We start from the raw sequence: 45,364 nt of genomic DNA, 5'->3' as shown, positions 1-45,364 counted from the left end.
CCGGGTGTGAACCCTGCATGACCCGACGCGAGAACCCGGCACCCACGTGGGTGCCGGGTTCTGTCGTGCCGGGGACGGCTACACGCCGGTGGCGGTCGCCCCGGCGAGCGTGGCGGCGTGGCGTTCGGCCAGACGCGCCAGCTCGGCCTCGTCGACGGGCCGTCCTGCGTCCGACAGCCAGTTGGCGAGGATGCGGTGCCCATTGCCGGTCATCACCGACTCCGGGTGGAACTGCACGGAGTGCATCGGCAGGGTCGCGTGGCGCATCGCCATGATCATGCCGGACGCCACACGCCCGGTGACCACCAGGTCGTCCGGCACCGTCGCCGGGTCGACCGTCAACGAGTGGTAGCGGGCCACGGTGAACGGGCTGGGGATCCCGGCGAGGACCCCGGTGCCGTCGTGGGTGACGGGGCTGGTCTTGCCGTGGAAGATCTCGTCGGCGCGCACCACGGACGCGCCGAAGTGCTGGGCCAGCGCCTGGTGTCCCAGGCACACGCCGAGCAGGGGGACGCGGTGCGCGGCGCAATGCGCGATGACCTCCAGCGTGCGGCCCGCCGAGGTCGGGTCCCCGGGCCCCGGGGAGACCAGGACGGCGTCGAAGGACTCCAGCGCACCGACCAGGTCACCGTCCGACGTGCCGAGCTGCCCGGCATCGTTGCGCCACACGGTGCAGTCCTCGCCGAGTTCCCCGAGGTACTGCACCAGGTTGTAGACGAAACTGTCGTAGTTGTCGATGACGAGGATGCGCATGACGCTCATCCTAACCCGTGGGGGAATCCGGGGTTCGTGCTGGTAGGGTTGGTTCAGTTCGAACACGTCACCATGTCAGTGAGGGATACACATGCCGAAGTCTCGGATCTCCGATTCACCGGAGTACAACGGCGCCGTCGGCTCCTCGGCCGCCGACCGCCGCACACCGGTCAAGCTGAACGCGACCGGCACGCCGCGCTGGTACATCGTCGTGATGCTCGGCCTGATGCTGCTGGGCCTGGCCTGGCTGGTCGTCAACTACATCGCCGGCCCGCACATCCCCTTCATGGCGGAGCTCAACGCCTGGAACTACCTGATCGGCTTCGGCCTGTTCATCGTGGGTCTGTTGATGACCATGGGCTGGAAGTAGCCCGGTCCGACCGGCCGCCACGGCCCCGGCGCACCACGGTCAGCACGACCGCGACGAGCGCACCGGCGGCCAGGCCACCGAGGTGACCGGGCAGGGAGACCCCGCCCGCGGTCACCGAGTACAGCAGGTTGACGACGATGAGCACCAACGGTGCGCGCACGTCCGTCCTGCGCTCCAGGGACAGTCCCACCAGCATGGCGAACATGCCGTAGCCGATGGTCGACGCCCCTCCGACGAGGCTGTCGGGCTGGAGCCACATCACGGCCAGCCCGCCTCCGACGGCGCAGAGCACCATCGACACCACCATGGTGAGCGTGCCGTAGGCACGCTCCAGCTCCCGGCCGATCAGACCGATGAGCAGCATGTTCATCAGCAGATGGCCCGGGTCCAGGTGAACGAATGCCCCGGTGAGCAGACGCCACCACTCACCGTCGGCGGTGATGGCGTGCGGGTCGACCATGAGGTCCCACGCCACGCCCTGGGCCGACGCGGGACGCGCCAGGCTCCCGCTGTCGAGTCCGGTGACCACGTAGACCACCAGGCAGGCCAGGATCAGGCCTGCCGTGGCGGGGGCACCGGTGAAGAATCTGCGGAGGATCAGGCCACGTCCACGGACTCGATGACGACGTCCTCGTCCGGACGGTCCATGCGGTTGGTGGAGACGCGGGAGATCTTGGCGACCAGCTTCTGGGACTCCTTGTCGGTGACCTCACCGAAGATGGTGTAGCCGCCGTTGAGGTGCGGGTGGGCACCGACGGTGATGAAGAACTGGGAGCCGTTGGTGTCGCGGCCGGCGTTCGCCATGGCGACGAGGAACGGACGGTCGAACTGGAGCTCCGGGTGGTTCTCGTTGGCGAACTCGTAGCCGGGGCCGCCACGGCCGGTGCCGGTCGGGTCGCCGCCCTGGACCATGAAGCCGTCGATGATGCGGTGGAAGATCGCGCCGTCGAAGAAGGGGCCCTCGGTGCTGCCGGAGGCGTTCTCCGTGGTGTAGGGGGCCTTCTCCTTGTCGCCGGTGGCCAGGCCGACGAAGTTGTTCACGGTGGCCGGGGACTGGTCACCGAAGAGGTCGATGACGATGTCGCCGTGGTTGGTGTGCAGGGTCGCTGTCGCGGTTTTCTGAACGGTCATGGGGGCAAGGCTACCGGACGCCGGGCGGGCACCCCTGATCGCCCGATTCCGACTACCCTCGGGGACAGATTTGGTTATCGTTGGATGACGACCCATTTTGTGTCGACAGAAGAACCGTTAGTGAAGTGCCAGAGAAGTGACCGACTACCGGCCGGTCCGCCGAGGATGTTGAAGGAGATGCACGGTCCATGGACCCCAACACCGCGTTCACCGCGCTACGTGCCGCCCGGCAGGTCTCGTCGAGTCTCGGCGGCGACGGCAGGCGCAAGAAGGGGGACGTCCGCGACGTCTCCGGCCTCTACGCTCTGCGGCCCCGTGCCGGGAGCGGGGCACGTGCACGGGGACCGCAGGACCTGTCCTCGGCCCCGGGCCACCACCGGTTGATCGTGGAGCAGCTCCTCGCCGAGAACCGGGCGGCACGGCAGCCGGCCTCCCCGACGTCCGACAAAGATGACAGCAATACCGCCTCGAAAGGAATTACGGTGAGCAACGCCACGAAGAACGACACCACGCAGGGCCTCGACCAGGCCGTACAGGAGGCCGAGAGCGCTCTCGACACCCTGAAGGACAGCAAGGCCGAGAAGCTCAGCAAGAAGGCGTCGAAGGCCACCAAGAAGGCCGACAAGATCTCCTCGAAGGCTGACAAGCGTCGTGCGAAGGCGGACAAGACCCAGGCCAAGGCACTGAAGCGTCAGCACAAGGTCGCCAAGAAGGCCGCGGGCCGCAACGAGTCCCCGCGCGACTTCGTGGAGAAGCGGGTCTCCGCGGTCACCTCGGCCGCCGGTGACCGGGCGAACGCCCTGGCCGACCAGGTGCGTCACGCGCCGGACGCCGACCTCACCGACACCGTCACCCGCTGGGGCCGCACCGCCGCCGAGCGCGGCGGCGAGCTGTTCTCCCAGGCGCAGGAGCGCGGTTCCGCATTCCTCGAGTCGGACGCCGTGAGCGACGCCCTCGACGACGCACGCGACCGCGCCAACCACCTCGGCAAGGCCGGTGCGGCCCTGGCCGCCACCGGTGTCGAGGCCGGCCGCAAGGCGGGCAAGGACGCCGAGAAGTCGGCGAAGGAGACCGCCAAGAAGTCGAAGAAGCAGCTCAAGAAGAACCACGGCAAGGACCTGAAGGCGGCGAAGAAGAAGGCCGACAAGGCCGGCAACTCCGCCCGCAAGTCCCTGGAGAGCGCCTGGTCGCAGGCGTCCGAGGTGGCCTCCGAGGTCGGCGAGACCGCGAAGAAGGAGGGTGCCAAGGGCCGTAAGCAGGCGTCCAAGCAGGCGAAGAAGGCGAAGAAGTTCGCCCAGAAGAATGCGAAGACCGCCAACAAGCAGCTCTCCCGTTCGCAGCGCAAGATCAAGAAGACCGCCTCGAAGAAGGCCGAGAAGGTCCGTGCCAAGGAGCTGAAGAAGGCCGCCAAGGCGAACCGCAAGAAGCACACGGGACGCAACATCCTGCTGCTGGCGATCATCGCCGCCGCCGTCGCGTTCGTCGCGCAGAAGGCCAAGGGCAGCGGCTCGGCCGCCCCGTCCGCCCCGGCGAAGACCCCGCGCACCAACGGTGCCCCCGCCACCGGTGCCGCCGCGAAGCCGAAGGCCGCCGCGGCCAAGGCCGAGGAGAAGGCTGACGAGGCTGCCGAGAAGGCCCCGGAGAAGGCCAAGGAGGCTGCCGACAAGGTCGCCGACAAGGCCGAGGAGGCCAAGGACAAGGTCCAGGAGAAGGCCGAGGACGTGAAGAAGGAGGCCGACAAGAAGCAGGCGAAGAAGAACGCGCCCGCGGCCCCCAGCGCTCCCGGTGCTCCCGGCGCCCCGAAGGCGGACAAGAAGGACGCCAAGGATGCCAAGGACGCCAACCCGGAGGATCCGGAGGACGACGGCGGAAAGCACCGCCTGTAGTCTCCCCTGACCCCGCGTGAACCCCCGGACGTTACGTCCGGGGGTTTTCCGCGTCCCGGCGGGCCCGTCCGATGCAGAAGATTTGGTTCCGGAGACGATAGTCAGCCAGTAGGGTGACTGACATGACCACCACCGAGCCCACCGAGCCCACCGGCACCACCGACTCCACCGTTCTCGACCTGCTCATCGTGGGGGCAGGTGTCGCCGGCATCGACCTCGCCCACCACGTCGTCGACGAGTTCCCCGGCTGGAACTGGCGGATCGTCGACTCCAACGACGACCTCGGCGGCACCTGGAACACCTTCACCTACCCGGGCATCCGCTCCGACTCGGACATGGCGAGCTTCGGCCTGCCGTACCGGCACTGGCCGCACAAGGGCACGCTCGGCGAGGGCGCGGACATCCGCGAGTACCTGCGCGACGCCGCCCGCGACGACGGCGTGCTGCAGCGTATCCAGCTGCGCACCTGGGTGAAGCGGGCCAACTTCGTCACCACCGGACCCGCGGCCGAGGCCCACGGTCCGCACTGGGAGGTCACCACGGTGCGCGCGTGGCGTCACGGCCCCGACGACCGGTCGGACGCCACGGACGCCGACCGTGCCGAGACGCTCACCCGCACGCGGCGTCTGCACCTGGCCTGCGGGTACTACGACCACCGGGCGGGGTTCCAGCCGCACTTCGACGGCGAGGAGGACTTCGACGGGCAGCTCGTGCACGCCCAGCAGTGGCGTCCGGAGGAGCAGGGCGACGTCGCCGGACGCCGCATCGTGATCATCGGTTCCGGTGCCACGGCGGTCACCCTGCTGCCGGCGCTGGCGCAGAAGGGTGCGGACGTGACGATGCTGCAGCGCACGCCGACGTGGGTCGCCGCGCTGCCCCGGTTCGACACCATCACCACCATCTGGGCGTCGCTGATCCCGAACAAGCGTCTCGCGTACAAGGTCGCCCGCGCCAACCACATCACCCGCGACATGGTGCAGTGGTACCTCGCCAAGGGCACGCCGTTCCTGTTCAGCGGGTTCCTGCACGCCCTGCAGCTGCGGTGGCTCTCCCCCTCACAGATCCGCCGGGACTTCACCCCGCCGTACCGTCCGTGGGCGCAGCGGGTGTGCAAGGCCCCGGGTGGCGACATCTTCGCCGCGATCAAGGACGGCGGGGCGAAGGTCGTCACCGCCACGATCGACCGTCTGGTACCGCAGGGCGTGCGCCTGCAGGACGGCACGGTGCTGGAGGCGGACACGGTGATCGCGGCGACGGGGCTGCAGCTGCAGTTGTTCGGCGGCGCGGAACTCACCGTGGACGACGCGCCCGTGGGACTGCCGGACACCGTGGCCTACCGGGGTGTGCTCATCTCGGGCCTGCCGAACCTCAGTTTCACGGTCGGCTACCTCAACCAGTCGTGGACCACGCGGGCGGACCTCACGGCCCGCTACATGGTGCGGCTGTGGCACCACATGGTCAACCGGGGTGAGTCGTTGGCCGCGCCGGTGTTCCCAGGGTCGGACGTGGAGCGTCGGGCGTTGCTGGAGTTCGACGCGGGCTACATCAAACGCTCGCAGCACGTGACCCCGCGCCAGGGTGACCGGTCACCGTGGCTGTACCGGCAGGACTACCTGCGCGAATGGCCGGAGCTGGCGCGCGGGGACCTCACTGAGGAGATGGTGTTCGACGACGCAGCCGTGGCCGTCGCACGCGCTCTTCCTGCCTCGACCGCCCAGGCTGTGTCGCCTGGGCCGACCGGTTCTCACGACGCTGCGCCGACCACGTGATGCCCACGGAGGCGGAGATCACCAGCACGATGGTCACCGCCCGCAGCGGCGTCATCTCCTGGTCGAGCAGCACGAAACCGGCCAGCGCGGCGAAGGCGGGTTCCAGGCTGATCAGCACGCTGAAGACGGCCGACGGCAGGCGGCGCAGCGCGGCGAGCTCCAGGGAGTAGGGGATCACCGACGCCATCAGGGCGGTGACCACCGCCGGCACGATCAGCCACGGGTCGGCGGTGACGCCCTCCACGCCGGCGCGTCCGACCGGGGCGAGCATGAGGCCGCCGAGGAGCATGGCGACGGCGAGGCCGCCGGTGCCGGGGATGCGCCGGCCCACGGCGGCGGAGCCGACGATGTAGCCGACCCAGAACACCCCGGCGATCAGCGCGAGCAGCATGCCGACCGGGTCGAGCGCGGCGTCCGACAGGGCCTCGAACCCGAGCACGGCCATGCCGGCGGCGGCGAGGCCGACCCACACGAGGTCGCCGCGTCGTCGGGAGGTGAGCCCGGCGTAGACCAGCGGGCCGATGAACTCGACGGCGACCGCCGCGCTCATCGGGATGCGGTCGAGGGAGGCGTAGAAGAACCCGTTCATCCCGGCCATCATCACCGCGAAGAAGGCGACGGCGCGCCAGTCGCCGGCGTTCCAGGCGCGCAACGCCGGTCGCGCGACGACCAGCAGCAGGGCACCGGCGATGGTGAGGCGCAGGAAGGTCACGCCCCAGGTACCGAGGGTGTCGAAGAGTCCGACGGCCGTCGCGGCGCCGAACTGCAGGGATGCGCAGGACGCCAGGACGAGTGCGGAGGAACGGGTGATGCTCATGGCTCTCATTGTGGGGCCCGCACCAATGGTTCGTCTATCTCAGGTATCTGAACGATAATGGTGAATTGTGCTCAACATTCAACGACTGACCCTGCTGCGCGAGGTGCACCAGCGCGGCACCCTGGCCGCGGTGGCCCGCGAGATGCACTACTCGCCGTCCGCGGTCTCGCACCAGCTCAGTCAGCTGGAACGCGAGGCCGGGGTGCCGCTGCTGGAGACCGTGGGACGCGGCGTCCGGCTCACCGGCGCGGCGTTGCGTCTCGTGGCGCGCACCGAAGAGGTGCTCACGATCCTGGACTCCGCGGAGGCGGAACTGGCGTCCGCACGCCCGGGGGCAGAGGGCACGCTACGTGTCACAAGTTTCCAGTCCGCGCTGGCCACGATCCTGCCGACGGCACTGACCATGCTGGAGAAGCGTCATCCCGCGCTGAACGTGGAGGTCTACCACCGGGAGGTCGCCGAGGCCTTCGAGGGCCTGGCGGCGCACTCCTACGACGTGGTCATCGACGACGAGTTCCCCGGCCAGCCCGAACCGGTGCGCCCCGGCCTGCACCGCGAAGAACTCTTCGCCGACCCGATGCTGCTGGTCCTGCCCACCACCGGCCGGTGGGCCGTGCCCGCCGAGGAGCTGGACGGACTGGCGGACCTCGCCGAATACCCGTGGATCCTGGAGCCGGCGACGATGCCGCAGGGACGCTGGGAGCGGACCGTCCTACGCGAAGCCGGGGTGGAACCGCGGGTGAAGTGTGAGACCGCCGACCCGATCCTGCGCGCGCACATGGCGCGCACCGGGCACGGGGTCACGGTGATCCCGGCGATGCTGGCCGGCCCGCACCTGGACCACACCCAGGCGTTGGCGATGCCCGGCTCGCCGCACCGCCAGCTCTTCACCGCGGTGCGCGAAGGCTACGCCGACCATCCCGGGGTGCGAGTGTTCCGTACCGCACTGGGCGCCGCGGCGCGGCGGGAGTCGCCGGAGACCCCGGATCAGCTGTGAGGTGCGTGGCCGCGCGGCGATGTTTCATGTGAAACCATGCGGTCGGCGTCGGCGAGACGGTCTGGATGACCCAGGCGCAGGTTGCCCAAATGTTCGGGGTGAGCGTTCCTACGATCAGCGCTCACTTCAAGAACATCCTCGAGAAAGTGTCGCTGACCAGTGATCGAACTGTTAGAAAACTCCAAACAGTTCGATCTGAGGGCGACCGGACCATCCGCCGGGACGTCACCCACTACAACCTGGATGCCATCCTCGCCGTCGGTTACCGGGTCCGTGACGCCCTCCCTGCGGATCACAGAAGGATCCTGCCACTGATTGCGGGCACCTGCTGTGCCCGGTGCGCAGGGGTCATGTGAAACCATGGTGCCCATGACCGACACCACCACGCGCCCCTGGACCGAACTCGCCGCGACCCCCGACCTCCGCCTCGTCGTCCTCGACATGGACGGCACCCTGCTGCGCGAGGACGGCACCGTCCCCGAGGCATTTTGGGACCTGCTGCCGGTGATGCAGCAGCGCGACATCGTGGTGGTGCCCGCGTCCGGACGCCAGTACGCCACCCTGCACGACATGTTCGGCGACCGCGGCATCCGCACCTACCTCGCCGAGAACGGCACCGTGGTCGTGCACGACGGTGAGGTCGTCGCCACCTCTCCCCTGTCCGGCGACACGGTGCAGCAGTGCATCGCCGCAGTGCGCGGGACGGACCGGCGTCTGGGCCTGGTCGTGTGCACCCCGGAGGTCGCCTACGTGGAGAGCACCGACCGCGAGTTCCTCGACGAGGCCGCGAAGTACTACCACTCCCTGAAGCAGGTCGAGGACCTGACCACGGTGCAGGGCCCCGTGGTCAAGGTCGCGGTCTTCGCCTTCGGCTCCGCGGAGGACGCCGCCCCGGTGCTCTTCACCGGCGAGGGCGCGCTGGCCAGCCAGGTCGAGGCGGACAACGCCGTGGTGATCTCCGGGGCGAACTGGATCGACATCATGCTGCCGGAGGCGAACAAGGGCTCCGCGCTGCACGACCTGCAGGAGGAGCTGGGGATCTCGCGGGCGGACACCGCGGTCTTCGGCGACTACCTCAACGACCTGGAGATGGTCGGCGAGGGCGACCTGTCCTTCGCCATGGCCAACGCCCACCCCGGCATCACCGCCGCGGCGAACTACGTGGCGCCGGCGAACACCGAGGACGGCGTGGTGCAGGTGCTGCGCCGGCTGCTGGGGTAGCTGCCGGGACCGGCTGCCGACGAGCAACGGTGCATGTCCGGAATGAACGGCGAAACGGGCACTTCGCCGTCCGGCCTTCCCACGCACTGCCGTCGACACCACCGCACCGTAGAGTTGACGCCCATGACGTTCAGCCTGACACCACCGGGCGCCGCCCGGCACACCTCCAGACGCCGCGGCGCCGGGACGGTCCTCACCGCCCTGCTCACCGTCACCGCCCTCAGCCTCGGCGGCTGCGCCCTCCGCGGACTCGACGACGACGCCCTGCGCATCCAGCTCGCCTTCGTGAAGAACTCGCAGAACGCCGGGGAGTACATCGCCGACCACGACGGCTACTACGAGGACGCCGGCTTCTCCAAGGTCGACCTCATCGCCGGGCCCACAGCCGTGGAGCAGTCCGCCGCCACCGGCCACGCCACCGTCGCCGGCTCCATGGCCCTGGGCACCGCCAACGCCATCGCCGAAGAGGGCATGCCGATCACCATCATCGGGGCGATCTACAGCGTCAACGCCTTCACCATCCTCTCCATGGACGGCCCCGACGCCATCCGCACCCCCGCCGACCTGGAGGGCGCCCGCATCGCCGTCACCCCGGGCACCGCACAATCGATGGTGGAGGGCCTGGCCCGGGCCAACGACGTCGACCCGTCCACCATCACCTTCGTCCCCGCCGGGGAGACCGCCGTACTCACCAGCGGCGAGGTCGACGGCTTCCACGGACTCGCCGCGAACCAGCTCATCGACCTGCAGCGCGCCGGCCACGACGTGGTCTCCCTGCCGCTGGCCTACCACGGGATGCCCTTCGCCGGGGCGTCCTACGCGGTGTCGCGGGAGAGCATCGAGGACAACCGGGAGAACCTCAAGGACTTCCTCGTCGCCTCGATCCGCGGCTGGCGCGACGCCGTCACCGACCCGGCGCGCGGGGCGGAGCTGTCCACGGACGTCTACGGTGCGGACCTCGGCCTCGACCCGGAGAAGGAGCTGCTGCAGGCGGAGGCGCAGACGGAGTACATCGTCAACGACCACACCCTGCCGAACCAGCTCTTCCGGCTCACCGACGAGGCGATGGACGAGAATGTGGCGGCGCTGCGTCTCGCCGGCATCGACGTCTCCCGCGAGGAACTCTTCGACATGAGCCTGCTCGACGAGGTCTACGAAGAGCACCCCGAACTGGCCGAACCCCTCCCCACCGACACGAAGGACGCACCATGAGCACCGGCACCGGTATCCGCCTCGACGACCTCACCAAGACCTTCCCCGGTGGCGTGACCGCCCTGGACCACGTGAGCCTGGACGTCCCGCGCGGCAGTTTCCTGGCGCTCGTCGGCCCGTCGGGCTGCGGCAAGTCCACGGTCCTGCGCATCCTGGCGGGTCTGGAGGAACCCACCGCCGGCACCGCGACGGTGCACGACCTCACGCCGAAGGAGCTGCGTAGCCGCCACGAGCTCGGCATCGCCTTCCAGGACGCCGCGCTGCTGCCGTGGCGTTCGGTGGAATCGAACATCCGCCTGCCGCGGGAGATCGCCCGCAACCCCCTGCCGGACGACACCCTCGCCGAGCTGGTGAAGCTCGTGCGCCTGGAGGGGTTCGAGGGGGCGAAGCCCGGGCAGCTGTCCGGCGGCATGCGCCAGCGTGTCTCCATCGCGCGTGCCCTGGCCGCCGACCCGTCCGTCCTGCTGCTGGACGAGCCCTTCGGTGCGCTGGACGACATGACGCGCCAGCGGATGAACCTGGAGCTGCAGCGCATCTGGACGGAGAACCCGTCCACTACGCTGCTGGTCACCCACGGCATCTCCGAGGCGGTGTTCCTGGCGGACTCCATCGCGGTGATGAGTGCTCGGCCCGGCGCGGTGCGCGAGGTCGTGGAGGTCGACCTGCCGCGTCCGCGCACCCCGGAGATGATGCGTACCCCGGAGTTCCACGCCATCGTCGACCACGTGTCCGACCTGCTGTTCTCCTTCGAGGACGCCTGATGTCGCGGCAGGCGAGACGAACGCTGTCTGTGCTGTCCGTGCCCGCCGTGCTCCTCGGCGCGCTCGCACTGTGGTGGCTGCTGGCCGCCACGGTGCTGCGCCCCCTGGGCACGATCCCCACCCCCGGCGACATCGTGGCCCGCATCGCCGACGACGGCCTGAACTTCTACTGGGTCAACCTGAAGGTCACCGCCATGGAGGCCGGGCAGGGCTACCTGCTGGGCGTGGGCCTGGCGGTGGCGGTGTCGGTGCTGGCCCTGCTGGTGCCGCGGCTGCGCGGCATCGTGATGCAGGTCGCGGTGATCACCTACTCGCTGCCGATCATCGCCGTCGGCCCGGTCATCTACCTCATGGTCGGTGCGCCGTCGAGCGGTGACCCGTCGGCGACGGCGGTGCTGCTGTCGGCGTTGGCGATCTTCTTCACCACCGTCGTCGGCACGTTGCTGGGGCTGGACGCCGCGGACCGTCGCTCCCTGGACCTGGTGGACGTCTACGGCGGTTCTCGCTGGACACGGCTGGTGAAGGTGCAGCTCATCGCGGCGGTTCCGTCGTTCCTCACGGCGCTGAAGGTCGCCGCGCCGATCTCGGTGCTCGGCGCGATCCTCGGCGAGTACGTCGGCGGGGTGGACCGTGGTCTGGGTCCGGCGTTGCTGAACGCCCAGCAGTCGTCGGACGTCTCACGCACGTGGGCGTTGGCGTTGGCCGCCGCCGTGCTGGCCGGCGCGTGGTTCGCGGTGATGGCCCTGCTGGCCCGGCTGGTCACCACGTTGGGCTGGGGGTCGGCGGAGGTGTCGACGGCCGCCCCGGAGCGTGGCCGGCGCTCCCCCACCGCCGTCGCGGTGGAGGTCGTGGTCTCCCTGGTGGTCATCGTGGTGGTGTGGACGCTGGGCCTGCGGCTCCTCGGCATCTCCCCCTTCGTGGGACGCACCCCGGCGCAGGTCGTCTCCTACCTGGCCGACAACACGGACGGCACGAACCACCTCGTCACCCTGCTGCCGGACCTGTGGCGCACGCTGCTCGACACGGCGACGGGTTTCGTGCTGGGCCTCGTCGCCGCGGTCCTGGTGGCCTCGCTGTTCCTGGTGGCACCCACCCTGGAGCGTGCGCTGATGCCCCTGGCGTTGTTCTTCCAGTCGGTGCCGTTGGTGGCGATCGCCCCGGTGCTGATCATCGTCATCGGCCGTGGGCAGCTCACGGTGGCGGTGATGGGCGCGATCATCGTTTTCTTCCCCGCCCTGGTCAACATCGGTTCGGCGTTGAAGAACGTGCCGCCGGCGTTGGTGGACCTGGTGCGCACCTACGGTGCCGGACGTACCCGCGAGCTGGTCACGGTACGGGTGCCGGCGTGCCTGCCGGCGATCTTCGCCGCGGTGCGCATCGCGATCCCCGGCGCGCTGTCGGGTGCGTTGCTGGCGGAGTGGCTGGCCACCGGTGTGGGCATCGGCAACACGGTGATCACCGCGGTGGGCAGTGCGGACACCGACGTGGTGTGGGCGTCGGTGACGGTGGTGACGGTCAGCGCGCTGGTGCTCTACGGGCTCGCCTCGCTGCTGGAGGGTGCGGCCCGCCGACGCTGGGGCGTGTGAGCGAACCGCCGCGTCACATCTCCAGCAACCGGGTGCGCAGCAGGTCGGCGAAACCGTCGGCGCAGCGCATCACGACGCGCACGGTCGCGCCGTCGACGTCCACGTCGTGGCGTCCTGCCGCGGGGCGCTGGTGCCGCAGGTCGCAGACGGTCTGCCCACGCCCCGGCCCGTCGGTGGTGTCGACGACGACGGGCACCTTCGGCGCGCGCAGCAGCTCCACCTCGCCGAGGGCGACGGCCGCGGCCAACGGGTCGTGCAGCGCACAGCACCGACGCCCGTAGATGTCGCGGTAGAAGTCGGAGTAGTAGTCCAGCATCTCCCCCACCGCGGCGACGAAGGGCACGTCGGACGCCTGCAGCGCGGCGATGTCGGACGCCTCGAAGGTGTTCTCCATCGTGGTGTCCAGCGGCACCAGGGTGACCTGCCACCCGGCGGTGACGACCACCTGGGCGGCCTCCGGGTCGTGCCCGATGTTCGCCTCGGTCACCGGGCCGATGTTGCCGGCGACCATCGCCGCACCACCCATCACCGTGACGTGGGCGACGCGGTCGACCAGCGTGGGGTCGCGCTCCAGTGCCACGGCGAGGTTCGTCAGCGGCCCGATCGCCAGCACGTGCAGGCGTCCGGCGTGGCGGTGCGACAGGTCGATCAGCAGGTCGGCGGCGTCCTGCGTGGCGGCGTCCTGCTCTCTGACCGGCGGCAGCAGCCGCTCGCGCACCTCCCCCACCCCGTCGGTGCCGTGCACCTCCACCGCGCCGCCGGCGAAGGCGCCGACCAACGGGTCGGACGCACCGGTCGCGACGGGCACGTCGCGTCCTGCCAGGGCAAGCAGGCGGCGGGTGTTCTCGGCACCACCGGCGGCGCTGACGTTGCCGTGCACCGTCCCCACGCCGACCAGGTCAACCAGGTCGGTGGGGCCGGTGAGCAGGTAGCCCAGGGCGAGGGCGTCGTCGATGCCGGTGTCACAGTCCAGGTACACGGGGTTCGCGATCATCGGGCCAGTGTAGCTACCATCGGCGGGCCGGAGGACACCGAACACAGGAGGACAGTTGAGCACGCAGGAGTACAGGGTCTACCTGGCGGGACCGGAGGTGTTCCTGCCGGACGCCGCCGACGTGGTCGCGCGCATGCAGCAGGTCTGCCGCGACAACGGGCTGACGCCCGTCGCCCCGCTGGACGCCGGACTGGACGAAACTGCAGCACCGGCAGAACCGGACGCGACGTGGATCTTCGACAAGAACGTCACCAAGATCCGTGGCGCCGACGCGGTCATCGCCAACGTCAACCACTTCCGCGGCGCCGAACCGGACTCCGGCACCTGCTTCGAGCTGGGGTTCGCCCACGCCCTGGGCAAGAAGCTGTACGTCTACTCCGAGGGGGCGACCACCGTGGAACGGGTGGAGCGCTTCCACGGTCCGGTCACGCCCGGCGAGCGCCCCACCGACCCGGAGGGCCGCTTCGTGGAGGACTTCGGCTTCGCGGTGAACCTGATGATGGCGGTGCCCGCCACGAACGTCGCCGGCAGCTTCGCCGACGCCGTGCGCGCCGTCGCCGCCGACCTGCGCGGAGATGCATGAGGTCTCCGCGCACCACCGCCGTCGGCGTGCTGGCCGTCCTGGTCACGCTGCCCCTCACCGCCTGCGGCGGGGACGGCGGGCCAGCCACCGAGTCGACCACTGAAGCCGCCACCGGGGCAAGTGCCCTCTCTGTCGAGGCCTCCGGCCGCGGCCCGATCGCCCTGTCCGCCTCCGACGGCGGCGCAGACGGCGCAGAGGGCACAGCGGAGAGCATCGACGGCCGTCTCGTCACCGGGCAGGGCTCCTGCTTCGCGATCGTCGACGGGTCCACCGACGAGGCTCCACGGCCGGTGGTCTTCCCCGCCGGGACGGAGTCGGTGACCGAGCAGGGCCGCCCGTCGGTCACCCCACCGGGGCAGGACACCGTCTACGTCGGCGAACCGATCAGCGTCGAGGCGGTGCCGGTGCAGCTCGAGGACCTGGACGGCCTTCCCGAGCAGTGTGCCACGGGCGGTTCCACGACCGGCCTCGTCGTGCAGTGAGCCGCTCCGTGAGGCCCTGATCCCCCATCGGACGTGTCACTGATGAAATCGTCTGACCTGCATTGGCCTCACCTACTGTACCTTTCTGCGCTGTTCTACTGGACCTTTCTGCGTCAGAAACAGCCCGGTATCCATAAGCCCGCGAAGCGCATGCCACAATGTGACTCATGACACTGCCACCCTGGGTCCGCATCGCCCTGGGCATGTTCGCCGTCTCCTACGGCGCGAACCTCTTCGCCCCGCTGCTGCCGGTGATGCGCGACGTCCACGGTCTCGCGCAGGCACCGGTGAACCTCATCCTCGCCGTCTACGTCCTCGGCCTGATCCCCGCACTCATGGTCGGCGGCCCGCTGTCGGACCGTCGTGGACGCCGCGCCGTGGTGCGTCCCGCGCTGCTGTTCTCCGTGGCGGGCACGCTCGTCACCCTCGCCGCGCACCTCGCCGTTGACGCCACTGACGCCACTGCTGCCGCCGGCCCCGTCCTGCTCAGCGCGGGACGCATGCTCACCGGCGTGGCGGTGGGCCTGGTCCTCGCCGCCGGGGCGTCGTGGCTCAAGGAGGTCACGCCGGATGCAGACGGTACCGACGGGGCCGCCGCCCGGCGCGCCACCGCCGCCACGTCCGCCGGTTTCGGGGTCGGCCCGCTGGTCAGCGGCCCGGTCGCCGAGTGGTTGCCGGGGCCGGACACCACCCCGCTGATCCTGCACCTGGTCATGGCGCTGGTCGTCACCCCGCTGGTGTGGGTGACCCCGGAGGCCGGCCGACGCTCGGACTCCCGGCTGCGTGTCCCGCCCTCGGCGCGCTCACCGCGGTTCCTGTTCACGGTGGCACTGTGGGCGCCGTGGGCGTTCGGCCTGGCCACGACGTCCTTCGCCGTGCTGCCCCCGCTGGTCACCGCACAGGTGTCGGCACCGGTCGCCTACACCGGGCTCATCGCCGGGGTCACCATGCTGACCGGCACGTTCGTGCAGCCGTGGGCGGGGCGGCTGCCGGTGCACACGCGGGTGACCCCGCCGATGTACGCGCTGGGCACCGCCGGGCTGGGCATGGTCGCCTCGATCGTGGTGGTGACCACCCAGGCGGTGTGGTTCCTGGTGCCCACCGCGGTGGTGCTGGGCACGGCCTACGGCATCATGATGGTCTCCGGGCTGCGCGAGGTGCAGCGCATCGCCGGGCCCGGGGAGCTCGGCTCGCTCACCGCGGTCTTCTACGCCCTGACGTACCTGGGCTTCTTCATGCCGTTCGTGGTCTCGTTGATCGCCCCGACGGTGGGTTACGTGCCGGTGTTCTGCGTCGGCGCGGCGGTCTGCGCGGTGTCGGTGCTCGTCACCGCACGTCACAGCCACCCGTTCTGATCGGCCACGCCCACCGCCTCGAAGCGGTTGGACGTCCCGGTCTTGCCGATCACCGAGGACAGGTGGTTGCGTACCGTGCCCTGCGACAGGTGCAGTTGGGCGGCGATCTGCCGGACGCCCGCCCCGGAGCGCGCCGCGCGGCACACCTCGACCTCGCGCGCGGTCAGCGGTGAGTCCGGGGTGAACAGGGACTCCTCCGCCAGTGCGGGGTCGACCACGCGCAGCCCGCGGTGCACCCGACGCACCGTCTCGGCCAGCTGGGACGCCGGGGTGTCCTTCACCACGAAGCCGGTGGCACCGGCGGCGAGCGCGGCGCGCAGGTAGCCGGGGCGTCCGAACGTCGTCACGATCACCGAACGGCAGGACGTGCCGGACGCCGCCAGCGCCTGTAATTCCTCCGCCGCCTCGATGCCGGTCATGCCGGGCATCTCGATGTCGAGCAGGGCGACGTCGACGCGGTGCTCCCGCACGGCGTCGACCACCTCGTCGCCGCGTCCGACCTCGGCGACGACGTCGATGTCGCGTTCGGTGGCGAGCAGCGCGGCGAGGGCACCGCGCACCAGGTCCTGGTCGTCGGCGACAAGTACCCGGATCATTGTTGACCTGCCATTCTCACCAGCACGGTGGTGCCGGCGGTGCCGTCCACTGTCAGCGTGCCGCCGGCATCGGCGACGCGGCGACCCAGCCCGGTCAGCCCGTTGCCCCACCGGGCCGCGTCCGTCCCGCCGACACCGTCGTCGCTGACCTGCACCCGGTCGGCGCTCATCGTCACCTCGCACGTACGCGCCCGCGAATGACGCACCACGTTCGTCACCGCCTCACGCACCACCCACGAGTACAGGTGGGCGTTCACCCCGGCCACCGACACGTCGTGGGGCAGGACGGCGCGGATGCCCGCGGTGCCCAGCGCCCGGCGCGCGGCCTCCACCTCGCCGGCGAGGTCGGGCGAGCGCATCCGCGTCACCGTGGAGCGCACCTCGGCCAGGGCCGTGCGGGAGATCCGGGTGATCTGCTCGAGCTCGTCCTTCGCCGCCGCCGGGTCGGTGTCGACGAGGCGTCCGGCGAGCTCGGACTTCAGGGTCACCACGGTCAGGGAGTGGCCGAGCAGGTCGTGGACGTCCACGGCGATGGACTCGCGCTGCCGCGAGATCTCCAGGTCGTGCTCGAGCTCCGCGCGTTCCTCGTAGCGGCGGGTCACCAGTGCCACGGCGTAGACCATCGCCGGGGAGACCAGCGTGCCGCCCAGCACCCCGGGCATCGCCGCCGGTTCCAGCAGCCACACCAGCGCCGTCGACACGACCACCAGCACCACGGTGGCCGGCAGGCTGAACCGTACCGGCAGCGGGAAGGACAGCACCGCCACGAAGAAGGGGACGAGGAAGGTCGCCAACGCGCCGACGACCACGGCGGTCACCACCGCCACGACGGCGAGCAGGGAGAACCAGAACAGGTAGCGCCGCATCATCGACATCCCGCCCGGCCAGTGGTCGACCAGGCCGAAGGCGGTGGCGTACACCGTGCCGAAGAGTACGAACAGGGCGACCCCGGCCACCGTGCGTGGCGTGAACCCCTCGGTGACGACCAGCACCACCGCGGGGACCACGAGCACGACCAGCCAGATGGACGCCATCAGGCTGGAGGCACCGTCGAAGTTCTTCATCGCCGTCCCTTCTCCCGGGAGTGCAGGGCCAGGACCACGGCGACGAGGACCGCCGTCCAGACCAGGAAGTTCACCACCGCCCACCATAGCGGGTCGTGCACGAGCCACGGTTCGTACGAGACGGACTGGTAGCCCTCGCTCAGCGGCCACCTGGCCAGCGACACCGCCCCGTACATCGGGCTGAAGCGTCCCACGGTCATCATCGTCTCCGGCAGGGGCATGAACAGGTTGCCGAGGAACGCGAGCACCACCACGCTGGTCCCGGCGATGCTCACCGAGGTCTCCGTGGGCCAGGCCTGCGACCAGGCCATGCCGTAGAAACCGAAGGGAACCGCGCCGACGACGCACAGCAGGAAGGACGCCGCCCACGCCGCAGCCGGCATCGACGCGCCGGTCACCGCACCGACGGTGAACACGGCGGCGACGGGCAGCACCGCGCGGATGGTGATGCCCAGCAGACGCGACGCCACCAGCTGCGCGTGGGTCAGCGGGGTGAGCGCGAGCTGGCGTCCCCAGCCGGTGGTGCTCTCGACCACGACCTGCCCGGCGGCGGCGACCGCGCCGGTCACGCCGGCGTAGAGCGCCATGCCGATCATGATGTACGCCGAGACGTCGCCTCGGCCCACGGACTCGTCGCCGAACCCCATCGCCTGGCCGAAGACCAGGTAGAACACCACGGGCAGGCCCATGGAGAAGAAGAGCATCGCGCCGTCGCGGGAGAGCCGACGCAGGTCGTGCAGGGCGAAACGTAGCGTGGTCATCGCGCACCCCCGGTCAGCCGGATGAACGTGTCCTCCAGCGTCCGCCCGCTGATACGCAGGTTGGACGCGCCGCGGGAGAGCAGGTCGCGCGCCAGCGCGTCCGACTCCCCGGTGGTCACCGAGTGGTGGCCGTCCAGGTCGTACTCCACGACGACGTCCCCGCCGCCGCGCAGCTCCTCGGTGGTGCCGTCGGCGACGACGGCACCACCGTCGAGCAGGACGATCCGTGCGGCGACGTCCTGCGCCTCCTGCAGGTAGTGCGTGGCGAAGACGACGGTGACCCCGCGGGCGGACTGCACGCGCATGTCCTCCCAGAAGTCGTGGCGGCTGGCGGGGTCCATGCCCGCGGTCGGCTCGTCGAGGATGAGCAGCCGTGGGTCGCCGAGCAGGGCGAGGGCGAAGCGCAGGCGTTGCTGTTCACCGCCGGAGCAGCGTCCCACACGGCGTTTCCTCATGTCGGTCAGCCGGGCGTGCTCCAGCACCTCGGCGACGGGACGCGGACGGTGCATCGTGGCGGCGATCATCGCCACCGTGCCCTCCACGGTCATGTCGGGCAGCAGCCCGCCGGTCTGCATCACCGCCCCGACGCATTGGCCGGTGATCGCGGCACGCGGTGTGCCGCCGAGCACGTTGACCGTGCCGGCGGTGGGTTTCGTGAGGCCGAGGACCAGGTCGATCAGGGTGGTCTTGCCCGCGCCGTTGCGGCCGAGCAGGGCCACGATCTCCCCGCTGGTGACGGTCAGGCTGACGTCCTGCAAGGCACTGACGCCGCCGCGGAAGGACTTGTGCAGCCCCTGTGCGTTGATGGCCGTGTGTGTTGTGGTGGCTGTGTTCTCCATGCCCCCAACACAACCGCGCCCCGGACCCGAAGGCCCGGGGCAACGGTCACGACGTGACCATGACAGTTGTCATGTGTCCGACCCGGTGATCAGCCGGCGATGATCTTGTTGAACTCGCGGGCGACCGGGGCCGGGGAGAACCGGGCGGCCAGACGCAGGGCCAGGTCGGGGAAGGACACCGAGTAGTCCTGGCGCTGACGCTCCAGCCAGTTCTTCGGGTGCACGGACTTCCACACGGCGTCGGCGACGTCCTCGGTCTTGATGCGCACACCGAGACGCTTGGTCGAGGCGGCCTCGACGTCGGCGAGCTTGGTCTTGACCCACAGCGGCATGATGTTGACCACGCGGATCTTGTCCTTGCGCCACTCCAGGCTCATCGCCTGGGTGAAACCGTGCACGTAGAACTTCGAGGCGGAGTACGGGGTGATGTGCGGCTGACCGTAGATGCCGGACGCCGACCCCATCGACACCATGTGCGAGCCCTTGGTGTTCTTGAGGTACTGGTGGGCGGCACGCGCGCCGAAGGTGATGCCGGTGCAGTTGATCTCGATCTGCTTGGCGATCAGGCCGGGGGCCTGGTCGGCGACGTCGTGGTCGCCGATGATGCCGGCGTTGTTGTCGAGGACGTCGAGACGGCCACCGGTGTGCGAGGTGAAGTCGGCCAGGGCCTCCTCCCACGACTCGTAGTCGGTGACGTCCAGACGGCCGGTGATGATGTCGGGGAACTGCTCCTTGAGCAGCTCGAGGCCCTGCTCGTCGATGTCGTAGGCGCCGACGGTCCAGCCTGCGTCGCGGAACTTCAGTGCGACCTCGCGACCGATTCCGGCGGCGCCGCCGGAGATGAAGATGCTCTTCGTGTTGTTCATAGGGCGCAATCTATCAGGGGTCCAACATAGATACATCACAATCCGAAAAATAAGCTTTCCCCCACTACAGTGGGCGGGTGTTCTCCGACAGCCAGCCGAAGGGCCCGGTGAGGCCTTCGGTGATCTCCGTGGTGCCGGCACCCATGATCGGCGAGTTCGGTGTGCAGCGCTTCTCCGGGACGCTGCCGGGGTCCAGGGCGTCACGCACGATGTCGACGACCCGCGGCGAGTAGGACATGGAGACGTGGTCCGAATGGTCCTGCTCGCACCCGTCCTGCACGGTGACGTTGGTGACGCTCGCACCCTCACCGGCGGTGAGGAACGTCGAGTCGTAGGGCGTGGTGACCTCGTCGTACTTCGTACCGACCGCGGTGTAGTCCACGCCGGGCACGGTGTCGCCCGCGGCGTTGAGCCGCTCGAGCAGCGGTGAGCCGTACTGCTGCTGGGTGCCGCCCTCGCCGATCACGTAGTCCAGCGCGGGGTCGAGGTCCAGGCCGAGGCCACCGATGAACCGGTTGAGGTTCGCGATACCGGACAGGGTGGTGCCGTGGTTCGTGGCACCGAGGGTCACGGCCCTGTCCACCTTGTCCGCCCCACCGTTGAAGGTGAGGTACTGGCGTGCCAGCAGCCCGCCCTGGGAGTGCCCGACGAGGTCGACCTCCTCGCTGCCGGTGGCCTCGAGGACGCGGTCGACGAACTCGCCGACCTCGGTGGCGGACTCGGCGATGTCGCCGGTGGCGAAGGTGTTCGGCAGGACGGTGCCGACGCCGCCCTTGTCCTGGATCTCCGCGCGCCCCTAGTTCGGGGCGAAGACGCAGTACCCGTCGTCGGCGAGTGCCGGCGCCAGTGCGGACCAGCTGTCGTAGGCGTTCTCCCACGTCCCGTGGATCAGGACGACCGGGTTGCGGTCACTGGTGCAGTCCCAGTCGTTGGCCCCGGCCGGGGAGCGCAGCGGGTCGTGGAAGCTCTGCACGAAGGCGTCGACGAAGTTGGACGGGGCGGCGGGCTCAGCTGGCGCAGTGGAGACGGTCACGGCCGCGACGGTGGCCACCGTCGCCACGGCGACGGCGCCTTTGGTTTTGAAACGTAACATGATCCAGAACCGTACCGGATCCTGTTCGCCCGCAAACATGGATCGGTGTGGTTCGAGGCAGTTTCGTCACCGGTAGGCGACGCCCCGCTCCTGCAGGATGTCGCGCAGGCGCGTGGGGTAGTCGGTGATCACGCCGTCGGCGCCGGCGTCGACGTACTCCTCCATGTCCGCGGCCTCGTTGATGGTCCAGGGCACCACGCGCAGGCCCGCGTCGTGCGCCCGGGTGATGAAGGACGCCGCGTCGACGTCCTCGTAGGCGGGGCTGAGCACCTCGACGCCGAGCCGCTGCGCGGCGGCGACGACGTCCCCGTCGCCGTAGTCCACCGGGCCGAGGTACGGCGAGTCCGGCACCCACGTCGTCGCGTCGAACAGGGCGATGAGCGGGACCTGCGGTGCGCGCTCGCGCACCAGCGGCAGGCTGGACCAGTCGAAGGACTGCACGGCGATGCGGTCGGTGGTCCCGGCGTCCTGCGCGGCGTCGAGGATCGCGTCCACGTACTCCTGCGCCGGGGCGGAACGTTCCGGCTGCTCCGCCTCGATCTTGGTCTCGATGTTGAAGTGGACCTGCGGGTCGCGCGCGGCGAGGTCGAAGACGTCGGTGAGGGAGAGGATGCGGTTGTCGTCGGCGTGGACGGCGTCGGGGTAGTCCTCCAGCGGCAGGTTGCAGTTGAGGGTCTGCAGCTGCTCAAAGGTGAGGTCGTGGACGTCCTCGCCGACGTGCTCGCCGGTGCACTTGTCGGCCTGGATGGAGGCGTCGTGCCAGACGACGGGGACGCCGTCGGCGGACAGGTGGACGTCCAGCTCGAGGGTGGTCACGCCCCGGTCGAGGGCGTGGTCGAAGGCGGCGACCGACTCCTCGGTGTACTCGCCGCGTCCGCCGCGGTGGGCCTGCAGGTCGAAGGTGGACGGCAGGTTGTCCGCCGGGGAGGACACCGCCGGCGGCACCGGCGGCAGGCCGAGGCTGCCGGTCACCGAGGCGGCGGCGGGGGACGCGGCGAGCCCCGCGGCCAGAACGGCGGAGACGGAGACGGCGGCGGCGATGTGAGGGGTGCGGGGCATGGTTCTCCTGGGCTTTTGTCGGGGGCTGTCGTCGGGGGCGATCTGACCGTAACGGCCCGCCGCGCCCGCCGCAGGGGACGTTGCCGAAGGTTCACCGAAACTTAAGCAACCAGTTGCCTATCGTGCTAGACACGGAGAGCATGGACATCAACACCACCCAGCTCCGACGTCTCATGCCCCTGTGGCCGCCCCTGCTCGGTGCCGGGGTGAAGATCCGCGAGTTCGCGCAGGACGGCTCGCGCGTCCTCGTCACCCACCGTCCCAACCGCCTGACCAGGAACATCGTGGGTACCGCCTTCGGCGGCACGATCATGTCGATGACCGACCCCTTCTTCATGCTCGCCTCCATGGCGCGCCTGGGCGGCGGGTTCAACGTGTGGGACGTCGGCGCGGAGGTCTCGTTCCTCAAACCGGGGCGCGGCACCCTCACCGCCGACATGCGCATCGACGACGCCACCTACGAACGCATCCGCGAGGAGACCACCGAGGGGCGCAAGTACCTGCACTGGTTCGAGGTGGACGTCACCGACGAGGCCGGCGACACCGTCGCCACGGTCCGCCGCCAGGTGTACTACCGGCGCAAGCGTTAGGCGCGCAGACGCCACAGCGAGGTGACCTCGCGGCTGCGGGCGACGTGCAGCGGGTCGTCGGCGTCGCGGACCTTCGGGTGGCGTGGGGCTGTGTCCTCCCGCCCGACCACGCGCAGCCCACCGTCGGCGATCCACCCCTCCAGCTGCTCCCGGGTGCGCAGGCCGAGGTGTTCGGCCAGGTCGGAGAGCACCAGCCAGCCCTCCCCGCCGTCGGTGAGGTGCTCGGCGAGCCCGGCGAGGTAGCGGCGCAGGGCGTCCGACCTGTCGTCGTAGATGCCGAGTTCCAGTTCGGAGGTCGGCGTGCCCGGCAGCCACGGCGGGTTGAACACGACGATGTCCGCGCGCTGCCCGGGCAGCCACAGGTCGGCCTCCACGACCTCGGCGGAGACCCCGAGGCGCTCCAGGTTGGCGCGCGCGCAGGTCACGGCACGCGCACTGACGTCCGTCGCCGTCACGCGTGCCCCGTGCCGTGCCAGGACGGCGGCGAGGACGCCGGTGCCGGTGCCGATCTCCAGGACGTCGCGTCCGGACGTCTCGTCGGCGAGCCGGTCGACCAGGCCGACGTACTCGCTGCGCGTCGGCGAGAAGACGCCGTAGTCCGGGTGGACGTGGTCGCCGAGCTCCTCGACCCACACCCCGCGCAGGTGCCACTGCCAGGCGCCGAGGACGCCCTGCAGTTCGGTGAACGGCACGCGCCGCGGGCCGTCCTGCCCGTAGGCGTGCCGGCACGCCTCGCGCACGTCCGGCGCCCGTCGCAGGTCGAGGCTGTAGTCCTCCCCCAGATCGACGAGGACGCGGCCCAGGACGTCCGCCCGCTCGGCGCGTTCGGCGCGCTGGCGCAGGAACAGCGTCGCGGCGTCGGTATCCCCGGTCCGACGCCTCCCGGCCCGCTTCGTCAGCCGCCGGTCGAGTGCCTTGAGCAGCTGGCGGGCGTTGTGGAAGTCGCCCGTCCACAGCAGCGTGCCGCCGGTGCGCAAGTGGCGCAGCGCCCGGTCGGCGGTGGTGGTGTCGTCGGCGATTTCCGTCATACCGCTGATTGTTCCACGGACCCTGCTAGTGTCGGCAGCAAAAGTAACGGCATCTCACAGCGAACCGTTAGAACCAGGCAGACTGTTTCAAGCGCACCCGCGTGCCCGCACGCGTTTCGAGAGGACCAAAGACGTGACGACCCACCGTGCCAAGCCCCGCCGCAACCGACTCTTCCGAGCGACGACCGCGGTGGTCGGCGCACTCGCCGTGGCCCTCGGCCTCGCCACCGCACCCATGGCGACCGCTGCCCCGGCCGGCAACGTGGTGGTCATGGGTGACTCCTACGCGGCGAACCCGGACCAGTACTACAACACCCTGCGCGGCATCGACGGCTTCGTCCCCGACAACTACCCGGTCGGCGGCAACTGCCTGCAGGCGCCGAACAACTGGCCGCGGCTGATGCAGCAGCGCCACGGCCTGGCGGTGACCGACTGGTCCTGCTCCGGGATGACCTCCCACAGCGCCCTGGGCCGCATCGACCGCGCCGTCAACGCCGGCGACATCCACCGCGGCACCCGCACCGTGGTGCTGAACTACGGGATGAACAACTTCGGCCCCGGTGGCACCGACAACGGCGCCAACTTCCTGGACCCGGGCGACGTGCGCAACCGCTACCTCTCGGACGTGCGCGCCGCCGCGGCGAAGGTGCGTTCCGCCGCCCCGGGTGCGCGCATCGTGATGGCCGGGCAGATGGCGATCACCTCCAACGGCATGTTCTGCTTCGCCAACGTGGTCCCGAACTTCCCCGCCGGCCTGCCGATCCCGGTGCTCAGCGACGTGGAGATCTGGCTGCGCGGCAACCAGCAGGAGGCCGCCCGCCAGATCGGCGCGTCCTTCGTGGACCTGAAGACCGAGTCCGCCGGCAACGCGACCTGCTCCCCCGACCAGAACCGGTACGTGGCGGGCATCCTCGACACCACCACCCCGAACTACAACATGATGATCCACCCGTCGCTGAAGGGCTCCACCTTCATCGCCGACCGGATGTCCCGCGCCGTCTAGATGCCCTCGCTGGTCGAGGCCCGGCTGGTCGCGCAGGGGCTGCTCTCCCCCGCGGACTCCGCCGTCGACCTGCTGGAGGCCATGGGCCCGATGCAGGGCCAGGACCTCACCGGCGTGCTGGCGTCGTTGGCGCTGCGACTGCCGAAGAGCACGGACGTGCGCGCCGCCTTCGACGCCGGGGAGGTCGTCCGCGGCTACCCGATGCGTTCCACCGTATTCGCCCTGTCCGCCCGCGACGTCGGCTGGGTCACCGAACTGTGCGCCGGCCAGCAGCGCCGTGAGTCCGCCCGGCGCTGGGAGAAGGAGGGGTTCTCCCGGGCCGAGGTGACCCGCGCACACGACGTCTTCCTGGGCTCCCCGGGCCTCACCCGTGCCGGGCTGGGCGAGCTGTGGGCCCGCCACGGTTTCCCGGACGACCGGGGTTTCCGCTACCTGATGATCCGCGACATGATGCTGCACGGCACCGCCGTCTACGGACCGTTCGACGGCGCCGACCAGCTCATCGTCCCCGCCACGGCGGTGCCGTACACCGCGGACCGCTCCCCCGCCGCCGAGCTGCTGCTGCGCTACCTCACCGGCCACGGCCCGGCGGACCTGCGCGACTTCGCGTGGTGGACGAAGCTTTCCCAGCGGGTGGTGAAGGACGCCTTCGCCGAGATCGCCGGCGAGGTCGAGACCACCGACGGGCTCCACCACCGTCCGGGCCTGTACGACGAACTCGCCGCGGTCTCCCGCCGGGCCCACGGCACCTTCGCACTGCCCGCCTTCGACGAGGTGATGCTGGGGTACCGCGACCGGTTGTCCTTCCTGGCGTCCGACCACCACGAGCAGGTCGCCCCCGGCAACCGTGGGGTGTTCCGCCGGACGGTGGTGCGCGGCGGGAAGTTCATCGCGACCTGGTCGTCCTCGTCGTCTTCCGACGTGGCCCCCTTCCGGGAGCTCAGCGCGACGGCGCGACGCGACGTCAGCCGAGCGCTGCGCGCCTACCCCGCAACCCGTCGATGAAGGTGTCGATCAACCAGTCTGCCTGACCGGGCGCGAAGCGCTCGGCCTTCTCCGGCATGGGGCGTGACACCGCCGCCAGGCCGAGGTGGAAGCGCCACGGCGACAGGTCGTCCTCCACGAAACCGCTGGAGGCGGCGAGGTCGAGGATGGTGCGGTAGGCCGCCAGGAACTCCTCGCGCACGGGCTCGGTCTCGACCCAGACCCGGCCGTCCACCGGGATCACGGCGATGGAGCGTTCTGCCAGCGCGGCGACCTTCAGCGCGGCGATCTCGTGCACGAAGTTGCGCCACCCCTCCGACCCCCCGTCCCAGTCGGCGACATGGCGTTCGATGATGGCCAGGACGCGTCCGGCCATGTCCTCGATGAGCCCGACCATGAGGTCCTCCCGGGTCGGGAAGTGCCGGTAGAGCGTGGCGATGCCCACGTCGGCCCGTGCGGCCACGGTGCGCAGCGGCACCTCGGGCCCGTCCTCGGCGAATAGGTCCCAGGCGGCGGTGAGCAGGGCCGCCCGTTTCTCCCGTGCGTCGGCTCGCATCGGCTCTCCTCTTGCATCTCGGTAACCGGAGGATTACGCTCCACAAAAACGGAGCGCCTTGTTCCATTTATCACGCTACCATGCAGGAGTCCCTCATGAAGACCACGCTCAAGCTCGGCGGCATCATCCTCGGCCTCACGGCCGCGGTCACACTGATGCTGCTCGCCTTCCTCTCCCCGCAGATGCACTCCGGCCCGTACGACATCCCGATCGCCGTCTCCGCGCCCGACGCGGTCGTCAGCCAGCTCGACGAGAAGTTCGAGGTCACCACCTACGACGACCCGTCGGACGCCCGGAACGCCGTCCTCTCCCGCGACGCCGTCGGCGCCGTCACCGTCGCGGCGGACGGCGCGACGGTCTACACCGCCTCCGGCGCGGGCACCCCCTACACGCAGGTGCTCACCGGCGTCGCCGAGGGCATGGACGCCACGGTGGAGGACGTCGCACCGACCACGCAGGACGACCCGAGCGCCGGCGGGCTCAGCGCCCTGGCGCTGCCGCTGGCCTTCGGCGGCATGGTGTCGGCGGCCGTCCTGTCGCTCACCATGAAGAAGCGCTACGGCCTGCGCATCGTCGGATCGATGGTGTTCTCGCTGGCCGCGGGCCTGGCGGTGGGTGCGATCCTGCAGTTCGGTTTCGGCACCTTCGACGGCAACTACTGGGAGACCGCCGGGGTGCTCGCACTCGGCATCGCCGGTACGTCGCTGTTCGTCCTCGGCCTGGAGGCGCTCATCGGGGCCCCCGGCCTGGGCATCGGCGCGGTGCTGACCCTGTTCGTGTCCAACCCGCTGTCCGGCATCGCCACGGGCTGGCAGTGGCTCCCCTCCCCCTGGGGCGCGATCGGCCAGTACCTGCCGATCGGTGCGGCGGGCAACGCGACCCGCTCGGTGGCCTTCTTCGACGGTGCGGGCATCGCCCACTCCGTGTGGGTCCTGCTCGCCTGGGTCGCGATCGGCTGTGCGCTGGTCGGCGCGGCGGCACTCAAGAACCGCCGCACCGTCACCCCCGCCTGATCAGGCGTGCGCCCTCAGGTCAGCTCCCCTGGACGACAGCGGAGCCGGCCCCGCTGAGCTCTGCGGCCGAGGATCCGAGGTCGAGGACGCCGGAGCCGACGGCCAGTGAGCCGTCCCCGGAGAGCACGGTGGAGCCGAGCTCCAGCGCCGAGGAGCCGAAGGCGAAGACCGATTCGATGAGGGTGACGAGAGATTCCATGACGGACCTTTCCGTAGTGTGAGCGTCCTATGACGCGGTGACGGGGTTGACACTAGGCGAACGTTTCCCCAGGAAAGGGATATTGCTGAAAATCGTCCCGCCACCCCCACCTGATCAGTCCTGCGCCTCCAGGACCGAGGAGCCGGCGGTGCTCAGGTCGATCGCCGAGGAGCCGAGCTCCAGGGTGGAGGAGCCGATGCCGATCGGGTTGCCGGTGGCGATCGACGAGCCCAGGCCGACGGTGGAGCTGAGCAGGTTGAGGATGGGTTCGAACAGGGCGTCCATGAGGGGACCTTTCCGTGGGAGGGGTATGACAGCGACAAGCATAGCCGTGCAGGCTTCGTCGCCGTCAGGTAGAAAGGGAAGGTGAACTACACCCCCGATTTGACACGGAAGGCAGTTTCACCATGAAGTCCATTCTCAAACGCACCTTCACCGCCGTCGCCGCAGGCGGCCTCCTCCTCGGAGCGGCGGCGTGCAGCGACGACGATTCCGACAGCGTCTCGGACGCCAGCTCGGCCGCGGAGAGCGGCGCCGCCGAGGCGTCCGACGCCATGGGCGGCTCCGAATCCACCGAGGCGGAGTCCACCGAGTCCGAGAGCGCCGAGGGCTCAGAGGGCTCAGGCGACACCGAGCTCCCCGAGGGCCTGCAGGCCGCCTACGACGAGGCAGGCGGCGAGCAGGGCGAGTGGGGCGCCGTGCAGAACGTGGAGAGCGCCGACGGCGCGACCCTGGCCACGTTCGACAACGGGTGGGCCGTGGAGAACGACAGCGGCGAAGTCACCCCGCTCATCGGCATGATCGGTGAGACCTGGGCGAACGACGGCGGCCTGGAAAACGAGATCGGTCTGCCCACCGCCCCGGAGTCCGGGGACGCGATGCAGGGCTGGACCCAGCAGTTCGAGAACGGCACGATCTCCTGGATGCAGGACGAGGACGGCACCTGGGACGCCGACGTGGAGGGCAACGAGTAACACCTCCCCCACACACGAAGGAACCCGCCGGACGACCGGCGGGTTCCTTGTCTGTGGAGCTATGGGGAATCCACAACAAAAACCCCATCCACGCAGGTCACACCCCATCCCCACCCCTAAACCCCAACGACCTGTTGGGAAAGCATAGGGAAACAGCCCCAGAAAGGGACCACGCCATGAGCACCAACACCGAGACCTACGGCCCGATCATCCTCGACGACTACATGAACATCGACACGCCGAATGAGAACAGCCGCTTGGCCCTCCGCACCACCGACGCTATCAACGATCTGCTGACCCTCGCACACCACGAGCGCACCGGACAGCCCGCCGGCTACCGCGCCCAGGCCGACATGTACGCCGATGCCGCCCAGCACGCCCATGACCTTGCCTACGCACTGGACATCCTTACCAGCCAGGCACACGAAGCGGGCATGAACGCCACCGAGTAGGCATCCTCCACTAGACGCAGAACAGCCCCCGTAGCGGCCATCAGGCTACTCGGGGGCTTCTTCACGTCCCGGGGGAGACAGGCGCTTAGACAGGCGCGCAGACGTCGAGAAGAACTTTGGGGCTGACCCCAAAAAGGCAGGTCAACGATTTGTTCCTGCCCTCCCAGGTAAGAACAGCGGGGCGGGGCCGTCCGACTTCAGACTTCCGTCTAACCCGCTATGCCGCGTACCTCGTCGCGATGAACGGCGACCCCTAAACCCCGCCGCCACGCCACATAAGACACCCCCACCACCGGCACACACAGCTACCACCACGACCACGCACACCACCCCGGGGGGCACCCCAACCTCAGGCCAAGCCCCGCGCCAAGGTCATGACGCCCTAGTATGCGTACGGGATAGAAGGTTTTAATGGCAATCATTGTCATTAAGGTGTGCGCTGCTGTCGGGAGTCGTCACAGTAGGCGCGTACGTATTCCACCGTGCGGTCGCCGGCGGTTGAGCAGTGAAGCTGGGGTGAGGGTTGCTATCGACAGGCCCTTGCCCTCTGTGGGTGATGCTGGCGGGGGAGCATGATCGGTTAAGGGGGTGTCGGTCACGTCCTCCGTGAGATAGATAGTCGCTATCTCCCACGGGTCGACCAGCACTGTCCCGCCGTCCTCTGTCCCGATGATTGCGAGGATTGCCCCGGGTGCCACGACGGTCTCCACGGGCACCCTCAGGCCCTTGTGGGCGGCTGTGAGAGCTGCGTCCCGGTCGGTTGTCCATTCCATCGACATAAACCCGTTCTCCACCTCTTCGCCGGTTGCTGCCCGGTACAGGTGGACTAGGTTCGCCGCTTTCGGTCCAGGAACGGCCTCGCGGAGACGCGCTACCCACCAGTGGGCCGGGATGTCGTGCTCGGGTTCGGGTGCTGCAATCCACGCGGCTACGAGGTCCCGTCCTGTGGGCTGAATGCCCATGTTCCACTTATGGTAGAGGGCTGCTGTGGATTCGTGCATGATGTTTGATTCGCTCATGCTGCCACCTCTATCGGCGTGTCTTCGGTCTGGATAGTCCACCCGTGCGAGGCTGGTAGCGCCGGTTCGACTGGGTCTCCGTCAAGGTCCCACTCTTCGAATGTGGTAATCGTGGAGTCGTAGCCGTGGGCACCGTACTCGGGCATCTGGTCGGAATGCTGGGGTAGCTGCACTGACGGGGCACTCTCGGTCCCGGTGAGGTAGTGAATGAAGTCGTCGATTGTTCCTCCCCACGGGTCGATTATTGGGCTGGTGGGCCGTGGTCGGTTGTGCCAGTCGGTCACGGGCGGGTGGTAGGGGTTTCGGCCGGTTGTAGGTTCGTCCGGGAACGTGATTGGCGCGGGCCACCAGGCAGATATGGGGTTCGCTACTCTCACGTCTGGTCTCGGGTCAACGGCCGGATACGGGTCTTTGTGTGTGTGCATTTAGTGCCTTTCGGTTGTTGAATGTCTGATTGTTGATTTGAGCGTTTGAGAATCCACTTTGGGGTGAGTGGTAGGGTTCGGGGCTTAAGACCGCGAGAGGGGCCAATCAGGGCGATTGCGGTACCGCTGAGCCGGAGAGGTGAACCGGCTAGTTCCGGGTCGGCTTTCTTGACGGCCTTTGCGGTTCCGACGGAGCGGCCGCTGACGTTGAACATCGCGGCGGCTTCGAAGTACTGCAACCAGTCCTGGGCGACCGCAGCCAACTGTCCCTTCGACAGGTGACGACGATGCAGGTTCCCCGACGTGATCCACGCGATGCCTCGGTGCTTCCCCGTGTCAACCTTGTTCCCCAGCGATAAAAAGAAAGAGAGCGGCTACGCCGAGTTGGGACGTGACCGTCCCTACTTAGATTCCTTTAGAGGGACCGTGTAGAAACCGCAGGTCACAGCGTTGCCCTACTTACTATACTAAGTACTCTACTTACTATAGTAAGTACCCCTACTTACTATACTAAGTACCCCGGGAATCGAAACTAGTTCCCATCCCACTTCTTCGGCCTGTATTCCACCCCACCAGGAGCCACCAACTTCGACCCCCGAGACCCCTCTTCAAGTAGCCCGCACGCCACGGCCTTTGACACGTGATGCGTCACGTTACGACTATCGCGCAACCCTAGTAGCTCCACAAGCTCCCCCGGCTTCGGGTCATACCTGCCGTTGCTATCCATCATCGCGTAGCAGTAATGAGCGACACGTAACCAATTCGGCGCGTCCTCATTCCTGGCGATTGTGAGGTGCAGTGACCTGTCGTGCATGGTGAAGTCACGCTTTCGGTTGCCGTTGGCGTAGTACTCAGTCTGATTCGTCATTCTCGATAGCCTTTCCGGCGATAGTGGACAGTTCCCTCAGCTGCTCATCATTGAGCAACATCCTCCGATTCCAGTCTGACGTGCCAACCTCCCATAGCAGCGTCCCGTCCTTCGTCCGGTACCGCTGGACAAACGGTTTCCCCTTCATGCCGCGACCTCCGTCTTCTCGAAACTAAAACCGCGCATGAGACCAACCTCCGCTAATGAGCGGAACGCCGTCGCAACCGCAGACGGGCCACCGGTGATGCCGGACGTGACTTCGACCTCAGACCAGTCGACCACGAGCGTGCCCCCGGCTTTCTGCACAAGATATTCTAGCGCGGATGCTACCCGTACAGCCCTGTCCGACAATCGTGATTCGGCTCGACGGTAACGGACAACATCATTCATCCAGTCAAGCCCAGTCTGTCGATCACGACACACCAGCGTCAGTGGAAAGTCTTCATAAACATGCATTCCGTATCCCCTTTCTAGTCAAGGATCGTTGCGAGTACATCGATCTGCCTTTCGTTGGTTACTGCACTACGCCGGAGAACCGAACCTCGGTACCTGCCGTTTTCCCGTTACTTCCCCAAGCCCACGGAAGGACCGCTACCACCCGGTACCGGCTCCCGTTGGGCAGCTCCACCTCATCGCCGATCTTCACGTCCGGGACCGTTTGCCGAAACAGCATGGTCGGCTCATTAACCGTCGCCTCAATCGGATACGTACCCGTGCCACGCACCGCCGACGTCCCCGGCGTCCAATTCACCATGCCGGGGCCAATCTGGTGGCTTGCTGTCACCGTGCGGTCTCCGTAGCGGTCACGCTCAGTTGTGGAGCGGTACACGGTCGCGTACTCATGCCCTTTCAATAGCCTCATCTTTTTGTTCCTTTTCATCTGTTAGTTCAGGATCATTGCCAGTAGGTCGCTCTGCCGTTCAGCGAAGCGCATTTCGATTCCCGCCACGCACAGGTACGTGTACGTGCGCCCGTGGCTCTCGTCGTGCACCTCGAATACGTCCACCCGGCGCGACTCGCGGTCCCCTCCATTGATTCGCAACGCGACCGGGACCGAGCCTAGGTTTGTTCGTCGGGCTGTGCCGTAGTCGCCGGTGTTCTCGGCGTAGTGCCGCCCATTCTCGTTGTTTCTCATTCGCTGCTCCATTCTGTTCCGGTTTTCGGCCCCTCATCGACCGTCTAACGGACGAAGAGAGCATAGTTAGATAGAGAGTGACCCAAACGGCCCAAAGGCCGCCAGAATCGCTCCCAGGTGGGATTACGTGGATAAGTGCAGGTCGCCGCCAATCTCCCATCGGGGGCGCACCCACACCTTCACTCAGCGAGTCTGTATTGGCCCGACCCAACCAACCGCGACCGCCTCAGCGAACCGCCGAAACTCCTCCGGCACCGACTCGACCAACTCCCGCAACTCCGCAACCAATTCCGCCGGCGGCATCACGACCGCGCCCGCTCAACCTGAGGAGCGAAAGACGGCTGAGGAACCGACTTACCAACCGAGATGTACTGGACCGACCCATCGCGCAGATTTGTCCGCTGGATAGTGGTTTCCCACTCCCCGGTAACAGGATTCTTCTTACTGTTCTCCCGGTCCCGGAACTCGTCAGCGCTGAACCGGCCGTCCCGGCTCTCGCGGCGACGGTTCGCCTCACTGAAACGCCTAATACGGTCCTGAAGCTCATCCCACGTCGCCGGCACCGAAACTTCCAGCCCGCCGAACATCCCGCGAGCGAGCGGAGTTAGCACACGGTCGCTAATTCCCGACCACTTAAATTGGTTATGCTGCCCGACTTCCCGGTGTTCCTTACCTGACTCCGGGCCGCGCCGATCATACTTAGCGAATCCGCCCAGGAAAACCTCACGGTAATCTTCCGCTACACGGTGAGCTGCGATATCCACGTCGGTGAAGTCTTCGATTTTGCTGATCGGCTTTCCGGTAGTGTTAACGTTAACGCGATACTCTAGAAAGCCGGAGATGCCCGGATCGGCCCACAAAGCGTATGCCTCGTTCGGTGACACCAGTAGGTCTAGTGCCAGCAGACGGGACAGAGCCGTACGAAATTCGGGCAGCACCTCCGCAGCAGCGGCGTGCTCGGCACGGGAAGCGGCATTGGCGACGTGCTCAGCGTGAATGCGGGACTGTCCAGCAAAGGGGCCGAGGAACCTTGCCGTACGCTTCAGCGTGTCCACTGTCTCTGCCACGGGGAGCACGGACATGACCTGCTTGTAGGTAAGCTCGTCGACCTCGTTGGCGTCAATTACCCGGCGCGCTGAGGTCAGGTTTTCCCGGATCGACGCGCGCACCTGAGCGCGGGCAACGTTGTCGGTCTCAAGGTCCCGCAGGGCCTTTCGGCGCTGTGCGTCGGTCATATCGCGTAGCTCCTCGCCGGTGGGCAGCGGCAGGTCGGCGAAGTCGTCGAGTTCCTTTTCGATTTCGTCGTAGTACTCGACCGCACCCTTGTAGCTCTTGTGCAGCAGGGTGTCCAGCTCCACGCCCCAGGCGTCCGCCAGCAGTGCGAGTCGAGCCTCGTAGCCGGCGGGGCGTACGTAATCTTCCCGGCGCGGGGCTTGCTTCAGGTTGTCGGTGACGAATTGTGCGGTCAGTGGTGTGCTCATGTCAATGTTGTTCATGTGTGAAACCTTTCTAGGTCCAGTTGCTCGGGTACTCCGTACCCGTGGTGAAGTTGGGGTAGAGGTGAGTGCGTGACCGGTCGGTGCTACGCCACGACTCGGGGTAATCGTCGTTCTGCCAGTCCCAGCCCGCACCGTCCTCTACGACGGGGAGCTGGACGCTGGGGGTCTGTCGCGGTGGCGGCGTGCTCATACGCTCACCAGTCCCCGGGCGAGGTTCCCGGCGGTCGGCATGGCCAACAGGGCGTCTAGGAGTTCATCTACGCGGAACAGCACGAGATGCCCCCTGCCGCCCGGCTTTCGGGGCGTGAACGTGCCAGCAGCAACGTGTCGGTCGAAGGTATCCACGCTCATTCCGACGGCGGCGGCAGCGTCCCTCTTATTTAGTGCGATTCGCTGTTCGGGCTGGGCCGTCTGGGTGGGGCCAAGCAGTGCGTCTTTGTCGGTAGTGCAGGTAGGCAAGTTGTAAGCCTTTCTGTAGGGGTCTGGGGGATTCTGTTCGGCTAGTCGCCGGCCATACGCTGGTCAAGTTCGTGCTGGTCAACGCGGGTAAAACCGCCCAGCCGGTAGAGGGTCAAGCGCCCATCGGCGCACATTCTCCGCACCGTTCGGGGGTGGCAGTCCAGATACTTTGCCGCCGCCGTGACGCTCATGTATTGTCGGGGAGGGGAGGACATTGTTACCTCATTTCTTTGGGCATAGATGAATGAGCGAACCGGCTATGATTCCGGTTCGCTGGCGTGGTGAGTTTTGGCATCATTTGTTACGTTTCGCCATTACCTGCCCCCATTTTACCACGGGCTATTTATGGATTCTCGACGCCGAAATTTCCGTAACCGCAGGTCAGAGCGTTTCGGAATTTTTCATGAGCACCCAGACGTGTTACGAGTGAAGGAGATCACACAAAATTCCCCTAAAATCCTGCCCTGTACCCGTCTGTCAGCCCCAAAAGCCCCCAAAACTAGGGGCAGACACAGCAGACACAGCGCGAACCCCCTCCCCGGACCTGCCGTGACGTACCACCCCGACCTCTACTCTGTCGGCACAACCCCACGCAGACGGTCACCCATACGCTCCACGCCCTCACTCAGGTGCTCCTGGGAGTGCCGGAGGTAGTGCTTCCGCAGCACATCCCCCGACTTGTCGCCCACGTACGCGCCCACAGCAGTCTCAGACACCCCAACCTCGCTGAGAGCCGTCGCAGCGAACCGCCGGCCGTCATGCTTGTGGATATCGTCGCGCAGCCCAGCCCGCTTAGCCGCCCGCTTCACTGTTGTATTCCAAGAGGTATCCATTACCCGCGTGCCCCGGTTGGTGAGGGCCACCAGCCCGTCGTCACCCTCACCCGCGTACAGGTCCATATGGGCCTCGCACATCGCCACGAAATCAGGGAAGACCGGCACCTCACGGTAACTAGCTTCCGTCTTTAGGCCCTTGTCCACCATCGTCTGTTTGCCGTCCATAGTCAGCCTCACAGCAGCCCGCACGCGCCCCCGGTCGGACAGATCAATGATGTAGCCCACCGTGCCGTCAGCGGCCACAGAGCGCTTCACCTGCCACCTACGTAACCCCAACACCTCTTGCGTCCGCAGACCATGCACCAACGCCAGAGCGGTGGGGAACCGGTACCGTTCGGGAACATGCGCCAGCAGCTCTTTAACCTCCCACAGCTCGGGCAGACTCTTACGGGTCCCGCCCTCTCCTACCTTGGCCCTACGGGTTTCCAGATCGACGGGGTTGGCCGGGATGATTTCCTGCCTAGCCGCCCACTTAAACGCTGCCGTGAGGTGCTTCTTCGCCCCGTTGTTTGTCGGTGCAGTGTCAGGGAACTGCGCCCATACGGCTTCCCACCATGCGTTAGCGTCCCTACGGGCCACCTGAGACACCGGCATAGCGCGGAAGGCACCGGCTTCCCCATCGACTTCCAGTAGCCGCAGGTTCAACTGCCGCACGTTGGTCTGCCGTGTGGACTCCTCCCAAGACGTTGCAGTCTTGTAGTCGATCCACCGCCCCAGCACCTCCGCGACCGTGACCCCCCGTGCTTCCCTATCAGCCCTAGCCGCTGCCGCACGCGCACGCGGGGGAAGCCACTCGCCTATCGTCCCCTCCTCAACCATGCGGTCGATGATCCGTCGCTCAGCTAGGTACCACGCTTCTACAGCCCCCGGGGTCTCAAAGCTCGTGCCCGCCGTGTAGCGCTCCCCGTCCGGCCCGCTGAACCGGCCGTAGTACCGCCGGCCTTTCCCCTTGGGTTTGCCGTTGTGCCACGGCTTCTCCCCAAAGTCCCTACGCTCCCCGCCTGTCTTGGGCATGACCCCAACTCCTCTCCGCTGTTGGGGAAGCGTTGGGAAACACTGCCCCTTAGTGCGGTTCCCTGCCCCTACAGGCTGTGGTACTGTCTAGCACGTGACCTGCAAAAAGAAAGGAACCCGCTGGCCTGAACGACCAACGGATTCCATGATAGTGGAGCTATGGGGAATCGAACCCCAGACCTTCGCATTGCGAACGCGACGCTCTACCAACTGAGCTATAGCCCCGAAGTCTCACGTGGAGACAACACCGGATATCGTACACCCGGCCGGGCCGGAGCACATAACCGGCTGACCCCGGCTCACCCCAGGTCGACCCCGGCGACGGAACCGTCGCGTCGGTGGTCCGCAGCGCCGTCGACCTGGTCGTCCCGGAGACGGATCACGCTAAGTCCGGAGTCGAAGCGTCCGGCCTCCAGGTCGTGGCCCCATTCCTCCAGCAGCCCACGCATCTTCTTCTGCTCGGCACCTCCGCGCGCGGCGTACACGCTGTTGCGGTTGGTGGCGCCGAAGTTCGGCATGTCCACCGCGTCGACCGGTCGCAGGTTCCAGTCCACCATCGCCACCAGCGCCTTGACCACGTAGGACGGGATCTTGCGCCCGCCGGGCGAACCGAGGGCCATGACCGGCTCGTCCCCGTCGAAGACGAGCACCGGCGACATCATGGTGCGCGGGTGCGCACCGGGCTCGCGGTAGTTCGGGTCACCGGGGTCGGCGTCGGCGCTGAAATTGTCCAGCGAGTTGTTCAGGAAGTAGCCGTTCTCCTGCTTCCCGCTGCCGAAGCTGCGCTGCAGCGTGGTGGTCAGGGTTGCCATGCTGCCGGCGGAGTCACGCACGGTGACCTGGGAGGTCCCCTGGTCGTCGCTGTCCTCGTACTCGCCGGTGAGACCGTCCAGGTCCTGCGGCTCGAGCCCGCTGAGCGTGGTCTTCTGACGGATGGAGTCCGCGGCGTCGTCGAGGTGCCCGTCGTCGGTGACGATCTGGTCGACGTACCCCTCGGTACCGTCACCCATCCACGTGTTGGCGTCGGTGAACGCGATACGTTCGGCCTCCATCACGAGGTGCTGCGCGGTGGCCCGCGCCGTCCCCGCCACCGGCGTCAGCCGGGCCAGGTCCAGCCGGTCCAGGATGCCGAGCGCCTCGGCGACGACCATCATGCCCGTCGCCGTGGAGTGCGACCCGCACACCGAGTGCCCCTGGTAGTCCACGCACAGCGGGTCGGACGGCTCGATCGGCTCTTCGGTGGGCTCCAGTTCCATCAGGTACTCGGCGTAGTCCGGATTCGTGAGCACGTCCCCGGCGGCGGGGAGTTCCTCGAAGATCCCGTTGCGCGCGTCCATCGCCGCGGCGAGCCGTTCGGTGACGACGAACCCGTCGGACGCCAGCCTCCGCGCCGGCTCCGTGAGCTCCGCCAGGCTCTTCACACCATGTGCCCGGCGCAGGGAGTCCATGAGCCGGTCGGTCTGCGGCACCCCCACCGCATCGTCGGACGCATCGTCCTGCGGCGCGTACACGGTGCCGTCGAAGCTGGCGGTCTCCCCCGTCTGCGCGTCGTGGTAGATCACCAGGCCGCCCCCACCGGGGCCGGAGTAGTTCGGTTCGGGCAGGCCCAGGACGTACTGGGCGGCGACCACGGCGTCGGCGGCCGTCCCACCCTCGGCGAGGACGCTGCACGCCGCGCGCGTCGCGTCCGGGTCCGGGGTGGACACCATGCCACCGCGGGAGGCGCCACGCGCCTCGAGCCCGCCGTCGAGGCAGGCGTCCGGCGACGCGGTCGGCAGCGGCTCAGGTTCGGGCGTCGAACAGCCCGTGACCATCGCAAGAACGGAGACCGTGCCGACGGTGGCACCGGCCGCCCGGCGGCTCAGCCCCACACCATCACCGGCACCGCGACCGCGGCACAACCGGCGATCGACAGTCCCATGCCGGCCGACGTGCGCTTGAACCCGTACTGGACGAGGTCGTTGGCGATGATCGCCGGCAGCACGCAGAACACCACGTTCGTCGGACCGTCGAAACGCACACCCGTGAACGACGCCATGACCAGCTCGACCAGGGTGACCATCACGAACGAGACGGTGCAGAGGATCACGAAGCGGTCCTTGCCGAACAGCGGGACCTTGCGCGAGTACGGCACGTACACGCCGAGCACCAGCAGCGTGGCTGCGGCCAGCACGACGAGGTAGCCCGGGCTCGTCAGGACGCTGACGATGACGCCGGCGGTGACGTAGCCGCCGGTGCGCAGCTTGCGCGAGCGCACCGTCCCCTCCTGCACCAGCACGGCGAAGAGCACCGACAGGGCGCTCATGAGGAAGAGCATCGGCACGGGCCGGAGGTTGGTGTCGATGATGGTGTTCGCCAGCGACCCCGGCAGGAGGGTGGAGGTCAGCATGGTGATCGCGAGCCCGGCCAGACCCGCGGCCGGCACCATCCAGGCCAGCGGGACGACGGTGCGGACCACGCCCTGCTTGATCAGGGAGTTGCACAACATGCCGGGCACGATCACGCCGACCAGTGAGAGGCCGTCGAGGGAGAGACCGCCGAGGAGCCAGCTGGTCAGGGCCATCCACACCGCACCGCAGCCCACGCCCACACCCAGGCCGATGGCGAAGATCTGACGCGGACGCGGCAGGAAGATCTTCAGGATCACGAACTTGATGAGGACGTAGCCGAGGAGCGCGGCGACCAGCGTGGACAGCACGTTGAGCGGCATGTACAGCGAGGACGCCAGGTAACCGACGGCCAGCGAGCCGCCGACGGAGATCTGCCGGCGCCGGAAGTACAGGTAGCTGATGACCAGGCCGACGAGGAAGGTGACGTGCACGTAGTCCGTGAGGAACCCAGTGGACCCGATGATCTGGTAGGTCATGCCGCCACTGCCTCGATACGCTCCTCGGCAAGCTGACCGACGTAACGCTCCATGGCGGTCACGTGGTCGGTGTGGATGTTCACCATGCCGAAGATGGCGACGTCCTCACCCTCGAAACCTGCGCGGGCACGGGCGACGAGGTCGCGGCCGTCCGCACCCTGCTCACCGTCGAGGTCGGTGGTGGTGAGGATCATGTCGTCCTCCACACCGGCGTTGAGCAGCTTCTGACGGACCACGTCCTGGATCTCGCCGTAGAGCACGACCCGGTCGATGTCGTCGGCGAGGTCGGTGGCGACGAGGTCGACGAACATCGCCGCGCGGTCGGTACGGTCGGCGCGGTTGTTCAACGCCACCACCTTCCTGCAGGACGGGAGGTCGTCGTCGACGACGTCGTGGAAGACACGGGTGGTGGACTCCCAGTCGTTCACCGCGAACATCGGGACCCAGTAGAACGGTCCGGTCTCGGAGTCGCGGACGTGGGCGATGCGGGTGGTTCCCGGGTCCGGCTCGGCGGAGAGCATGCCGCGCACCGCGACGCCGGTGTCGATGCCGAGTTCGGCGGCGACGGCGAGGCAGACGGCCACGTTCTCTTCGAACTGGCGGTAGTCGAACCGGTTGCACAGGCTGCGGGAGAGCTCCGTCTCCTCGGCGACGACGAGGCGGGAGCCGCGGGCCTCGCAGTGCTCACGGATGATCTCGACGAGTTTCGGGTCGCGCTCGCCGGTGATGACCAGCCCGTTCTCCGGGACGGTGCAGCACAGCGACGCGGCGATCTCTTCGAGCGTGTCGCCCATGTCCTCCTGGTGGTCCAGCCGGACGTTGGTGAGCACGGTGATCGGCGAGCGCAGGATCACGTCCTGGCACAACGTCTGGTACTTCGGCTTCACCGCCATGCACTCCACGACCAGGGCCTCGACCGGGTCGTCGGCACCGTCCAGCCATTCCGCGAGGAAGCGGTACTGCTCGTTGATGTTCGCCGGCCCGGTGCGCTTGATCGGGCGCTCACCGGCCTGGCTGTCGATCACGCAGGCGTAGGTTCCGGTGGTCTTCGAGATCGTGGTCTTGCCCGACTCCCGCAGCACGCCGCCGATCATGCGGGTGACCGTGGACTTCCCCCGAATTCCGTTCACGTGCACGTTGATGTCGAGACCGCCCATCCGACGACGGTGACGCACTTCCTTACGATGAAAAGCCGCCATCCCGGTTGTCGCAGCAAGTGCGGACAGGGACAGAAAAGCGAGCATGGGTAATTCTCCTTCAGGTACCCGAAATGTTAGGGCTTCGGCAAGTTCCCCTGAGACATGCCAAGTCGATCCACAGAGGTGGATCGTGACAAAGATGCTGGTAGTTGCGCCCTCTACTCCGCACACTAATGCCGAATTAAGTGTTACACCAGCACTGTTTTCTCAGTTACGAAACGCGATTTATGGACCATTAGCCGGGCTTGTGGTCCGGGACCCGTGCCCAGGGAAAACACATGATTCGACGGATGCCCCCGACACCCCTACCCTGCTGCCCGTGCCGTCCCACCGGCACGTTCATCCGCTTCGGCGCGAAAATAGCGCCCTTCGCGGGAAATTACACTCAGCCCACTGTCGTGGCCCACACCAGGCTCCTCGATGTAAGTGGCGTCACGTCCCGTCGCGCCGTAATTCGGGGCGTCCACCGCGTCCCTCGCCGACATTCCCTCGTCGACGAACCCCACGATCGTCTTGATCACGTACGACGGAATTGCCCCGCCTCCGGGGCTGCCCAGGGCGAGAACGGGTTCCCCGTCCCCGAACACGATCACCGGGCTCATCGCCGTCTTGGGCCGGACCCCGGGGGCCCGCTGGTTGATCGACTTCGAGCCGGCGCTGAAGTTGTTCAGCGAGTTGTTCAGGAAGTAGCCGTCGCGCAGGACGCCGGACCCGAAGTGCTGGTGCAGGGTGGTGGTCACGCTGGCGATACTGCCGTGGCCGTCACGCACGGTGATCTGCGAGGTCCCTTCCTCCAGGTTCGGCAGGTAGGTGCCTTCGGTGCCGACCAGTGGGTCCGGCTCGATGTACCCCAGCGTCGCGTCCGGGTCGATCCGGTCGGCCTGCTGCTGCAGGTGCCCGGGATCGGTGACCAGGGAGTCCACGTAGGCCTCGGACAGCCCGGGGTCGACCTCCGGGTCCTGCATCCAGGTGTTCCCGTTGGCCAGGGCCAGCCGCTCGGCCTCGGTGACGACGTGCCTCAGGTCGTCGCCGACGTCGGCCCGGTCGAGGATGCCCAGCGCCTCACCGACGACCATCATGCCGGTACCGGTGGAGCCCGACCCGCAGACCTGGTGGTCCCGGTAGCCGGTGCACAGCGGTGCCTCGGGCTCGATACGCCCCGTGACGTCCAGGTCGCGGAGATAGGCGGCGTAGTCGGGGTTGGTCAGCACGTCCCCCGCACGCGGAAGGTCCTGGGCGTCCACCCCCGGCCACGGCATCCCGTCGAGGACGTCGACCCGCCGGTCGAGGGCCCCGGTCAGCCGACCGCTGGCGGCGAAACCGTCTTCCGCCAGCTCGGCGACGGAGGCGAGCACCGCATCGAAGTCCAGGACACCGTAGTCGTCCTGCATGGTGCGCATCAGCTGCGGTGTCTGGGGCACTCCCGTCAGGTTGCCGCCGTCCCGCGGCGCCGGGACCGCGGCGTTCCACCTCCGGACGTGGTCGGTCGCGGCATCGTAGTAGACGGCGACGGCCCCACCGCCCGGCCCGGAGGACTGGGGTTCGGTGAGACCGAGGGTGAACTGGGCCGCGACGACGGCATCCGCGGCGCTACCTCCGTCCGCCAGCACGCGGCAGGCGATGTCGGAGGCGTAGCGGTCCGGGGTGACGACCAGGCCGGCGTCCTCGTCCCCCTTCGCCGACCGCGCGTCGGTGACGCCCCTGGAACTGCCGCAGGACGCCCCGGGGCTGAAGGTCCGCTGGAAATTCGACGTCACGGTGACGGTGACGCCGGCGAGCACGATGAAGAGAATCGCCACGATTGCCATGGTGCGTAGACTCTTCACGTGGCACTCACTTTCCCGTCGGACAGTTCCCGGCCATTATCTATCCACGGTGAAGAAAATAGTGAGACCACTACCGAGCGGGGGTGGTTCTATTCTTAGGTCGGTATTCATCCTGCTTTTCTGTAGTACCCGTTCTATACTGTGCGCGGTGGGCGTGATGAACCCGCCGATGGCGCACCTGGCATGGTGCACTACCTTTCGCCGTAGGCGCGTACCCCCCGGGTGCGCGCCTACGTGGTGGTGCCCCACGGAACACAGAAAACGGGCACCCTCCGAATCATCGGATGGTGCCCGTCACTGCTGTTTCTCCAGTGGAGCTGAGGGGAATCGAACCCCTGACCTTCTGCTTGCAAAAGACACGTACCAGGCGTTTAGAAGAAACCGTCACGTTGTCATCGTTGCGTTTAGCCAGGTCACGGCGGTTACAACGCTACGTTGAGATACCGGCTTGCATTCCTGTAGCGGACTGAAAGCGGACTGGTGCGGACCCCCGGCGTAGGGGTCGCTCCACGCGGGCAGGGGTGGGAGCCCACCGGCGTCAGTAATGTGGCAGGCTGCGAACGTCGGCAACCTTTCCGGATTGCCACGGAAAACATCACTTTTCGAGGTTGACCTCGGAAGGTCAGCAACCATCGCACCGCGGTGAAGACACCGCAGTTCATCGCATGCGTTCCCGGCCTCGGGAAGGATTTTAACCCCAAGGGAAAAAATTCCCACCCGCTCAGGACAGAGTAGAATCCCGACTGGCAGCTTTAGGATGAAAAACCAGAATGACGGGAGCCGGACAAAGATTATCCTTCTCGGGATCGTAGTTCTCTTCTATCGGCTCCAGATACTCTAGCGACGCGCCATCCTCAGCCGGCAGGTAAGCATGAGCCTCTGAAACGACGTAGAGCAGATCGTTCTCCTCCTTCGCCTCTTGGAGATCTTTAGGGGTCCAGGCCAGGGAGAAGCGGATTCCGGGGTATTTCTTGATTTCTCCCCACGGTTCCGCTACCCAATCGTTGTACGAACCTGGGACTTTCCTTCGAATGGTGAGGTCATCGGGAAGTGCGGTGAAATCTCTGTCGATCTCACGCTGAGTGTAGGGCCAAGGTGAACCGTCGGAACCGTCGCTGACAAGGATTCCAGCCGACCCTCCATATTCAACCTCTACCAGCCCCTCCAGTGGTACGGACTTGGTCAAGTCTCTTTGAGTGGTGTTCTTTGTCGGTCCCTGTGAACAGGGGATTGTCAGCGACGAGTCGACCAGCTCAGCCGTCGTCGTAGACCGTGGGGACCGTGGGGACCGTGGGGATCACGGTCATCAAGCTCCGATCATGAACTGCACATCCGGAACCCCGACCGCGTCTGCGGAGTCGTGGACACCGTCGTCGGGGTCGTAGAGGGTGTGGGCGAGTTTCCTCATGCTGATCTCTGAGAGATACCGACGCTCACCGTACTGCCACTCCTCATGCTGTTCGGCCAGGACAGCACCGATCAGCCGGGTCACCGACGCCCGGTCGGGGAACACCTGGACAACGTCAGCGCGCCGCTTGATCTCCCGGTTGAGCCGCTCAATCGGATTGTTCGACCAGATCTTCTGCCAGTGCTCCACCGGCATGCCAGTGAACGCGGTCAGGTCCGTTTCCGCGGCGGTGAGCATGTCGGCGACGTCAGGGCACGAGGACCTCAGTGCGGTGGTGACCTGCTTGTACTGGGCGACCAGCGCCTGCGGATCGGTCTGGGCGAATACCGCGGAGATCAGCGCGTTGATCGGCTTGGAGTGCCTTGAGCCCAACTTCTGGGTGACGTTGCGGGCGAAGTGGACCCGGCAGCGTTGCCAGCCGGCCCCGGGCAGGATCGCTGTCGTCGCGGCCTTGATACCGCTGTGTGCGTCGGAGATGACCAACGCCACACCTAACGGATCGGTATCGGTGGAGACCTTCAGGCCGCGTTCACGCAGGTTGCGGAGGAATTCGGTCCAGAAGTCGGTGGATTCGGAATCGCCGACGGCCATGCCGAGGATCTCTCGACGGCCCTGGGCAGATACGGGCACAGATCCGCGAGACGGTGGACTTCGAGATTCCGGAGTCGATGCCGAGAGCTTTGACCAGGTCATCGACTTTGCGGGTGGATACTCCGTCGATGTAGGCCTGGCAGATGACCGCGTGCAGGGCTTTGTCGACCCGGCGTCGGGGCGACAGCAGCGAGGGGAAGAAGGACCCGTGCCGCAGTTTCGGGATGTTGATGTCCACATCGCCGGAGGTGGTGGAGATCTTCTTCGACCGGGTGCCGTTACGCCGGTTCTTGCGTTCGCTGGTGCGTTCGTAGGGGGCGGCGCCGATGGTGGCGGAGGCTTCGGCGTTGACGAGGTCTTGGAGGCCGGCCTGCATCAGTTCGCGGAACATGTCGTTGTGGGCGACGTTGGGATCGTCGAGGAGTTTCTAGATGAGCGTGGATACGGCAGAATGGGGTGTGGCCATCGTGGGCACAGCTCCTTTGTGGATTCTTTAGGCGGAACCTACAGAGCTTCCCGCGGTGGCCTTCACTGTGCAAGGAGACGGTGAACCTGCCGGGGGAATTGACACCACGCTAGGGGACTCAACCACGGACTTGAAGAGGGGTTCTGGTGTGGAGTTGAATCCGCGCTTGCATAGTATCTTTTTCACTCCCTAAGAATAGGTCTACGGCGCTGTGAATTGTCGGCCCCACCCCTGCGGGGGTGGAACCTGCAACACACAGTGCTATCGCACCCAACCGGCCGCACGCGGCGGCTCATCGACCGACAGCCCGTGCCCCAACTCCACCATGTGAGCAACCTTCCCACGGCGAAGCTGACGGACAGTATCCGACGGGTCCTCCTGATACGCGGCCAGCAGGCGCTCACGATCAGCGGCCTGAGCACGACCAGCACGGATGAACTGGTCCACCACAGCCTCAGCCTCCAGGCGGTTCTCCTGACGGCGGGCATTCAACCCCAGCCGGATAGACTTCTGCATGTCAGCCCACGCGGCGGCATCAATGGTGACATTGCCACCACGGGACGCCTTCACCTCGGACGGGTCAACGGGTGCCTTCTCCGGCTCCTCGTCGCCCTTCTCGGTGAGCTTCTGCACAGCCTCCACAACCTCATCCGGTGTCGCCTCAGACTCTAGGCCCAGGGCCTCGGTCAGGGCCTGAAACTGCTCGGCGGTGAACTCCACCGGGGTAGACGCCTCCACACCGTCAGCGGGCTTCTCAGC

The 45,364-nt window shown here is 67.5% G+C and carries 46 protein-coding genes, 2 tRNA genes and 2 pseudogenes; 18 read left to right on the top strand and 32 right to left on the bottom strand.

Features of this window, described 5'->3' with window-relative positions; translation table 11 throughout:
* Positions 1–78: 78 nt before the first annotated feature.
* Positions 79–753 (bottom strand): aminodeoxychorismate/anthranilate synthase component II, encoded by a 675-nt coding sequence (locus tag ACT3S3_RS13220; protein WP_301444247.1) that lies wholly within the window; start codon positions 751–753, stop codon positions 79–81.
* A gap of 91 nt (positions 754–844) precedes the next feature.
* On the opposite strand from ACT3S3_RS13220, the gene crgA reads away from it, so the two are divergent.
* Positions 845–1,123 carry a cell division protein CrgA gene (crgA, locus tag ACT3S3_RS13215; protein WP_301444246.1) on the top strand — a complete coding sequence of 93 codons (279 nt, stop codon included), beginning with the start codon at positions 845–847 and terminating at the stop codon, positions 1,121–1,123.
* Here crgA and ACT3S3_RS13210 read toward each other — a convergent pair.
* Complete coding sequence (locus ACT3S3_RS13210; RefSeq protein WP_301444245.1) at positions 1,086–1,652, bottom strand: rhomboid family intramembrane serine protease; 567 nt, start codon at positions 1,650–1,652, stop codon at positions 1,086–1,088. The two genes, crgA and ACT3S3_RS13210, sit on opposite strands and share 38 nt — an antisense overlap.
* 68 nt (positions 1,653–1,720) lie before the next feature.
* The gene (locus ACT3S3_RS13205) at positions 1,721–2,254 is read right to left on the bottom strand and encodes a peptidylprolyl isomerase (protein ID WP_441579719.1); all 534 of its coding nucleotides are present in this window, start codon (positions 2,252–2,254) and stop codon (positions 1,721–1,723) included.
* Between the two features lie 188 nt (positions 2,255–2,442).
* Between ACT3S3_RS13205 and ACT3S3_RS13200 the strand changes: the two genes are divergently transcribed.
* Positions 2,443–4,140 carry a hypothetical protein gene (locus ACT3S3_RS13200; RefSeq protein ID WP_301441781.1) on the top strand — a complete coding sequence of 566 codons (1,698 nt, stop codon included), beginning with the start codon at positions 2,443–2,445 and terminating at the stop codon, positions 4,138–4,140.
* 122 nt (positions 4,141–4,262) lie between these two features.
* The gene (locus ACT3S3_RS13195; protein WP_301441782.1) at positions 4,263–5,909 is read left to right on the top strand and encodes a flavin-containing monooxygenase; all 1,647 of its coding nucleotides are present in this window, start codon (positions 4,263–4,265) and stop codon (positions 5,907–5,909) included.
* 55 nt (positions 5,910–5,964) lie between these two features.
* Here ACT3S3_RS13195 and ACT3S3_RS13190 read toward each other — a convergent pair.
* A pseudogene (locus ACT3S3_RS13190) lies at positions 5,965–6,300 on the bottom strand (EamA family transporter); the annotation flags it as partial.
* A gap of 493 nt (positions 6,301–6,793) precedes the next feature.
* On the opposite strand from ACT3S3_RS13190, the gene ACT3S3_RS13185 reads away from it, so the two are divergent.
* From ACT3S3_RS13185 to ACT3S3_RS13160, 6 genes are all read left to right on the top strand, one after another.
* Positions 6,794–7,723: a LysR family transcriptional regulator gene (locus tag ACT3S3_RS13185; protein WP_444626919.1), complete on the top strand. Its 930-nt coding sequence runs from the start codon at positions 6,794–6,796 to the stop codon at positions 7,721–7,723.
* Positions 7,724–7,788: 65 nt separating this feature from the next.
* Positions 7,789–8,079, top strand: coding sequence for a RhuM family protein (gene rhuM, locus ACT3S3_RS13180; protein ID WP_441579718.1), 291 nt, complete (start codon positions 7,789–7,791; stop codon positions 8,077–8,079).
* A gap of 13 nt (positions 8,080–8,092) precedes the next feature.
* A complete protein-coding gene (locus ACT3S3_RS13175) occupies positions 8,093–8,944 on the top strand; it encodes an HAD family hydrolase (RefSeq protein ID WP_301441784.1) in 852 nt (283 codons plus the stop codon).
* A gap of 123 nt (positions 8,945–9,067) precedes the next feature.
* Positions 9,068–10,156, top strand: coding sequence for an ABC transporter substrate-binding protein (locus ACT3S3_RS13170; protein ID WP_301441785.1), 1,089 nt, complete (start codon positions 9,068–9,070; stop codon positions 10,154–10,156).
* A complete protein-coding gene (locus tag ACT3S3_RS13165) occupies positions 10,153–10,917 on the top strand; it encodes an ABC transporter ATP-binding protein (protein ID WP_301441786.1) in 765 nt (254 codons plus the stop codon). The genes ACT3S3_RS13170 and ACT3S3_RS13165 overlap by 4 nt, the downstream gene beginning before the upstream one ends.
* 38 nt (positions 10,918–10,955) lie before the next feature.
* Positions 10,956–12,503, top strand: coding sequence for an ABC transporter permease (locus ACT3S3_RS13160; protein ID WP_301441787.1), 1,548 nt, complete (start codon positions 10,956–10,958; stop codon positions 12,501–12,503).
* 13 nt (positions 12,504–12,516) lie between these two features.
* Here ACT3S3_RS13160 and ACT3S3_RS13155 read toward each other — a convergent pair whose 3' ends face one another.
* Positions 12,517–13,497, bottom strand: a complete 981-nt coding sequence (locus tag ACT3S3_RS13155; protein WP_301441788.1) for a nucleoside hydrolase — start codon at positions 13,495–13,497, stop codon at positions 12,517–12,519.
* Positions 13,498–13,552: 55 nt separating this feature from the next.
* Between ACT3S3_RS13155 and ACT3S3_RS13150 the strand changes: the two genes are divergently transcribed.
* The 3 genes from ACT3S3_RS13150 (at position 13,553) to ACT3S3_RS13140 (ending at position 15,917) form a co-directional block, all read left to right on the top strand.
* Positions 13,553–14,080: a nucleoside 2-deoxyribosyltransferase gene (locus tag ACT3S3_RS13150; RefSeq protein WP_301441789.1), complete on the top strand. Its 528-nt coding sequence runs from the start codon at positions 13,553–13,555 to the stop codon at positions 14,078–14,080.
* Positions 14,077–14,562: a hypothetical protein gene (locus ACT3S3_RS13145; protein ID WP_301441790.1), complete on the top strand. Its 486-nt coding sequence runs from the start codon at positions 14,077–14,079 to the stop codon at positions 14,560–14,562. Before ACT3S3_RS13150 ends, ACT3S3_RS13145 begins: the two co-directional genes overlap by 4 nt.
* A 167-nt stretch (positions 14,563–14,729) precedes the next feature.
* Complete coding sequence (locus ACT3S3_RS13140; protein WP_301441791.1) at positions 14,730–15,917, top strand: MFS transporter; 1,188 nt, start codon at positions 14,730–14,732, stop codon at positions 15,915–15,917.
* Here ACT3S3_RS13140 and ACT3S3_RS13135 read toward each other — a convergent pair.
* From ACT3S3_RS13135 to ACT3S3_RS13100, 8 genes are all read right to left on the bottom strand, one after another.
* The gene (locus ACT3S3_RS13135; RefSeq protein ID WP_301441792.1) at positions 15,899–16,513 is read right to left on the bottom strand and encodes a response regulator transcription factor; all 615 of its coding nucleotides are present in this window, start codon (positions 16,511–16,513) and stop codon (positions 15,899–15,901) included. The genes ACT3S3_RS13140 and ACT3S3_RS13135 overlap by 19 nt on opposite strands.
* Positions 16,510–17,577 (bottom strand): sensor histidine kinase, encoded by a 1,068-nt coding sequence (locus ACT3S3_RS13130; protein WP_301441793.1) that lies wholly within the window; start codon positions 17,575–17,577, stop codon positions 16,510–16,512. The genes ACT3S3_RS13135 and ACT3S3_RS13130 overlap by 4 nt, the downstream gene beginning before the upstream one ends.
* Positions 17,574–18,338 carry an ABC transporter permease gene (locus ACT3S3_RS13125; RefSeq protein WP_301441794.1) on the bottom strand — a complete coding sequence of 255 codons (765 nt, stop codon included), beginning with the start codon at positions 18,336–18,338 and terminating at the stop codon, positions 17,574–17,576. The genes ACT3S3_RS13130 and ACT3S3_RS13125 overlap by 4 nt, the downstream gene beginning before the upstream one ends.
* Positions 18,335–19,177: an ABC transporter ATP-binding protein gene (locus ACT3S3_RS13120; RefSeq protein WP_301441795.1), complete on the bottom strand. Its 843-nt coding sequence runs from the start codon at positions 19,175–19,177 to the stop codon at positions 18,335–18,337. The genes ACT3S3_RS13125 and ACT3S3_RS13120 overlap by 4 nt, the downstream gene beginning before the upstream one ends.
* An 89-nt stretch (positions 19,178–19,266) precedes the next feature.
* Positions 19,267–20,043 (bottom strand): SDR family oxidoreductase, encoded by a 777-nt coding sequence (locus tag ACT3S3_RS13115; protein WP_301441796.1) that lies wholly within the window; start codon positions 20,041–20,043, stop codon positions 19,267–19,269.
* Positions 20,044–20,107: 64 nt separating this feature from the next.
* The gene (locus tag ACT3S3_RS13110; protein WP_444626920.1) at positions 20,108–20,770 is read right to left on the bottom strand and encodes a lipase family alpha/beta hydrolase; all 663 of its coding nucleotides are present in this window, start codon (positions 20,768–20,770) and stop codon (positions 20,108–20,110) included.
* A 69-nt stretch (positions 20,771–20,839) separates the two neighbouring features.
* On the bottom strand, positions 20,840–21,136 hold the full coding sequence (locus tag ACT3S3_RS13105; protein ID WP_444626918.1) for an esterase/lipase family protein: 297 nt from the start codon (positions 21,134–21,136) through the stop codon (positions 20,840–20,842).
* Between the two features lie 66 nt (positions 21,137–21,202).
* Positions 21,203–22,195 (bottom strand): glycerophosphodiester phosphodiesterase family protein, encoded by a 993-nt coding sequence (locus ACT3S3_RS13100; protein WP_301441798.1) that lies wholly within the window; start codon positions 22,193–22,195, stop codon positions 21,203–21,205.
* Between the two features lie 140 nt (positions 22,196–22,335).
* Here ACT3S3_RS13100 and ACT3S3_RS13095 point away from each other — a divergent pair, with 140 nt between their 5' ends.
* Positions 22,336–22,785, top strand: a complete 450-nt coding sequence (locus ACT3S3_RS13095) for a DUF4442 domain-containing protein (RefSeq protein ID WP_301441799.1) — start codon at positions 22,336–22,338, stop codon at positions 22,783–22,785.
* Here the strand turns inward: ACT3S3_RS13095 and ACT3S3_RS13090 are convergent.
* On the bottom strand, positions 22,782–23,813 hold the full coding sequence (locus ACT3S3_RS13090) for a methyltransferase (RefSeq protein WP_301441800.1): 1,032 nt from the start codon (positions 23,811–23,813) through the stop codon (positions 22,782–22,784). The genes ACT3S3_RS13095 and ACT3S3_RS13090 overlap by 4 nt on opposite strands.
* 133 nt (positions 23,814–23,946) lie before the next feature.
* Between ACT3S3_RS13090 and ACT3S3_RS13085 the strand changes: the two genes are divergently transcribed.
* A complete protein-coding gene (locus ACT3S3_RS13085; protein WP_301441801.1) occupies positions 23,947–24,816 on the top strand; it encodes a GDSL-type esterase/lipase family protein in 870 nt (289 codons plus the stop codon).
* Complete coding sequence (locus tag ACT3S3_RS13080) at positions 24,817–25,821, top strand: DNA glycosylase AlkZ-like family protein (RefSeq protein WP_301441802.1); 1,005 nt, start codon at positions 24,817–24,819, stop codon at positions 25,819–25,821.
* Here ACT3S3_RS13080 and ACT3S3_RS13075 read toward each other — a convergent pair.
* A complete protein-coding gene (locus tag ACT3S3_RS13075; RefSeq protein ID WP_301441803.1) occupies positions 25,781–26,356 on the bottom strand; it encodes a TetR/AcrR family transcriptional regulator in 576 nt (191 codons plus the stop codon). The genes ACT3S3_RS13080 and ACT3S3_RS13075 overlap by 41 nt on opposite strands.
* Before the next feature lie 95 nt (positions 26,357–26,451).
* Between ACT3S3_RS13075 and ACT3S3_RS13070 the strand changes: the two genes are divergently transcribed.
* Entirely contained in the window at positions 26,452–27,369 is a 918-nt protein-coding gene (locus tag ACT3S3_RS13070; protein WP_301441804.1) for an ABC transporter permease, read from the top strand.
* A gap of 19 nt (positions 27,370–27,388) precedes the next feature.
* Here the strand turns inward: ACT3S3_RS13070 and ACT3S3_RS13065 are convergent, their stop codons facing one another.
* Complete coding sequence (locus tag ACT3S3_RS13065) at positions 27,389–27,568, bottom strand: hypothetical protein (RefSeq protein ID WP_301441805.1); 180 nt, start codon at positions 27,566–27,568, stop codon at positions 27,389–27,391.
* A 114-nt stretch (positions 27,569–27,682) separates the two neighbouring features.
* A complete protein-coding gene (locus tag ACT3S3_RS13060) occupies positions 27,683–27,853 on the bottom strand; it encodes a hypothetical protein (protein WP_301441806.1) in 171 nt (56 codons plus the stop codon).
* A gap of 122 nt (positions 27,854–27,975) precedes the next feature.
* Here ACT3S3_RS13060 and ACT3S3_RS13055 point away from each other — a divergent pair, with 122 nt between their 5' ends.
* Both ACT3S3_RS13055 and ACT3S3_RS13050 read left to right on the top strand, forming a co-directional pair.
* Positions 27,976–28,542 (top strand): LGFP repeat-containing protein, encoded by a 567-nt coding sequence (locus ACT3S3_RS13055; protein WP_301441807.1) that lies wholly within the window; start codon positions 27,976–27,978, stop codon positions 28,540–28,542.
* Between the two features lie 176 nt (positions 28,543–28,718).
* Complete coding sequence (locus ACT3S3_RS13050) at positions 28,719–28,994, top strand: hypothetical protein (RefSeq protein ID WP_444626917.1); 276 nt, start codon at positions 28,719–28,721, stop codon at positions 28,992–28,994.
* Between the two features lie 455 nt (positions 28,995–29,449).
* Here ACT3S3_RS13050 and ACT3S3_RS13045 read toward each other — a convergent pair whose 3' ends face one another.
* The 15 genes and pseudogenes from ACT3S3_RS13045 to ACT3S3_RS12975 form a co-directional block, all read right to left on the bottom strand.
* Positions 29,450–30,013 (bottom strand): hypothetical protein, encoded by a 564-nt coding sequence (locus ACT3S3_RS13045; RefSeq protein WP_444626916.1) that lies wholly within the window; start codon positions 30,011–30,013, stop codon positions 29,450–29,452.
* Complete coding sequence (locus tag ACT3S3_RS13040; RefSeq protein WP_444626915.1) at positions 30,010–30,297, bottom strand: hypothetical protein; 288 nt, start codon at positions 30,295–30,297, stop codon at positions 30,010–30,012. The genes ACT3S3_RS13045 and ACT3S3_RS13040 overlap by 4 nt, the downstream gene beginning before the upstream one ends.
* A gap of 1,892 nt (positions 30,298–32,189) precedes the next feature.
* Complete coding sequence (locus ACT3S3_RS13035; RefSeq protein ID WP_444626914.1) at positions 32,190–32,441, bottom strand: hypothetical protein; 252 nt, start codon at positions 32,439–32,441, stop codon at positions 32,190–32,192.
* A 302-nt stretch (positions 32,442–32,743) separates the two neighbouring features.
* A complete protein-coding gene (locus ACT3S3_RS13030; RefSeq protein ID WP_444626913.1) occupies positions 32,744–33,937 on the bottom strand; it encodes a hypothetical protein in 1,194 nt (397 codons plus the stop codon).
* Between the two features lie 503 nt (positions 33,938–34,440).
* Positions 34,441–34,590 (bottom strand): helix-turn-helix domain-containing protein, encoded by a 150-nt coding sequence (locus ACT3S3_RS13025; RefSeq protein ID WP_443410731.1) that lies wholly within the window; start codon positions 34,588–34,590, stop codon positions 34,441–34,443.
* 378 nt (positions 34,591–34,968) lie between these two features.
* Positions 34,969–36,249 carry a tyrosine-type recombinase/integrase gene (locus tag ACT3S3_RS13020; RefSeq protein WP_444626912.1) on the bottom strand — a complete coding sequence of 427 codons (1,281 nt, stop codon included), beginning with the start codon at positions 36,247–36,249 and terminating at the stop codon, positions 34,969–34,971.
* Between the two features lie 152 nt (positions 36,250–36,401).
* Positions 36,402–36,474: transfer RNA gene (locus tag ACT3S3_RS13015), tRNA-Ala, on the bottom strand.
* 74 nt (positions 36,475–36,548) lie between these two features.
* A complete protein-coding gene (locus ACT3S3_RS13010) occupies positions 36,549–38,120 on the bottom strand; it encodes a gamma-glutamyltransferase (RefSeq protein WP_441578823.1) in 1,572 nt (523 codons plus the stop codon).
* Complete coding sequence (locus ACT3S3_RS13005; protein ID WP_301441809.1) at positions 38,111–39,115, bottom strand: poly-gamma-glutamate biosynthesis protein PgsC/CapC; 1,005 nt, start codon at positions 39,113–39,115, stop codon at positions 38,111–38,113. Before ACT3S3_RS13005 ends, ACT3S3_RS13010 begins: the two co-directional genes overlap by 10 nt.
* Complete coding sequence (pgsB, locus tag ACT3S3_RS13000; RefSeq protein ID WP_301441810.1) at positions 39,112–40,272, bottom strand: poly-gamma-glutamate synthase PgsB; 1,161 nt, start codon at positions 40,270–40,272, stop codon at positions 39,112–39,114. The genes ACT3S3_RS13005 and pgsB overlap by 4 nt, the downstream gene beginning before the upstream one ends.
* Before the next feature lie 347 nt (positions 40,273–40,619).
* Positions 40,620–42,113 carry a gamma-glutamyltransferase gene (locus ACT3S3_RS12995; protein ID WP_301441811.1) on the bottom strand — a complete coding sequence of 498 codons (1,494 nt, stop codon included), beginning with the start codon at positions 42,111–42,113 and terminating at the stop codon, positions 40,620–40,622.
* Between the two features lie 339 nt (positions 42,114–42,452).
* A tRNA-Cys gene (locus ACT3S3_RS12990) sits at positions 42,453–42,512 on the bottom strand.
* 349 nt (positions 42,513–42,861) lie between these two features.
* Positions 42,862–43,326 (bottom strand): hypothetical protein, encoded by a 465-nt coding sequence (locus ACT3S3_RS12985; RefSeq protein WP_444626911.1) that lies wholly within the window; start codon positions 43,324–43,326, stop codon positions 42,862–42,864.
* Between the two features lie 120 nt (positions 43,327–43,446).
* A pseudogene (locus ACT3S3_RS12980) lies at positions 43,447–44,530 on the bottom strand (IS256 family transposase).
* Positions 44,531–44,866: 336 nt separating this feature from the next.
* On the bottom strand, positions 44,867–45,364 hold a 498-nt coding region (locus ACT3S3_RS12975; protein ID WP_444626910.1), incomplete at its 5' end, for a hypothetical protein.

The sequence above is a fragment of the Corynebacterium sp. AOP40-4SA-5 genome (assembly GCF_052377355.1).
Taxonomy (GTDB): domain Bacteria; phylum Actinomycetota; class Actinomycetes; order Mycobacteriales; family Mycobacteriaceae; genus Corynebacterium.
The sequence above is the reverse complement of the archived record's forward strand: the minus strand, read 5'-3'. Positions and strand labels throughout refer to the sequence as shown.

Excerpts from the sequence above, each read along its gene's own strand:
- ACT3S3_RS13130 (WP_301441793.1), bottom strand. The coding sequence starts at position 17,577 with ATGAAGAACTTCGACGGTGCCTCCAGCCTGATGGCGTCCATCTGGCTG.
- ACT3S3_RS13025 (WP_443410731.1), bottom strand. The coding sequence starts at position 34,590 with ATGAGCGTCACGGCGGCGGCAAAGTATCTGGACTGCCACCCCCGAACG.
- ACT3S3_RS13075 (WP_301441803.1), bottom strand. The coding sequence starts at position 26,356 with ATGCGAGCCGACGCACGGGAGAAACGGGCGGCCCTGCTCACCGCCGCC.
- ACT3S3_RS13020 (WP_444626912.1), bottom strand. The coding sequence starts at position 36,249 with ATGCCCAAGACAGGCGGGGAGCGTAGGGACTTTGGGGAGAAGCCGTGG.
- ACT3S3_RS13045 (WP_444626916.1), bottom strand. The coding sequence starts at position 30,013 with ATGAGCGAATCAAACATCATGCACGAATCCACAGCAGCCCTCTACCAT.
- ACT3S3_RS13050 (WP_444626917.1), top strand. The coding sequence starts at position 28,719 with ATGAGCACCAACACCGAGACCTACGGCCCGATCATCCTCGACGACTAC.
- ACT3S3_RS13055 (WP_301441807.1), top strand. The coding sequence starts at position 27,976 with ATGAAGTCCATTCTCAAACGCACCTTCACCGCCGTCGCCGCAGGCGGC.
- ACT3S3_RS13005 (WP_301441809.1), bottom strand. The coding sequence starts at position 39,115 with ATGACCTACCAGATCATCGGGTCCACTGGGTTCCTCACGGACTACGTG.
- ACT3S3_RS13120 (WP_301441795.1), bottom strand. The coding sequence starts at position 19,177 with ATGGAGAACACAGCCACCACAACACACACGGCCATCAACGCACAGGGG.
- pgsB (WP_301441810.1), bottom strand. The coding sequence starts at position 40,272 with ATGGGCGGTCTCGACATCAACGTGCACGTGAACGGAATTCGGGGGAAG.
- ACT3S3_RS13090 (WP_301441800.1), bottom strand. The coding sequence starts at position 23,813 with ATGACGGAAATCGCCGACGACACCACCACCGCCGACCGGGCGCTGCGC.
- ACT3S3_RS13060 (WP_301441806.1), bottom strand. The coding sequence starts at position 27,853 with ATGGACGCCCTGTTCGAACCCATCCTCAACCTGCTCAGCTCCACCGTC.
- ACT3S3_RS13100 (WP_301441798.1), bottom strand. The coding sequence starts at position 22,195 with ATGCCCCGCACCCCTCACATCGCCGCCGCCGTCTCCGTCTCCGCCGTT.
- ACT3S3_RS13070 (WP_301441804.1), top strand. The coding sequence starts at position 26,452 with ATGAAGACCACGCTCAAGCTCGGCGGCATCATCCTCGGCCTCACGGCC.
- ACT3S3_RS13200 (WP_301441781.1), top strand. The coding sequence starts at position 2,443 with ATGGACCCCAACACCGCGTTCACCGCGCTACGTGCCGCCCGGCAGGTC.
- ACT3S3_RS13065 (WP_301441805.1), bottom strand. The coding sequence starts at position 27,568 with ATGGAATCTCTCGTCACCCTCATCGAATCGGTCTTCGCCTTCGGCTCC.
- rhuM (WP_441579718.1), top strand. The coding sequence starts at position 7,789 with ATGACCCAGGCGCAGGTTGCCCAAATGTTCGGGGTGAGCGTTCCTACG.
- ACT3S3_RS13145 (WP_301441790.1), top strand. The coding sequence starts at position 14,077 with ATGAGGTCTCCGCGCACCACCGCCGTCGGCGTGCTGGCCGTCCTGGTC.
- ACT3S3_RS13135 (WP_301441792.1), bottom strand. The coding sequence starts at position 16,513 with ATGATCCGGGTACTTGTCGCCGACGACCAGGACCTGGTGCGCGGTGCC.
- ACT3S3_RS13155 (WP_301441788.1), bottom strand. The coding sequence starts at position 13,497 with ATGATCGCGAACCCCGTGTACCTGGACTGTGACACCGGCATCGACGAC.
- ACT3S3_RS13035 (WP_444626914.1), bottom strand. The coding sequence starts at position 32,441 with ATGAGAAACAACGAGAATGGGCGGCACTACGCCGAGAACACCGGCGAC.
- ACT3S3_RS13095 (WP_301441799.1), top strand. The coding sequence starts at position 22,336 with ATGGACATCAACACCACCCAGCTCCGACGTCTCATGCCCCTGTGGCCG.
- ACT3S3_RS13125 (WP_301441794.1), bottom strand. The coding sequence starts at position 18,338 with ATGACCACGCTACGTTTCGCCCTGCACGACCTGCGTCGGCTCTCCCGC.
- ACT3S3_RS13140 (WP_301441791.1), top strand. The coding sequence starts at position 14,730 with ATGACACTGCCACCCTGGGTCCGCATCGCCCTGGGCATGTTCGCCGTC.
- ACT3S3_RS13205 (WP_441579719.1), bottom strand. The coding sequence starts at position 2,254 with ATGACCGTTCAGAAAACCGCGACAGCGACCCTGCACACCAACCACGGC.
- ACT3S3_RS13195 (WP_301441782.1), top strand. The coding sequence starts at position 4,263 with ATGACCACCACCGAGCCCACCGAGCCCACCGGCACCACCGACTCCACC.
- ACT3S3_RS13175 (WP_301441784.1), top strand. The coding sequence starts at position 8,093 with ATGACCGACACCACCACGCGCCCCTGGACCGAACTCGCCGCGACCCCC.
- ACT3S3_RS13080 (WP_301441802.1), top strand. The coding sequence starts at position 24,817 with ATGCCCTCGCTGGTCGAGGCCCGGCTGGTCGCGCAGGGGCTGCTCTCC.
- ACT3S3_RS13220 (WP_301444247.1), bottom strand. The coding sequence starts at position 753 with ATGCGCATCCTCGTCATCGACAACTACGACAGTTTCGTCTACAACCTG.
- ACT3S3_RS13115 (WP_301441796.1), bottom strand. The coding sequence starts at position 20,043 with ATGAACAACACGAAGAGCATCTTCATCTCCGGCGGCGCCGCCGGAATC.
- crgA (WP_301444246.1), top strand. The coding sequence starts at position 845 with ATGCCGAAGTCTCGGATCTCCGATTCACCGGAGTACAACGGCGCCGTC.
- ACT3S3_RS13165 (WP_301441786.1), top strand. The coding sequence starts at position 10,153 with ATGAGCACCGGCACCGGTATCCGCCTCGACGACCTCACCAAGACCTTC.
- ACT3S3_RS13170 (WP_301441785.1), top strand. The coding sequence starts at position 9,068 with ATGACGTTCAGCCTGACACCACCGGGCGCCGCCCGGCACACCTCCAGA.
- ACT3S3_RS13105 (WP_444626918.1), bottom strand. The coding sequence starts at position 21,136 with ATGTTACGTTTCAAAACCAAAGGCGCCGTCGCCGTGGCGACGGTGGCC.
- ACT3S3_RS13030 (WP_444626913.1), bottom strand. The coding sequence starts at position 33,937 with ATGAACAACATTGACATGAGCACACCACTGACCGCACAATTCGTCACC.